Genomic DNA, 57671 nt, shown 5'->3' on the forward strand with positions numbered 1-57671 from the left:
CAAATAGAATAGATGATATAATAAATCCCAAATATAAGTATGTAGGTCTTTTTTTGCTTGGTATTTTATATATTGAAACAAATAATGCTCCAAGTAGTCCTCCAATAGATATAATTGACATTAATAACCCATACTGTTCTAATGAGAAACCTTTTTCAGTAGTAACAAGCAATATTAGTCCAAAAATACCTCCTGCAAAAAAATTGATAAATATTGCCAAACAAAATAGTGCATTAAGACCTTTAATTGATAGCATTGATTTAAATCCTATTTTCAAATCTTGTAGGATAATTTTAAAATTAATTTTAGTTCCTTGTTTCGGAGTTTTAGGAACACAAACAAAATATTCAGATAATGCACTTATTAAAAAAGATATACCATTGAATACAATAAGTTGACCTATACCTACATAAACTAGTAAATATCCACTTATTCCTTTACTAATTAAATCAACAACATTCAAAGCACTTGAAACAATTGAATTTGCTTGAACAAAATCTTTTCTTGGAACTATATCAACCAATATAGTAGTAGCTGCTGGTCTAAATAAAACATTTGATAAAGATATTATTACTGTCATAACAACTAAAAAACCTATATTAAGTCTATCATTTAAACACAAAATACCTAATATAATCATAATAACACCACGCAAAAAATCCATACCAACAACAACTATTTTTCTATTAATTCTATCTACTAAAGCTCCTGAAATTGGACTTAAAAACATTGTTACAAATAGCCCAATAGAAGTAAAAATACCCATCATTGACTCTGAACCCGTGCTATGATAAACAAAGTAACCTATAGCAATGCTATATAATATATCTCCAAACGCTGAAATAAAATTTCCTTGTAACATCAAAACAAAATTCTTATTCATTAATTTTTTTGGTTCCATTCATTCCTCCATTAAATTTAGTTGAGAATATTTTACATTGTATCACATTTTTCTATTTATGTAAATTAATATATTATAATTATAATTATGGGTATTTGGTTAGAAAAATTTCTCTTGTTTACATTTACATATGTTTGTTATAATATATAAGAAGTGAGATTTATGGAGGAATAAAATGGAACAAGGAAATAAATTAGCGTTATCTAAACTTAAGTTATTATATATATTTAATTACTTTAGCGTACCATTGACAAATACTGAAGTAACGAATTTTGTATTAGAAAATAATTTTATGGATTATTTTTTATTACAACAAATTTTTACAAATCTATATGAATCTAAATTTATTGAATTATACATTAAAAACGGACATGAGTATTATTATTTAACCGATGAAGGAATTAATGCAATAAATATGTTTGAAAATATTTTACCTAATTATTTTATAGAGGAAGTAAAAAGTAAATTTGATAAGGCACAAAAAAACCTGAAAAAGAAAAGTGAACTATTCGGTCACTACTATAAAAAAAGCGAATCTGAATATATAGTTTCTTTTCAAGTTCTTGAAAATCGTACTGCTATATTTAATTTAAGTATGAACGTTCCCACAGAGGATTTAGCAAAATCCATATGCCAAAAATGGAATTTAGACTCTGATAATATATTTAGGAACATATTAAAAATACTTACATCAGATTTACCAAAAGAAGATAATTAAACAATTTTTATATACAATGGTTGAAAATCAAAATATATAGTATTTATTTTTTCATAAGTTATCTTATCAATTAGTGTTACACTGCTTTTATTTGAATTTGCAATATATATATACTTATTATCAACAGATACATCTTCTAAGTACCCCTTTAGATGTATCTGTTTTATTATTTCCCCTGTATTTATATCAATAATGTATAAACGTCCTTTTTCTATTGATAAAACCATTAATCTATTATTATCCTTATCTATAATAAAATTATTAGTTATTTCCTCAATAAAGAATGTCTTATCTGTAACACCTGTCTCTAAGTTAATTATATTTATTTCAGATTGCATATTTTCATTAACTAAATATGATAATACATACAATCTATTTTCATCTATAATTAAATGCATAGGTTTACCATTTATATAGTAATATTTTTTATTATAGTTAGTAATATCGTACTCTAAGATACAGTTTTCCTCATAGCACGACACGTATATTTTATTATCATTATTTGAAATAATATCATGTGGTTTCATACAGACTTTTATTATTCCTGTTTGTGTACAACTATCAGCATCAACTATTGATACACTATCTGATTCGAAATTAGTGATATATATATTATCTAAATATTTGCATAAGTGTCTTGGATCCTTACCAGTACAACACTCACAATAACTATTTGTATACAAATTACATCTTATCATAACACTATTAAATGAATCTAGAATATACAATATATTATTTGATATTATACAACTATGAAGCATTATTGAGCTGCTTTTTAATATTTGAAATTTTTTATCTACTTTAATATTACCCTTATTATTAACTTTAATTTCTACTATGTTAATTACGTTATTTTCACTACCAATTATAATAAGATTTTTATTATTCATATATACACTCCTACTAGTATACCTATAACTATAAATCACACAAAGTATTCATCATTAATCCCTTGTGTGAATTATAGTTAAATATAAATCATTTACTACTTAACAGGTGTAACCTCAGCTGGCAAACATATCTTTAAACCTACTTCTGAAAAATCTGCGGGTGTTAAGTTAGGGTTATATGTTAACAAATCATCTGTAGAAACCTTTGCCTTTTCTGATATTATTATTAAATTGTCCCCTTCTTCAATTATATATGTTCTTTCTGATGGACAATCTTCGTATGCCATAAATGGTGGTATGCATAATTCCATACCAACTGTTATGTTATATGGATTTAAATTTTCATTTGTTGCTTTTAAATTTACTAATGAAATATTAAATTTTGTAAGTATTGTTGTTAAAGTATCTCCTTCTTCAACTGTGTATATCTTTCCATAAGTGCATTTTGATTCTGGTATAGGAATACAAATTACTTGCCCTGTTTGCAAATTATATGGATTTACATTTTTGTTAGCATTAAGCATTTCAAATAATGTTATATTATATTTTTTAGCTAAATTGTAAAATGTATCTCCATTTTTAATAGTATATTTCATATTTCCATTACAATTAATTTCTCCATTATTAGGTGATACAGGTTTTTGTACTGGAGGTACTATTGGTGTTTCTAGCTTTTGAACAGGAGGTGCTATTGGTGTTGTTGGCTTATCTGAATCAGGGCTCATTTTTGTTGGTGATATGACTGGTTTTTTAGGTACATTAAAATATGGATATTTTGTTTTTTGTGGTTTAATTGATTTTTTAAGCATACAATCCTCTGGGTACATTGGTTTTGCTGGCATTATTGGTTTCTTAGGCATACAATCCTCTGGATATATAGGCTTTGTTGGCATTATTGGTTTTTCTGGCATACAATCCTCTGGATACATAGGCTTTGTTGGTGCTATTTCCTTTTCAGGTACAGGTTTTTCCGTAGGAACGCACATTGCTCCCCCTGGTTTTAATAGCTTCGTATTTAATTCTGGATTTAACTCTAGTAAAACTTCAATAGATGTTTTGTTTTTTGAAGCAATTCTAAATAAAGTATCTCCAGGTTTGACTATATAAGTAATAGCGTTTTTAGGACATCTTCTAATTGTTTTATTGTTGCTCATATTTAAACTATCACCTCTAATTAAATTTATTATTTATTCTATTCATAATATACTAAAGGGTGATAAAATAAAAAACAACTTAGTTTCCTAAATTGTTATTTTACTTCATCAGCACCTCTTCTTGCAAGTTCATCAGCCATTTCATTATAAGTGTCACCAGCATGACCTTTTACCTTAATTATATTAAAAATTTTCAATGACTCTATCTGTAACAATAATTTTTCCCACAACTGTTTGTTTTCAACAGGTGTTTTTTTTGATGTTTTCCACCCGTTTTTTCTCCAATTTACATACCATTTATTGTTTATACAATTAACTATGTACGCAGAATCTGAATACACCTCAACTGGTATATCCTTTCTTTTAAGCATTTCCAATGCCTTTATTATAGCTGTTAGCTCCATCACATTATTTGTTGTATTTATTTCTCCTCCATAAACCTTTTTAACATTGTCTTTATAAATTAGTACAGCTCCATATCCGCCGAAGTTCTTTTCAGACTGATTATTAGAACAAGCACCATCTGAGTATATTATTATTTTATCCATTTCAACTCCTAAATAAATTGCTGCCTAAAATCGGCAGCAATTCTTTATTATTTTTAATTTTCGCAACATCCGCCAAAGAAATTTCCAAGTCCTCCACTGCAACAACAAAAAATAACTATAAGTACAATTATGATACCCCATCCTCCAAAGCCACCAGAGAATAGTCCTCCAAATGGTCCACAGCCTCCGCCGCATCCACCATTGTAGCAATTACTATTAATATCTGACATCATATCACCTCTTTATATTTCTTATATCAATATATGAATACGAAATATAATTGTGCTAGTACTGTTAAAGTTTTTTTGTTAGTCACATTTTATTAATTTTTATTGGTTTATTTTATTTCTACAGTTTTCATTACCGTATCCATTAAACTATCAATATCAAGATTTTTCTCTTCCTCTATTATTGCTTCTAATTTTGGTTTTGTTACAGGATGTTTAGGAGCAAATATTTGACAACAATCTTCATAAGGAAGAATTGAAGTTTCAAAAGTACCAATATGCTTTGATATTTCTACAATTTCTGTTTTATCCATACCAATGACCGGCTTAACAATTGGAACATCAACAGCATTTTCTATAACACACATTGACTCAATTGTCTGGCTAGCTACCTGTCCTAAACTTTCTCCAGTTATAAGTATACTAATATCATTTTGTCTTGCTATTTTTTCAGCAAATCTCATCATAAATCTTCTTGCCAATATTGTAGTATCTCTTTCATCACAATTTTCCTTTATTGCTTTATGAACTTCTACCATGTTAGCACTATGAAGTCTTATTTTACCGCAATATTGCTCTAATAATTCTGCTAATTTTTTCACCTTCTCATTTGCTCTTTCACTAGAGAAAGGATATGTGTGAAAATATAAAGCTTCAATTTTCACACCTCTTTTTGCCATCATATAAGCAGCTACCGGGCTATCTATACCACCCGATAAAAGCAATAAACCTTTACCATTAGTTCCAATAGGTAATCCACCAGCAGTTTTAATTCTTTCAGAATATATATAACATTCTGTTTTAATATCAACATATACAAATATATCTGGATTATGAACGTCTACAGTTACCTGACTAAAGTTATCAAGAATTACGCCACCTAATCTTCTGTTTATTTCTAATGATTTTAAAGGGAATTCCTTATCTGTTCTATTAGTTTGAATTTTAAAAGTCTTAATATTATTATTTTTCAAAAGATAATCAAAGAGTTTTACTATTTTTTCTTCTATACTATCAATATTCTTTTCAACCTTTATACAAGGACTTAATAATACAATACCAAAAACTTTTTTAACTTTCTCAACCATTGGATCAAAGTCCTCAGGGCTAGCTGGTTCTAAATATACCTTACCTTGGTCTTTATAAATTTTAACATTTTTAAACTCACTTACATTCTGTTTTATCCTATCTACAAGCATTTTTTCAAAATATCCTCTATTCTTTCCCTTAAGAGCTATTTCTCCCATACTTACAGCAATTAAATTGTACATATATAAATTCCTTTCAAAATTATTTCATTATTTTTCTAATATCTTCTACACTATCTTTAATTTTTTCAACTGCATAAACAACCTCATACAATGAATTAAAGTATCCAAAGCTAAATCTAATTGTTCCATCAATAAATTTATCACTTAAGCAAATTGCTTTTAATGTAGCACTTACTGTATTGTGATTAGTAGAACAAGCAGAACCTGTTGAAACAAATATATTGTAATTTTCTAAATAGTGTAGTAACACCTCAGCCTTAATACAATTAAAAGATACACTCAGTATATGTGGTGCACAGTTTTTATCCAAAGTACTATTTATTTTTATATCATCAATATTTTCTAAAAGTTTTTTAGCAAATTCATCTCTAATTTTTCTTATTTTATCATTAATACCATTGAAATCATCATATATTAGCTCGCAAGCCTTGCCAAATCCTACAATTGCAGGTGTGTTTTCTGTTCCTGGTCTAATATCCTTCTCTTGTCCTCCACCGAACATTAGAGCATCAATATTCGATTTTTCTTTAATATATAATCCTCCTACTCCCTTAGGTCCATGTATTTTATGGCTACTAAAAGACATAGAATCAATACCTAATTTTTTTACATCTATTCTTACTTTGCCGAAGGCTTGTATTGCATCCAAATGTATTTTTACATTTTTGTTTTTCGATTTTGCATATTTAACTATCTCATTTATTGGTTGAATGGTTCCAATTTCATTATTAACATATATTATAGAAATTAGTCCTGTATTTTCATCTATATTCTTTATTAATTCTTCTTTAGTTACAAAACCATATTCATCCGTCTTAAGAAACCTAACCTCAAAACCTTTTTTCTCATAATTTTTAAAAACATTGCTAATAGAAGCATGTTCAATACTTGTTGTTACAATATTGGTAGCCTTTTTTGTTAACTTTGATACAAAACCATTAATAGCAATATTGTTAGATTCCGTTCCCCCACTTGTAAAAAAGATTTCACTTTCATCTGCATTAATCAATCTAAAAACTGCTTTTCGAGCTACTACTAACTTTCTTTCAATATTTAACCCCATTCGATGTAAAGATGAGGGGTTACCATAATCTATATTATAAACATCCAATATTTCATGTAAAACTTCTTCTCTAACTTTTGTTGTTGCACTATTATCTAAATAGATTTCCATTTTATCCTCTCAAACGCCAGAATTTCACTAAATTTAATTATACACTATAACAAAGTTATTTACAAAATTATTTTTCCAAAATAATTTTTAATTATTATAAAAAAACTATTGCAAAGAGTGTCGAAATTTGCTAGAATGTACTTAGGTTATCCCCCCGATAACCTAATATATTCCCAATACCCCTTTTATGCATATTAATGCTTCACAAAAACGGCCCCGAGGTCGTTTTTGTGCTTTATAGAACTTTATAGTAAACTTTCATACTTTATCATCAATTTTTCAACTACCTTATTTTTACTTGAATTAAATATAATATCATCTATTGAATTTATTGGCAGTACATTATTTGATGTACCAGTTATAAAAACAGCATCAAAACTATTTAACTCTTGTACAGATATTTTTCTTTTAACTATACCAAAACCTAATTCTTTTGCAATTTCAATCACTTTATCCCTTGTAACCCCTAGCAATACATCTGAATCTATAGCTGTAATCAGGTTACTATCCTTAACAAAGAAAACATTTGATTTACTTCCCTCGCTTATTGTTTTATCCATATTAACAAGTATTGCTTCAAATGCCTTATCCTTTTTTAGCACCTCATCTATTTCTTCCCTATATGTTTTTGTATTTTTTTTAATATTTGGATTTTTTCTTTCTTTTACTATAGTTACTGTATGTATACCATCTTCATAGTAACTTTTGTCCGGATAAAAGCTTTTTATGAAATACATTAGCAAAATTTGCTTTTCATTAATATCAAAAGTCACCCTAATATTGCAATTTTCAAAATCATTGTTATTTATTAAAAGCTCAATATATTGTTTGAATTGTTCATATTCTATATTATAGGTTATATTTGAAAGCTTTATACTATTTATTAATCTACTAAAATGTTCCTTCAAAAATGTTGGTCTTCTATTAATAACTCTAATGACTTCATAAATCCTTGTTGAGTCGTTTTCTAATATTTCATATGTTTTCGACTTATCTATTATTCTACCATTTAAGACATTCTTCTCTGATACTATGTTTATCATTATATTTTCTCCTTCTTTCCAAAATTGTTTTAGTGTATTTATTAACTGGATATTATTATATATAACATTATATTCTCTCCAATGGTTTGGAAATAATGATGTGTATGTTCTACTTAATAGCCTAGAATCTATCAATAAGGTCATACCTAAATCATCTTCAGTTCTAATAACTCTACCTACTGATTGCAATACTTTATTAAATCCTGGAAATTTATATGCAAAATCATACCCGCTATCATATTTTTCATTAAAAAAACTTTTTATAATATTTCTTTCGAATGATATTTGTGGAATACCAGTTCCAATAACAATTGTTCCAATCAATTTATTTAATGGTAAATTTACTCCTTCAGAAAATACTCCTCCAACAACTGTAAACAATATAACGTTATTTTCATTATCAAATTTATTTAATATCTCATATTGTTCATTTTCCTTAAGTGTTGACATGTTAACAACTAACTCATCATTAAATATACTTTCATAAACTTCCAGTACTTTGCTTAGATAAGAATAAGATGGGAAAAAAACTATATAGTTGCCTTTTTTTATACTTACTACAGTATTAATATACTCACATATTTTTTTTATATTTAAATCTCTAATTGAATATTTCATAGACAAATTTCCTGTTATCATCAACTTCAGATTATTAATATCAAATGGTGAATTTAAGGATATTAGCTTATCTTCATCTTCATTTCCTCCAAGTATTTTTCTATAATACTTAAGAGGAGTCAATGTTGCTGAGAAAAAAATTGAAGAATAAGTATTCTTTAATATACTTCTTAAAATTTCAGATGTATTTATTAAAAATATTTTAATTTTGAATCCTTTTTCTTTACTAATATAGTAACAATAGTTTTCATCATAAAACTCAGATAATTTAATAAAAAACTTACACTTAAAATATAAATCCTCAAGTTTTTCATTATTATAACCTTCTTTATCGTTAACCCATTTTTCTAGCTTTGAAACAACCTTCCTACACGCTTTTAAAAAATCATCAGGTTCTGCATCTATAATCATATTTTTTTCTTCTGACATCAATTTTTTCAACTTAACAAACTCTGAATTAATATTTCTAATTGCTTTTTTTATATTTTTATCTATAAAATCTAAACCTTTAATTTCTTTGTAAATATCATAAATTTCTTCCTTAACTAACTCACAGCTATACATATTTCTTGTTCTATCTTCAAGATTATGTGCCTCATCTACCAATAAAATATCATTAGAATTATCTAAAAAATCCTCTCTTTGAAATGCAACTCTAGGGTCAAAGTAATAATTATAATCACAAATAACTATATCTGATACATAGCTCAATTCCAAATTTAATTCAAATGGACAAATAGTGTACTTTTTAGCCAATTGCTCTATATATTCTCGATTATATAAGTATTCAGTTTTCAAAGAATTTATTAGCACTTCGTTTATTTTGTTAAAATATCCCTTTGCATAAGGACAAACTTCTGCATCACATTTAAATGTATCATTACAACATATTTTTTCTTTTGCTGTTATTATAGTAGCTCTAACTTTAAGTCCATTTTGTTGTAATTTTTTTATGGTTTCTTCAGCTATTTGCTTAGTAGATGATTTAGATGTTAAATAATAAATTTTCGAATTACCAACTTTATTTAAAGCTTTAATTGCAGGAAAAAGTACTGATATAGTTTTTCCTATACCTGTAGGCGCTTGAACAAATAACTTCTTTTTATTTTTAATTGTTTGATATACAGCAATTAACAAATCTCTTTGACCTTCTCTATATTTTCCAAAAGGGAATACTATATTTTCAACTGATATTCTTTTATTTATAATGTGCTCTACGTTTAATTTAGCCCAATCAAGATATTTATCAATTAGATTATAGAAAAGACTTTCTAATTGTTTAAATGTGTAATCAGAAGATATAGTTTTAATTTCTTCTGTATCAATATTGCAATATCTTACTTGTACTGTAGCATTTGTAACATTCTCTAAATAGCAATAAAAATATGCATAACATAATGCCTGTGAAGAATGAGCTAGATTATAATCCTTATCTATTACAGATAAGTCTGTATATGTAGATTTTATTTCATCAATTGTTATCTTATCATCTTCGGCTATAATACCATCTGCTCTACCTTCAATTACAAAATCTATATTACAATACGTAAAACTATGAATAAGATAATATTCTTTATGATAATTCGAATCCATTTGAGACTGCAATAGTTTGTGTATTCTAGTACCTTCTAAAGCTCTATCCACACTTGGTTTATTTGTTGTTAAATCACCACTTTTATATACATATGCTACTAATTCTCTAACTGAAAGCTTTACATTTGCCATATTATTCTCTCCAAATAAAAAACACTATATCTTATAGTGTTTATTATATCAATATTATTTTATAAATCAATCAAATATTTTATTTTATATATTTTACGCAAAGGACAATATTATTGTCAATCACACATCTATCCATCAAACCATTAACTAATATTAAGCCTCTGCCATTTTCAGTAAAATTGGAATCATTTAAATTTTCTTCATAACAAAAGCCATCGCCTTCATCAGTAACACATACTTTTATAAATGTATCTTCTACTACAAGAACAATATCAATATTTTTGTTTATATCATATTTATTTCCATGCTGAATACTATTAATAATTAGTTCACTAAGTACTAGTCTAATATTAAATAGCTGTTCATCCTCTAAGTTGTTTTTGATACTTAACAATATTTCTTTAACAACTTCATTCACAATATTGATATCACTTTTAATACTTTTTCGTATTTTCTGATACACATCAACACTTCCTTTCAGTCTGTGTTTATATACCCAACTTTATTAAAAATAATCATATTTATATTAATTAGCAACTATTAAATTTTCGATTAAGTCCCAACATTTATCTACATTTAATTTTTGTGAAGCGGAAAATGTTATAATTAAATTTCTGTCTTCTATCTCTAAAGTCTTTTTGATTACTGAAATATATTTTTCTCTTTGACCTCTTGATATTTTATCAGCTTTTGTAGCAATAACATATCCAGTATATCCATATGATTTAATCCACTGATACATTTTAATATCATTAATACCTGGAGCATGCCTAATATCAACCAATAAAACAACTTCCTTCAATTGAAATCTATTATTTAAATACAATTCAATCATCTTGCCCCATTTTTCTTTTTCAGTTTTTGAAACTTTTGCATACCCATATCCAGGCAAATCCACTAAATTTAACGCATCATTTACATTATAAAAGTTAATTGTTTGCGTCTTGCCAGGTTGACCACTAGTTCTTGCTAAAGATTTTCTGTTAACTAATGCATTAATCATCGATGATTTTCCAACATTGGATTTACCTGCAAAAGCTATTTCATCAACAATTGTTTCAGGATATTGATCTACCCTAGCTGCTGTTATTAATAATTCACTTTTCTTTATTATCATATATATTCCTCTTTTTCTTTTAAATAACAAATAAATTGTTATTTTACAAATGCACTATCTATAACTTCATCTATAGTAGTAGCATACACTATATCTAATGTTTTTATTACTTTAGAATTTATTTTTTCTACATCAGGCTTATTTTTCATAGGAACAATAACTTTTTTAATACCAGCTCTTTTAGCTGCTAGTAATTTTTCTTTAAGTCCACCTATTGGAAGAACTCTCCCTCTTATTGTTATTTCACCTGTCATAGCCACATCCTTATAAATATATGTGTTTGTTAATGCAGATAAAATTGCTGTAGTTATAGTTATACCAGCTGATGGTCCATCTTTTGGAATTGCTCCTTCCGGAACATGTACATGTACGTCGTTTTCCTTTAAAACTTTGCTATCAATTCCGTACTTTTCAGCATTAGCCTTTATATAACTTAAACCTGCAATAGCAGATTCCTTCATAACATCTCCTAGTTGTCCTGTAAGTTGTAGTTTCCCCTCACCTTTCATAACATTAACTTCTACAAAAAGTGTTTCTCCACCAACGCTTGTCCACGCTAAACCTGTAACTAATCCTATTTGGTTTTCATCATATGCCTCATCAAATAAATATCTTGGTGCACCCAAATACGATGAAATATTTTTACTGTTAATTACAATTGGTTTTTTATGTTTTTCAAGTATTTGAACCGCTGATTTTCTAATAATTTTGCCAATATTTCTTTCAAGTCCTCTTACACCAGATTCTCTAGTATAGTGATTTATAATTTCCTTAATAACAACTTTTGAAATGCTTATATCATCAGTTGTAAGTCCATTATTCTTTAATTGCTTTTTGATTAAATACTTTTCTGCAATATTAAATTTTTCTTCGTCAGTATATCCAGAAATTTCAATAACTTCCATTCTATCTAATAAAGGACTAGGTATAGTACTAGTTGTATTTGCAGTTGTGATAAACATTACCTTAGATAAATCAAAAGAAACATCTAAATAATGGTCAGTAAATGTAGAATTTTGTTCTGGGTCTAAAGCTTCTAAAAGTGCTGAAGCAGGATCTCCTCTAAAATCACTAGCAAGTTTATCTATTTCATCTAATAAAAATACTGGATTATTAACTTTGCATTTAGAAATTGAATCTATAATTCTGCCAGGTATTGCTCCAACATATGTTCTTCTATGACCTCTAATTTCAGATTCATCCCTTACACCGCCTAAAGAAATTCTAACAAATTTCTTATCCATCGCCCTAGCGATAGATCCTGCTATAGATGTTTTTCCTACACCTGGAGGACCTACTAAACAAATTATTGAACCCTTTTGACTAGGATTTAGTTGTCTAACAGCTAAATGTTCTAATATTCTTTCTTTAACTTCTTCAAGTCCAAAATGATCCTTTTTAAGTATTTCTTTTGCTTTCTTTATATCTAAGTTATCCTTGCTTTTTTTATTCCATGGTAATTCTAGAACGAAATCAAGATAAGTTCTTATTACACCTGCATCTGGAGATGAAGCAGAAATTCTGTCTAACTTATTTATTTCTTTATTAATTTTTTCTTTTATATCTTTAGGTATTTTTAATTTTTTAATCTTAGTCCTATAATTATCCTCATCTTCATAATCATCATAACCTAATTCTTTCTGTATAGCCTTTATCTGTTCCTTTAAATAATATTCTCTTTGAAACTCACTAACTTGTTTTCTAACTCTTTCACTTATTTGATCTTCTATTTGTAGCACATTTGTCTCTTTAGCTAAAATAGCTGTTAGCTCTTCAAATCTTTCAAATGGATCAAATATCTGCAATAACCTTTGTTTATCCTCAGGTTTTAGACTAATAAAAGATGTTATTGTATCAGCTAATTTATTTGGATTCTTCATATTTCTAACTGATTCAACTGTTTCTGTTGAAATCTTTCTTTCAACTTCTGCATATAATTCAAATGTTTCTACACATACCCTTTTAGTTGCTTCTAATTCTTCATTAATTTGGTCATCATTAATATAACTATATTCGTCAATATTTGCTTCAAAATATGGCTCATCCTGAATTATATCAATAATTTTCCCTCTATTAATTCCTTCAGCTAAAACTCTAATGTTCTCTCCTGAAATTTTCAACATTTGCTTTATCTTACAAACAACACCAATATCGTAAAAGTCGTCCTTTGTGGGTGTATCTAATGTTGCTTCTTTTTGTACAGTTAAAAATACGTTTGAATCCTCTAACATAGCTTCTTCTAACGCATTTACAGACTTTTCTCGACCCACATCAAAATGAATTAACATGTTAGGGAATATACCTATACCCCTTATAGGTATCAGTGGAAGTTTTTTATTTTCTAAATTATAATTTTCCACACACTTCACCTCTTTCTAGTAAAATTTTAATCGTAATTATTATAGTGCAAAAAACTGCCTTAATAGACAGGCAGTTTTTATGATGCATTTTCTTTATTAAGTGATTTTTGTGAACTCTTCGAGTAAATCAATTCCGGTTCGCAATTTTTTTCTATCGTTTCTTTTGTTATTATGCATTTTTTAACATCATTTCTCGATGGAATTTCGTACATGACATCTAGCATAATACTTTCTAATATTCCTCTTAATCCACGAGCACCTGTATTTATTTCTAATGCTTTAGCAGCAATAAGCTCAAGAGCATCATCTTGAATTTCTAATTCAACATTATCAATTTTAAACAATTGCTTATATTGCTTTAACAAAGCATTTTTTGGTTCTGTTAAGATTTTAATTAATGCATCCTTATCTAATTTGTCTAAAGTTACAATAACAGGCATTCTACCAACAAACTCTGGTATTAAACCAAATTTAAGAAGGTCTGCTGGTTGTATACGAGATAATAACAATTCTGTATCTTTAATATTATTTTGAGATACATCAGAACCAAATCCCATTGTCTTTTTACCTATTCTTCTTTGAATAATCTTATCAATTCCATCAAATGCTCCACCTAATATAAATAATACATTAGTTGTATCAATTTGAATAAATTCTTGCTGTGGATGCTTTCTACCGCCTTGTGGTGGAACATTAGCAACAGTTCCTTCTAACATTTTGAGTAACGCTTGTTGAACACCTTCACCACTAACATCTCTAGTGATAGATGGATTTTCAGATTTTTTAGCTACCTTATCTATTTCATCAATATAAATTATTCCCTTTTCAGCCTTTTCAATATCATAATCAGCCGCCTGAATAAGTTTTAATAAAATATTTTCAACGTCTTCCCCTACATAACCAGCTTCGGTTAATGAAGTTGCATCGGCGATTGCAAAAGGTACATTTAACATTTTAGCTAAAGTTTGAGCTAAATATGTTTTACCACTTCCAGTAGGTCCCAATAGTAAAATATTACTTTTCTGAAGTTCAACATCATCATCTACTAATTTATTTATTCTTTTATAGTGATTGTATACTGAAACAGTTAAAGCTTTTTTGGCATTGTCTTGTTTGATAACATATTCATCTAATTTTTCCTTCATTTCTTTAGGCTTAGATAGTTCAACAAACTCTTGCTCTTGAAAACAATCAGCTTCATCATCAACTATTTCATTGCAAAGTTCTATACATTCATCACATATATAAACATTAGGACCCGCTACTAACCTTCTAACTTGTTCTTGAGTTTTACCACAAAACGAGCACTTTACTTGCTTATCAATATTTTTGCTCATTCAAACACTCCTAATTATTTTTTAATTATTATGTCGTCAATCACTCCATATGCTTTTGCTTCTTCTGATGATAAGAAATTATCTCTTTCACAATCTTGAGCTAATTTTTCATAAGGTTGACCTGCATTATCTGCCATTATTTTATATAAATTTTGTTTGATTCTTAAAATTCTGTCAACATGTATTTTCATATCTGTTGCTTGACCTTGCATTCCTCCAAGAGGTTGGTGAATCATTATTTCTGAGTTTGGTAAAGCAAATCTTTTACCCTTCGCTCCTGATGAAAGTAAAAATGAGCCCATACTTGCTGCCATACCTATACAAATTGTAGAAACGTCAGGTTTTACATATTGCATAGTATCATAAATTGCCATTCCAGCAGTTATTGATCCTCCAGGACTATTGATATATAATTGAATATCTTTATCTGGGTCTTCTGCTTCCAGAAATATTAACTGCGCAACAACCAAACCTGCAGTAACATCATTTATTTCATCGCCTAAAATTATTATTCTATCTTTTAACAATCTTGAGAAAATATCGTAAGACCTTTCCCCTTTACCTGTTTGCTCTACTACATAAGGTACTAATGCCATTTTATAATACTCCTTTACTTTATTTTTATTATATAGCTTTTATTTAGTTACAAATTTTGCTTCATTAACTATCATATCAACTATTTTTCTTTTTTGTATACTTTCTTCAATATATTCTTTGCTTGAACCTAGTACGCTTTCTTTGAAACCTTCAAATTTATCATCTTCAATTTTATAAGCTTCTGCTAACTTTTTAAGTTCTTCATTTAATTCTTCTTCAGTAACTTCTATATTTTCTTTTTCAATGATAGCATTTAAAACCATATCAGTTTTAACATTGAAAACTGCTTGCTCTTTATAATTTTCTTTATATTGCTTAACCAAATTACTTATTATATCTTCAACTTCTTTTCCAGCAAAACCTTGAGAACGGAATTGTTGTTCATAGTTTTTAGCTTGATATTCAATTTCTCTATCAACTAATACTTCAGGAACTTCAACGTTTGAATCATTTACAACTTTTTCAACTGCCTTATTGTTGTTATCAGTTATTTCTTTTTCTTTAGCCTCTTTCTCTAAAGATGTTCTAGTGTCAACTTTCAATTCATCTAGTGTATCAAATTCACTAACATCTTTAGCAAATTCATCATCTAAATTAGGTAATTCTTTTTCTTTTATTTCATGAATGATTACTTTAAATGTTGCATCTTTTCCAGCTAATTCTTTTGCATTATATTCTTCTGGGAAAGTTACATTTACTTTTACTTCTTCATCAATTTTCTTACCTATTAGTTGTTCTTCAAATCCAGGTATGAAAGTCTTAGAACCAATTACTAATGTTTGATTTTGCGCTGTGCCACCTTCAAATTGAACATCTCCTGTAAATCCTGTATAATCAATCGTTAATGTATCTCCATCTTTAACATCTCTATCTTTAACTTCAATCATTCTTGCATTTTTTTCTTGAATACTACTAATTTCTTTTTCAACATCTTCATCAGTTACGTTATATTCAGATTTTTCTATTTCAATACCTTTGTATTGTCCTAATTCAACTTCAGGCATAACTTCGATATCAGCAGTAAATATTACATCTTTGCCTTCTTCTATCTCTTTAACGTCTATTTGTGGTTTGTTAATTGGATTTAAATCTAATTCTTTTATAACTGTTGGATATTCTTCATATAAAACTATATCCATAGCATCATCATAGAACACATTTTTCCCATACATTTTTTCTATAATGTGTTTAGGTGCTTTACCTTTTCTAAATCCTTTTATAGCTACTTTATTTCTTAGTTTAAAATATGCTTTATCAATTGCCTTTCCGAAATTTTCACTAGAAACAGCGAACTCAATTGATACTATATTTTTTTCTTTTTTGATTATTTTTGCGTTCATTTTATCCTCCATATATTTCTTATACTATGTATTATTATCATATTGTTGCTTTTCCAAATTAAATAAATAACCATTACATTATACCATACTTTTTTCTAAAAGCAACTAAATTTTTATGCATAAAAACAGTAATAATCACATACTATCACAGTTTTTAAAGTATTAAGAAATATTTTCTTCTTTCTTTTGATATATTTCATACCACATTTCTGCATTACTCTTCCCGAAGCTTTATTTTCTACGTCATGATAAGCAAATATTTTTTCCATTCCAACTATATTAACCATATAGTCTAAAACTTTTCTTAATGCCTCTGTAGCTATTCCTTTATTCCAGTATTTTTTACTTATTGTATATCCAACATTGCAAGTTTTCAAAAAATTATTAATTGAAGAAATAGAAATTGAACCAATTAATTCATCTGTTTCAGTAACTACTATGCCCCAATGATAATACTCATTAAATTGGTATTTATCAACCCAATCTCTTAGATATTCTCTTGTCTCCGCAACGGTTTTATTTGGTCTCCACAATGTATATTTGGAAACATCCTCATCTGCTGCCCAATTATTGAACATTTTACCTGCATCGTCTACACTAAATTTTCTTAAGTATAAACGTTCTGTTTTTAAAACAACAGAACCTAAATGCTTTATTCTATTTTCATAAATAGATAAATTCATATTTCCACCTCAAAGAGTTCAAAACTTTATTATCATCAATTAATATAATTATATTATATAACAAAATATGAATAATATAAACACTTTAATTTTATTATATAAATAACTTTATATTACCCTGTCTATATTTTATTATACTACATATATAGTTTTATAATAATTTAGAATAGTTTATAATTACGCACTGCTAAACTTAATTTTAAATATTGTTAAAATAATTATATGGTGTTAGTATAATTTTAATATATAAGTTCGGACACAAAAATTTAAAATTAATTTTTTTATTTTATTAAATAAATAATTAATTTTAATTCATCTAATATATAGAAGTATGTGAGAAAGGAATTATGTTGATGAATCAAGACGAGTTTCTTAACAGAGTAGGAAATGTAAAAATCAGACTATATAAAATTGCGTACATGTATTTAAATGATGAACAATCAGCCTTAGATGCAGTTCAGGAAGCTATATATCTTGCACTTAAATCGCTAAGGAAACTGAAGCAAACTGAATATTTCAAAACATGGATTACAAGAATTTTAATCAATGAATGTTTAAAAGAATTAAGACATAGAAAAAGAATTCACTTTATTGATGATTTTAAAACGGTATTAAAGGGTAGCTATGACTATAACTATGATAATCTTCCACTTAAAGAAGCTATAAAAGCTTTGCCCAACAATTTAAAATCAATTGTTATATTAAAATATTTTTGTGGATATACACTTGAAGAAACTTCACAGTTTCTAAATATTCCCTTAGGTACTGTTGCTACAAGGCATCGTAAAAGTCTTGGCATATTAAAGCTTAATCTTAAGGAGGAGGATAATTATGAATAGAGAAAATGAATTTACAGAAATTTTAACAGAGCTTGATTCTATACCCAAAGAACTTGATAATATAGAATTAAATACATTAGATAAATACAAAAAAAATAAAAATGTAAAGAAAATGACACTAATACCTTTAGGAAGTGTAGCATGTATATTACTAATTTTTACACTGTTAATTAATACATCTATGACAATTGCTTTTGCCATTTCTGATATAACTGTGTTAAAAGATATTTCAAGATTATTAACATTTTCACCATCAATAAAATCAGCTGTAGAAAATGATTATATACAATATATTAATATAGGTAAAACACAAAATGACATTACAGTTACAATTGACTATTTAATTGTTGACGAACAACAGCTAAATATATTTTATACAATAACCTCAGATAAGTATAAGGAATTTCAGAGTCAAACTGAATTTTCTACATCAGATGCAAATAAAAAACTTAAATTTGGTTTCACAGATATTTCAGAAGCATATTCAGATTACAAAAATACAGGAAATATAGTATTTGATTTTTCAGAAAATAATAGAGTTAATGAAAATTTAATTTTTAAGTTTACTGTTAAAGAAAGAGAAAACAAAAATTATAATCGTTATGATTTTATTGAAAATAACAATTCTTCTGAATCTAATGATATTAAAAATGAAAATATAATTACCGAAATCTCATTACCTTTAAAGTATGATACATCAAAAATAGCCAAAACCAAAACTATTATGATAAATAAAGAAATAATTATTGAAAATCAAAAGATGACAATTTTGTCTGCTGACATAACACCAACAAAGTTAAATATTAAATTTAGCTGTGATAATGAAAACAGTTCAATAATAAGTGGACTTAAATATTATTTAATAGATAATTGCAATAATAAATATGATAAAATTTCAAATGGTACAGTCAGTAAATCTGATCTTAATAGAAACCTCGTTGAAATTAGAGCGGAAAGTCCGTATTTCTATAAGTGTGAGCAATTAAAACTTGTAATAACTGATGTTTCACTAATTGAAAAAAACAAACAAAAAGTCGAAATAAATCTTAATGACAAAGGCTTTGAAGTAGTTAAAGATTATATAAGATATGAAAACTATGCAAATGTAGATGGTTACGCGTTTATCACTTTTTCTGCACCAGTAGTAGAAGGTCATTTCGGACAAATTGGAATAGGTTCAGAATTCTATGATAAAAATAATAATGAGTGCACTATTATACAAGTAAGCCATGATGGAGGCGGTTATTTTGATTTTAATACAAATGAGAATATAAGAAATAAAGATAGGTTATTTGAAACTGTTGTGCTTGATAATTTCACGGGTAACACTATATATGTTTATCCAAATTTTACAACAAAAGCGAAATTTTCTAATCCCATATCAATTGATATTATATACAATTAGAAGTAGACACTAATTCAATTTGCAATATTTAAATTAGTAGGATATATCTATGATTGTTTTAAATTAATGTTTTAAATTAAAGCACATTAAATATTAAGTAAATGCTATTATTTTGATTTACAGTATACAATATAAAAATGTTTAATGTGCTTCCTTCTAATTATATAATTATTTTTCACATAAATATAAAATACAGTACCTACTAAGTTGTAGAAACATTTCTAAAATATTCATCGCAATAATTATACCATTTTTTAAAATAATCATTATGGCAAACAAGTTCTAAATCACCAATATTATAAATATTTCTTCTTTTTGCTTCATTAACAAAGTTGTATATATGCTCATCCGAACTATCTTCATATACATATACTTGTTTTATGTTTAATTTTTTGGCAAGATATAACCTTGTATGGCCATCTAATACAATATTATCACTTTTGCTTTTTAAAATTGGTACAACAAAATTTTCCTCGCTTTTAGCCCAACAAGACACATTATATAATTTTTCTTCATCAATGTAAAATTGAGATGGTTGTAACTTATTTATATCGCATTTGTAAACGTTTACATCGTTAAATTGCCTAATCAATCTATTGTTTTTACTATAAAACTTACAAATATGTCTCGAATAAAATCTGAATTCCTCTATGATTTTATCTATATAACTATAATCATTATAATAAATTATTGCCGAATCCTTTCCTGTAATTAAAAATTCACAAGGATATTTTCTGTCTATTAAATAGGCTCCATGTTGCTTAAGTATTTGTTTATTAAATCTATTATCATCATATACGTCAACTCTTTGTATTTTCATAGTATTCCCTCCTATATTGATAAGGTATATTTTATATCGTTTGTATCATTTTACCACATTTTAAATTATTATTCAACAAAACATACAATACAGTAAATTATTTTTTATAACCTAAGAGGTTAAAATGGAAAAAATAAATTATAACGGTAATATTTAATATTAATAAAATTGTCATGTAAATTAATCTAAAACAGCATATTACTTAAAAATAATATGCTGTTTTTATAATCATTTAATTGTTTATGCTATTATTTATCGTTTCTTCGCAGCTTTTCATAGCATCTAATGTATTTTGTAACAGCTTATCTAAATCCCATCCAAGCATTTCTGCTCCTTGTTTTATGACATCTCTAGAACATCCTGCAGCAAATTTTTTATCTTTAAACTTTTTCTTTAAGCTTGGCAACTCCATATCCATAACGCTCTTTGAAGGTCTCATTCTTACAGCTGCACCAATAAGTCCTGTAAGCTCATCTGTCGCAAATAACACTTTTTCCATAATATGTTCAGGCTTTATCTCTGAACATAACCCAAAACCATGACTACATATTGATTTTATAAAATTATCACTTGCATTTATCTCTTTCAATAATTCTTTTGCCTTTTGACAATGTTCATCAGGGTAACTTTCAAAATCAATATCATGCAATAATCCAACTAAACCCCAATAATTTTTTTCATCCTTAAATCCAAGCTCATTAGCAAAATAACTCATTACACCTTCGACTGTTAATGCATGTAATATATGAAAATCTTCCTTATTATACTTCCTTAACAATTGTAAAGCTTGATCTCTTGTAACTATCTCCATAAATATTTCTCCTTTGTTTTATAATATGACTGTAGTTATAATTGCTAAAATAATACAAAACAAATTATCAATTGTTTTCAACGTTCTTAAAACAACAATATTATCACTGTTTTCCATTGCATTAGTTACTTTCTCTTTTATTATTTTGCACTCTTTATTGGGAAAATATTGATATATAAGATCTGTTTTATCTAGTAACCTCGCTAGTATAATCATATCATAATCTTTTACCTTTTCTTCAAATACATTTGATTTTATTTTGCTAATTATTTCTTCAACTGACGCTTGATTAACTTTAAATTTAGATTTTTCAATACCAAACATTCCTGCTTTTTTATACTCTTGTAATACTCCTTCATTAACTAGATCTGAAATTAAATTTTTACTGAAATTATCAAAATACTGTTTTTTAAAGTTCAAAAAAAACATAGAAGTAACTTCAGCAACAGTTTTTTTCTTAGAATCCAGTAATACTTGATAAATAATACTTAAGTATTTCAAGTTATCTGGTAAAGGTTTAATTATTGAAAAAGCTAAATCACTTTTATCTCCATCACCATTTAAAACTTCAATAACTTTATTTTTTTCAAGCTCATATAATCCCAATGACATTAAAGCAACAATGGTAGCCTGATTAAATAATGAATCAGGATTCCTTTCTTTATTTATTGAAAGTAAAAGAAACTGGTTTGTTATTGCAATATCCATACATATCCTCCATTAAATTTTTTTAGTATAAAACTAAAATAATTTTATAACCTCTTTTATAACATTTTCATAACTTTGCCCACTTATTTAATATGATGGTAATTTTCTAAACGTCTAACTATAGTTTATTCATTTTAACATTGTGTTTATTCATTTTCAACCATTTTACGTATATTTTGTTATTGTTTTGTATAACAACCTGTTATATATATTTTATAGAAATTAAAATGTTTTCTGTAAGCATCTCAACATTTTAATTTCTAGATTGTAATTTTAACATTTTCTTAATTTTTGATTATAAGTATTATAATGATAATTATTTTAAATAAACAATTATCATTATATACATAATATACATATATATATGTCGAATTTTATCTTAAAATATAAATATATAATAAATTAATCTACTTCTATTCTTTCTTTGACTAAATATTTAAAATTTCAACTAAAATATATTTTTTAACATTAAAAGCTCTTTGCCTTGTCTTGACAAGGTAAAGAGCTTTTATTTTTAAGAGCCAGATTATTTTTTTCTTGCATAAAAATAATCTGGCGATGGCTGCTTGACCTAACCCCATTTGCATACTTAAGTGCTATCTTTCATAGCAAATGGTGGTAGGTCAGCCGCAATGAGTACCAAATCTATGTGAGCATGGTCTTTGCGAACAAATAGATTTGCTGTACGAAACTGCACACTTTCTCTATTCTTAAGAGCCAGATTACTTTTTTCTTGCATAAAAATAATCTGGCGATGTCTTACTTTCCCAGGCAGTCACCCACCAAGTATCATCAGCGCTAAAGAGCTTAACTTCCGTGTTCGGGATGGGAACGGGTGTGTCCTCTTTGCTATTATCACCAGATTAGTATAACTCGTTCTTTTTCATCAACTCTACGTCATTACTCATTCTTTCGTCAGTTGCGTACCTAATGTACGTGCCTTCCTCATTCATTCGCATTTCTTGATTTGATAAAAAATTACTTCGTTATGTTATATATTAAGTTATTATTATATTGAAAGTTTGAACTTTCAAAATTGTACAGGAAAAACTTTTTGAGATTTGTCCGACTGCATCACAAATCTATTTACTCACTTACGTTCGTATAGATTTGGATTTCGCTGGATCTGACCTACCATCCATTTGAGAATCAAATGGGGTTAGGATCATTATTGGTCAAGACCTCGACCTATTAGTATCACTCAGCTGAATACATTGCTGCACTTACACCTGTGACCTATCTACCTGTTAGTCTTTCAGGGGTCTTACTTACTTACGTAATGGGAAATCTTATCTTAAGGTTTGTTTCGCGCTTAGATGCCTTCAGCGCTTATCAATTCCAGACTTAGCTACTCAGCCGTGCTCCTGGCGGAACAACTGATTCACCATAGGTCTGTCCATCCCGGTCCTCTCGTACTAAGGACAGCTCCCTTCAAATTTCCTACGCCCACGACGGATAGGGACCGAACTGTCTCACGACGTTCTGAACCCAGCTCGCGTGCCTCTTTAATGGGCGAACAGCCCAACCCTTGGGACCTGCTTCAGCCCCAGGATGAGACGAGCCGACATCGAGGTGCCAAACCTCCCCGTCGATGTGGACTCTTGGGGGAGATAAGCCTGTTATCCCCAGGGTAGCTTTTATCCGTTAAGCGATGGCCCTTCCATTCGGCGCCACCGGATCACTAAGTCCAACTTTCGTTCCTGCTCGACATGTACGTCTTGCAGTCAAGCTTCCTTCTGCCTTTACACTCTTCGCACGATTTCCGACCGTGCTGAGGAAACCTTTGAGCGCCTCCGTTACTCTTTCGGAGGCGACCGCCCCAGTCAAACTGCCCAACTGACAGTGTCCATATACTGGATCACAGTATCATGTTAGAAATTCAGTATCAATAGAGTGGTATCCCAACAGCGACTCCACACATACTGGCGTACATGTTTCTTAGTCTCCCACCTATCCTGTACAATTAATACCGAATTCCAATGTCAGCCTGCAGTAAAGCTCCATGGGGTCTTTCCGTCCTGCCGCGGGTAACTCGCATCTTCACGAGTACTACAATTTCACCGGATCTATTGTTGAGACAGTGCTCAAATCGTTACACCTTTCGTGCGGGTCGGAACTTACCCGACAAGGAATTTCGCTACCTTAGGACCGTTATAGTTACGGCCGCCGTTTACTGGGGCTTAAGTTCACTGCTTCACTTACGCTTACAGCTCCCCTTAACCTTCCAGCACCGGGCAGGTGTCAGCCCCTATACTTCATCTTTCGATTTAGCAGAGACCTGTGTTTTTGGTAAACAGTCGCTTGAGCCTGTTTTCTGTGGCCCACTAAAGCTCCGGTCGTTCGACTTTCACTTCCATGGGCACCCCTTCTCCCGAAGTTACGGGGTTATTTTGCCTAGTTCCTTAACAATAGTTCTTCCGCTCATCTTTGGATTCTCTCCTTGACTACCTGTGTCGGTTTACGGTACGGGCACCTTGATCTCGATAGTGGATTTTCTTGACAGCGTAGACTCAGTTACTTCACTACTTGTTTTCGCTCCCATTCGTATCTCAGGATTATTGAAGAAACGGATTTGCCTATCTCTTCTCCCTACTTACTTAGACGTACTATTCCATCAGTACGCTAACTTATCTTTCTGTGTCCCCACTTCTCTTTTAACGATCTTCGGTGGTACTGGAATTTCCACCAGTTATCCATCGCCTACGCCTTTTGGCCTCGGCTTAGGTCCCGACTTACCCTGAGTGGACGAGCCTTCCTCAGGAATCCTTAGTCTTTCGATGGGTGAGATTCTCACTCACCTTTCGCTACTCATGCCAGCATTCTCTCTTCTGTACAATCCACAGCCTCTTTCGATGGCGCTTCGACTCGTACAGAATGCTCCTCTACCGATTGTATTAATACAATCCCACAGCTTCGGTGATAGATTTTAGCCCCGGTAATCTTCGGCGCAGGTCCACTCGACCAGTGAGCTATTACGCACTCTTTGAAAGTGTGGCTGCTTCTAAGCCAACTTCCTGGTTGTCTGTGTAGTCCTACATCCTTTTCCACTTAATCTATCTTTGGGACCTTAGCTGGTGATCTGGGCTCTTTCCCTTTTGACTATGAAACTTATCTCACATAGTCTGACTCCCAACGCTAATTTTATGGTATTCGGAGTTTGATAAGTTTCGGTAACGTATAACGTCCCTTGACTATTCAGTGCTCTACCCCCATTAATCTTACGTTAAGGCTAGCCCTAAAGCTATTTCGAGGAGAACCAGCTATCTCCAGGTTCGATTGGAATTTCACCGCTATCCACAAGTCATCCCATAGCTTTTAAACGCTAACGGGTTCGGTCCTCCACCAGATTTTACTCTAGCTTCAACCTGCTCATGGATAGGTCACCTGGTTTCGGGTCTACGACATGCAACTTTCGCCCTATTAAGACTCGCTTTCGCTTCGGCTCCTAACCTCTCAGTTATTAACCTTGCTGCATATCGTAACTCGCTGGCCCGTTCTACAAAAAGTACGCGGTCACACTCGTAGTGCTCCCACTGCTTATAAGCATAGGGTTTCAGGTTCTTTTTCACTCCCCTCCCGGGGTTCTTTTCACCTTTCCCTCACGGTACTATTTCTCTATCGGTCACTAAGTAGTATTTAGCCTTGGGAGATGGTCCTCCCTGCTTCCCACCGGATTTCTCGTGTCCTGTGGTACTCTGGATCATATCTTGCTCTTTGACTTTTTCGTCTACGTGTCTATCACACTCTTTGGAGCTTCTTTCCAGAAGTCTTTGACTATCGTCTCGGATACTTTGTTGATATGTCCGCAACCCCATGCCGAAACATGGTTTGGGCTCTACCGATTTCGCTCGCCGCTACTTTCGGTATCGTTTTTTACTTTCTCTTCCTAAGGGTACTTAGATGTTTCAGTTCCCCTCGTTCCCCACGTATGACTATTTATTCATCATACGTTACATACGGTTCTCCATATGTGAGTTTCCTCATTCGGATATCTACGGATCAATACTTGTTTGCAGTTTCCCGTAGCTTTTCGCAGCTTACCACGTCCTTCATCGGCTCTTAGTGCCAAGGCATTCGCCCTACGCTCTTTATATCTTGACCTCTTAAACTCGTTCTTTTTCATTTATGCTGTGTCTCTCGTCACTTCGAATGCTCACATACTATTCGTATGCTCCGCTTCTTAGCTCCTCGTTTCGTGCCTAAATAAAAAATCACTTCGTTTATTGTTAATCATCAGTTTAATTGTGCGTCTTCACACAACTATTTTTTGGTTACTCTTGTAATTAATATTTGCTTCCGCTTATATTTTTTACTTAGTTTTATTGTTTTTTTTGATGTTTTCTCTCGTTTCAAACTTGTTCTTTTTAATTTATACTTCGTTGATCGTCGTTTCTGGTGCTCACATATTATTCATATGCTTTGCTCCTCGACTCCTCTCGCCTTGTCTAAATCAAAAAATTACTTCGTTTGTTTTTTCCTATACAATTTTCAAAGTCCAATTTGCTCGTTAATTTCATTTTATACTGTGTTGCAATTTCTCATCACTCACTTACGTACTTTTGTACGTGCGTTCGTTCCTCGTCATGCGCCTTGTCTAAATTAAAATTCACTTCGCAAATATTTATCTTAATACTCAAATTCTCACTTGAGTATCAATGAAACAGCATAAGTTCCTTGTTTCGAACATGCCTTTCCGGCGTTCAAACCAGAAAAGCGACATTGAAACAAAATGTATTACTTTACATTTTGTTTTCTGTCTCCTTAGAAAGGAGGTGATCCAGCCGCACCTTCCGATACGGCTACCTTGTTACGACTTCACCCTAGTCATTAATCCTACCTTAGGCGCCTGCCTCCAAATGGTTAGCTCAGCGACTTTGGGTATTATCAACTTCCATGGTGTGACGGGCGGTGTGTACAAGACCCGGGAACGCATTCACCGCGACGTTCTGATTCGCGATTACTAGCAACTCCGACTTCATGTAGGCGAGTTGCAGCCTACAATCCGAACTGGGATCGGTTTATTAGGTTTGGCTCCAGCTCACGCTTTCGCTTCCCTTTGTTCCGACCATTGTAGCACGTGTGTAGCCCAAGACATAAGGGGCATGATGATTTGACGTCATCCCCACCTTCCTCCGGTTTGTCACCGGCAGTCTCACTAGAGTGCCCATCTTTCATGCTGGCAACTAATGATAAGGGTTGCGCTCGTTGCGGGACTTAACCCAACATCTCACGACACGAGCTGACGACAACCATGCACCACCTGTCTCCCTTGCTTCCGAAGAAGAGAGCACATTTCTGCACTTGTCAAGGGGATGTCAAGCCTTGGTAAGGTTCTTCGCGTTGCTTCGAATTAAACCACATGCTCCGCTGCTTGTGCGGGTCCCCGTCAATTCCTTTGAGTTTCAGTCTTGCGACCGTACTCCCCAGGCGGAGTGCTTATTGCGTTAGCTCCGGCACTGACCTCTCGGCCAACACCTAGCACTCATCGTTTACGGCGTGGACTACCAGGGTATCTAATCCTGTTCGCTCCCCACGCTTTCGTGTCTCAGCGTCAGTTACAGTCCAGTAAGTCGCCTTCGCCACTGGTGTTCCTCCTAATATCTACGCATTTCACCGCTACACTAGGAATTCCACTTACCTCTCCTGCACTCAAGTTACGCAGTTTCAAATGCTTACGAGGGTTTAGCCCTCGCCTTTCACATCTGACATACGTTACCGCCTACTCACCCTTTACGCCCAGTAAATCCGGACAACGCTCGCCCCCTACGTATTACCGCGGCTGCTGGCACGTAGTTAGCCGGGGCTTCCTCCTTTGGTACCGTCATTTTTTTCTTCCCAAAGGACAGAGCTTTACGATCCGAAAACCTTCTTCGCTCACGCGGCGTCGCTGCATCAGGCTTGCGCCCATTGTGCAATATTCCCCACTGCTGCCTCCCGTAGGAGTTTGGACCGTGTCTCAGTTCCAATGTGGCCGTTCACCCTCTCAGGCCGGCTATTGATCGTCGCCTTGGTAAGCCATTACCTTACCAACTAGCTAATCAAACGCGAGCTCATCTCGTACCGATAAATCTTTGACTTATTAATCATGTGATCAATAAGTGTTATATGGTATTAATCCCAGTTTCCCGAGGCTATCCCTTTGTACGAGGCAGATTGCTCACGCGTTACTCACCCGTCCGCCGCTAATACTCATCCCGAAGGATTTTCTTCGCTCGACTTGCATGTGTTAGGCACGCCGCCAGCGTTCGTCCTGAGCCAGGATCAAACTCTCGTTTAATATCTGTTCTCAAGCTTACGCTTGGCATTAACTCGATATTTTTGTTATCTGCTGTGTCACTACTCTTCATCACTCGCTTACGTACTTTAGTACGTGCGCTCGTTCTTCATCGCGTTCCTTGCATATAGCAAAACTATCTTCGTTAGTTGTTGTTGTTTTTGTTTTTACTGTTTTTTGTTCTATTTCTATACTCTTGCGAGTACTGAAACTAAAGGTTGTTCTTATGCTGTTTTATTGTCTAAGGTTCATTTTTCAATGCTTTGCTGTCTCTCAACAGCTTTATTAGTTTACCATCTCTGTCGAAGTTTGTCAAGAACTTTTTTAAATTATTTATTTTTACATTTTATAACTTGTTTCGCTCTTTTTCGACAGCTTTAATAGATTATCACACTTATACTTTTTTGTCAACTAATTTATTTTATTTAATTACTCTTAACTGATGTGTCTTTCCGACAGCTTTGATATATTAACATGTTTTTAACATTAAGTCAACGTGTTTTTACAAAACAATCAAATAGCACAATTATAATATAACCTAATTTTTTATATAAATACATAAATAAAAAAATCTATGAGTAATAAATATAAATTTGTTTTTACATCTCATAGATTATGTATTATATTAAGCATTCATTAGGTTTACAGCATCTTGAGTTAACGGAATTAAGTCACTTTTATCTAAATATTTTATATCGAATTTTCTATTAAGTGCTGAAAAATGTTTTACACCAAATGCTATTTTATTAAGATATGAAAAAACTCCAATAGCACCTGTTGAAAATTTATTTGCATCTTTTCCATATATAGCTCTTAAATCAGGTAAATCTCCAAAAATCTCTTGTATACTAGAACCGTATTTTTTATATCTTTCAGGTACCTTACAATTAATTATCAAATTACCTACATTTTTACTTGTCATTGCAGCTGCCATAGATGCTCTACATAAACCTATACTTGTAATATTATTTTCACCATACGCCAAAGCTTTAAAAACCTGATCTTCACTAGAAAATCCGCCTGTTATTGTGATAGCTGGAATTTCAATTTCTTCTGCTTTCATTTTTTTAATTATTTTTACAACTGTATCCTCTAAGCAAACAGTCGGTAATGACCATTCGTTCATCATTTTACACGGACTGTATCCACTTCCTCCACCAGCACCATCAAAAGTAATCATATCTACTCTTTCATTAGATGCAATTCTTAAAACTCTTTCTATATCTACTTTATCATAACCAGCCATTTTAAAATATATGTTTTGGGCACCCATTTCTCTTAATTCTCTTATTCTTTTATGTAAAAAATCCTCATTCCACAACGGTAATCTACTATAAGAATAAAAGTTTGGACAAACCCCATCATCATATGATTTTTGAACATCTTTATCAGCTGGATTTGGATAAACTATCTCTCCACTATTATGTGCTTTCATAGCAGCTTCCAAATTTTTAAGTTTTATTGCTGGTTGCGTTCCCTTTGCAGATTGTCCAAATTTTAATTCTATAGCCTTTGCTCCATATTTACTAATTGCAATTTCCGGTACGCCTAACATGTCATCTTCTACATTGCATTGTACTACTATTTGACCATATCCTCTATAATACATATTGAAGGAATCCAAAACTTGTCCTATGAATGGAAACTCTTTTATTTTTCCATTCTCTATTACTAAATTTTCATCCTTATTTCTTGCATTTTCTCCTACTACACATGTAACACCAGCCATAGCTGCACCACCAAAATAATCTTTCCAATTTAGCTTTATAAGTGCTGGTAAAATTATTGGTATCGCCATTTTAACTTTATTTAATGAACCATATTCTCTTTCTAATTTTACGTTATAAATTGTCGCTTCTTCATAAGTTTCATTTGCTCCAATTGCTCCAAAAACACGACCATTAATATTAAAGCACGAATAATCCAATGGATAATCTTTTTCAGACGCTATTTGATTTGTTCCTGTTGTTGTAGGATACACAGTTTGAGCTCCCAAAACTGCTGACAATCCTATGTCACAAGTTCCTAAACATTCTTCTGTACAAAATGAACACATTCCTGATTGTGGAGAAATAAAATTACTCCTATTTTTCGTAAATTCAAAACCAGAACTTAAACTTGGTGAATAAGTCATAAAACTACCTCCCTAGAATTTAAAAATTTAAATATCTTTTAATATATTCCTAGCATGTGACTTTAAATCCTCATGTCCCTTGTATTGTATATATAAAGCCTTATTATCTTTATATATTAGTAAAAACTGGTACTCATGTAATTTTGCATATACCATATTTTCTTTTATATCAAATTTAACTTCATTTTTTTTATTAAATATTTTTGCTGAATTCTTTCTATCTACATTAAAATACTTAATAGTGCTAATATAATCTTCTATCAATATATTAGTTAGTTGTGGAAAGAGCAACTCATAATATTCTATTTCTAGCTCTATTACACCATATTCTGCATATTCATATATTTTATAATACTTAGGTGATAATACTTTTTTGTAAACATCTACTGTATCAAAATACATATTGTTTTCATTATTTTCTATATTAATAAGTTCTGTAAACACTTGCATGCACTCTAAATCTTCTATATGCTTATGTTGATGCATATCAATATCTTTTAATGATACAATTAATACTAATATATTTAGCAATAGAACCAAAGTAAACTTAATTATTCTTTTTATATTTACATTTTTTATTTTATTGTTACCATATAATGCGGTATATGAACAAAATTCAATACTATTTAATAATGAATTATAATCATATTTACTATTAAATAAAGATAAACTTGAAAACAATAAGGCTAAAATACAAAATATATAGTTATTTTGTATGAAATTTATAAATGAACCTATTGTGCCTATGTATAATATTATATAAATAATCGCAAGAATTACTGACACCTTTATTGTATTTTTAATTGTCTTTATTACTTCTACTAACTTATCCGATAATATTTCAATATTATTTTTTGAAAATGATCCTATAGAATAATTCTTCGATTTTGAGTAATATATTCTAAAATGCTTTGATGAGGTTATATATTCAAGGCCATAGTTACTATATTTATTATTATAATCCTCTACTATATTATCTTCATCATTTTCTATATATGGTTCGATGTAATACCTTATTTTCTCATACTCTGAATTACTAAACCTTGCAAAGTTATTACCAATACTATTAAGAATTAACCCGTTTTCCGCTTTTTTATTTAACCACAAAACTAATGAACACATATCATACTGGTTAAACGGTACTATATAAATATAACTTTTCAAATATTCCCCCTGTATAATAATTATTTCTAAATATAAATAAAAAAGATTTACTACTATACTTATAATATTAACATATTTTACTTATATTTTCAAATTATTACACAGTATAAATATCATTTATTCTATACCGTTAAAGTTATTCCCACCTAATCTCCAAATAGAAATTCCATAAGTGTCACTTTTATTTATTATACTCCTCCAGTAGTTCAATGTAGTACTATCAGCATAGAAAACCTTATGTAAAACATCTGCATCATCTAAATACTGAAAATATAATGTTTGGCTTTCATTATCTCTTTGTGCCGTACAATTATAATCTATTTGTAGTTTTCTTGCTTGCTTTTCCGTCAAAGAAACTGTCTTTTCTCCTTCTGCCCAGTTGAATCCTCCAGTAGCAATTGCAAATTCCTTTTTACCAGGCAATGTTGAGGCCTTTTCTACAACATTTTTTAAAAATTCTGTATTTGCTTTTGGACCAGGTTTACTGCTTATTCCAAATAGATTATAACACATAATAGCATATGTCGGTCCTTCCGAAAAAGTTAGCTTTTCAAAAGGAGTTAAACTCTCCAAAGTAATTCTAACATCTATGTTATTTGCTACTGCTTGAGTGTATAAATCTTTGCAAAATTTGTTAAAAACATCCCAAAGATGCATATCCTTTCTTATATTTTCATAGTCAATTTCAATACCATCGAATCCATATTTTTTCGTTATTGAAATTATATCATTAATATGTTTTTGCCTATTCTCATCTTCACCAAGCAATCTATACAAAATATCGGTGTCTTTTAGTGAGGATGACTTATTTTCATATTTTATATCATTTACAAATGTTAAATAGTAATTGAAATTTTTATCTTCATATTCATATTTAACACTAGAATAAGTATCTAATAATTGTTGGGGTATCACGATTTTATCATTTTTATCAAAATAAGTACTGAAAAGATAAATATCATTAAGCTCATTTTTTATTATTTCAATCTCTTCTATTATATTATTAGTATCCCAATATACTGTCCAAGCTGAATTATTAACTTTTATTTTTTCTTCATAGTTTGAATTGTTTATATCTCCAAAATCATTATTTTTAACATTTGTATATATTGCTAAAGCTATAATAACAATTATTAATATAATAGCGATTTTTTTCATTGCGTTTCCTCCACATAATTTATTAGAAAACTTTTATAAACCAATTAGTAACCTTAAACCATAAATCTTTTGCATTATAGACTACTTTTTCTACGCCTCTTAAACTTCCATCAAAAATCATATTATTATTTTTACCTTTAATGATAAGATTTTTAAAAATACCATCATATACATCATCATATACATCATATTTTGCATCTGTATTGTTATAAACATCATTCCATTTTGATTGTAAATATATATAACCTATATCAAGCTTTGTTTTCAAATCTAAATTATTAACAACTAATTTGCCATCAATTATTACATTCAAACAATTGCCATCTAATAAAATTTCAACTTCTTTGTTATTTCCTATATTAAACTCATCTAAATTAATCTCATAATTAACCTTTTGTTTTCCGTTACTTTCTTTAGAAAAAACAATTAAATTATTATTTATTATTTCAACTAAAATATAACTGGATAATTCTTTATCAGCCCTTAAATATATTGATTGTTCACCACGGTTATTACCTTCTAAACTAACTGATAAATTAATATTATCATATTTTTTATTATTTTTTAATCTCAGCAAACCATTACTACCAGGCTTAGTTGTTAATATAATCTTATCATTAACAAATTCTGCTTCACCCTCAATTTTATCCCATTCGCTTGCTTTTTCTAAATCACCCACAATAAAATTTATATCATTTTTTGTATCATCCAATACATGCATTAACAAATGATTAGCTGACCATTCTGCATGTACATTTATTCTTGTTAAATTATAAATTGAACTTTCAATATTGTTTAATGAGTTTCCTTCTCTATTAAAATTTATATCAAAATTATTCTTTATGCATTCTTCATTTATTACACTTACTTTGTCGTTAGTACCAAACTGTCCACTATTGGAATGCATAAGAACATAAAGCTTTGGTGGAAAACCTATCTCTTTTTTATAAATTTCATTCAAAAGAGTATAATCTATTTTTATCCTATCCTTCATTTGTGAAAAGTTTTCCTTAGGTACATCGTATTCATCTCTGATATAATCCATTAAATAGTGATTATAGTTTTCTTCAATATTTGCTTTTTGTTTTAAAAATTCTATTGAATTAAGCTCACCAAGGTAATTATCATTTTTATCAAAAACATTTATATATTCTAGTCTGTAGCCATTTGTACCTAATTCCCAAAAACTATTTTTTAATAGTTTTTTTAGCTCGTCTTTGTTTAAAAATCTGCTATCTTCATTTTCCAATTTTTCTGCATAGCCTAAAATTGTTGCTTTATAATTGTACTTTTCCAATATATCTTGCGTAACAATAGCCGTATCTTTTCTACCATCTTCAAAAAGTAAATATAAAGCTTTTTCAGGTAGAGCTTTATCATGCAAATAATAATTTATTATATCTTCTTGTGTTATAGTAATATATCCCGACTTTTTTAGAGCACATAGCTGTTTATTAATTTTTTCTACACTAACAAGTGATTCTGTACCTTCTCTATCAACGCCTTTATATGACAAAGCAACAAATCCGGAGTTCACACCATATGAAATTTCACTTGCATCAAATGGTTTATATGTTTTAAATGTAAATATTGCTTTAATTATTATATATAATAAGATTAATATAATTATACCTTGTATTACGCCTCTTATCATCTTTTTAATATCTTTCTTTTTAATTGCCATATTTTGACTTTCCTCTATTTTTAATCTTTTCTTTTTTCTTAAGTGCTTTTACATCCTCAGGGGTCATACGAGTTCCCCAAGTTGTTTTCCAAAATGTAAACCATGCAATTGGCATTTGCCACAATAGAACGGCTTCATAATACAGGCAAAATAGTATTCCAAATATCCAAGTTGAGCTTCTTTTAAGGAATAATTGAGTTACACTCATCATCATAGACATCATTAAAATTCCAACAATAAAAGTCAAAGGAAAAACTTTATTAACTATAGGAACAAAGAATAAATTATACAATACTACAATTGGAGCAGCAATTGGAACTATTATACCCATATAAAAGAATATAGCCATAAAAGGTTCTTTTTTCCACATAAAACCAGATGCAATGATTGATTCTCTCAACCATGACCTTTTCCACCTCATTTGCTGTTTTAAAAACACCTTATATTTATTTGGAACAATAGTCTGACATATAGCAGAATCTTGATAACATGTTCTGTGCTTACGAAGTACAAAATTTGTCATACTTCTGTCATCTCCAAAAGTCGCTCTTTGACGAAGAAATTTTTGATTTAGCCACTCATCCATATGCTCAATAACTATGGATTTTTTATAACATGAAAGTGGACCTGATAAACAAGTTACAGCATCAAAATAAGATTCTGCGGCTTTCATTATCCTAAAAGCAATATAATACCTTACAGATTGCATTTTTGTTAATGTATTTGTATAAGTATTTGCTACATCAGTTCTACCTGATACCCCGCCCATTTTAGGATCTTTAAATGGTTGAACCAAATTTCTAATTGCAAATGGATCTAAAAAGCTATCCGAATCTACAAAAACAACTAGTTCATGTTTAGCGAGCATAACACCTCTTGCTAGAGCATCTCTTTTACCTTTATTTTTATCCTGTACTACATATTTCACTCTTGTCTTTGTCTTAAATCTCTCAGACTCTTTATGCAAAATATCTATTGTCTCTATTATTTTTTCTACCGATTTATCAGAAGAGTAATCATCTACAACTATAATTTCAAGATTATCAACGGGATAATCTTGATTGACGCAACTTAATATTGTTTTTTGAATCCATTCTTCCTCATTAAAGCAAGGTATAATAATGGTTACTCCTGGAGTAAAATTAATATCAACCTTTGCTTCCCTATACAAAGAACCAAAAAAATATCTACTAAGTAAAAACACTGCCGCTATAATACTATAGAGATAGAAAAATTTATTGAACTCAAAATACAAAACGCTCTCTACCCTCATAAGCAAAATAAATAACGTTACAAAAAATAACATTAATGAAGATAAAATCAAAGTAAATGCACCACGTCTTCTTTTTGCATATATTGATAATGGTATCTTAAATTTCACACCACATTCTATATTATTTTCACCAATTTCGTTAATTCTTACAAAAATAACAGATTGTTTTACCTTCATTTCATAACCTTCGGGCATCGAACCAGGTATTATCTCAAACTTAAAGATTACCTTTTTAGCATTTTGTATTGTTTTCATATCTTTTTTATCAATAATTTTGATAAGCATACCTGTTGCAGAAATATTTAAACTCTTACAAATAAAAATATTTTTGGATTTATCATTATTGATACAAGTTACTTCAATATCATAAGAACATATATATCTAATACCCTCCTGCACTTGTTTTACATACTTCTTTTTTTCAAGCTCATATACAGCTTTACTGTCAACCCATCTTCTATCATTATTAGTTCTATGGCTATCAGGATCAGGGACATTCGAAAGTAATCTCCTATCACGATTTGGATTTACCAAAACATCTAAAATTGTATTTTCACTATTTTTGTCCGTTTTTCTAAATAAACTCATGTTATTTTCCCCCAATCTTCTAATGTAGATAATCACTCAACTTTGCAAATTTAAATTTTGTTGGATCATCATAAGATTTTTGTTCATTAGCCGTTAAATATAAATCCAATGCTTGTGCTGTATACTTACTCTCATCAGACATATGCATAACGATTATACTGCCTGATTCAATTGATTGTAGTAAATATCCACCTTCTGAATATAACCCATTTTGTAGAACACTAAGTAATTGCTCAACACTTTTAGCTTCATAATCTCCAGTTGAAAAATCTCCTGAAATAGAATATTTATAACCACAATCAAATACTGTTTTCAAACCAATATAACTTACTGCCAAAGTAGGCGGTCTAAAATATAAAGTTAATAAAGGTATGTCATTTATAACAACATCTCCTACGATATTTTGCAAAATATTATAGGATTTTACTATATCATCTATAAATATCTCCGTTTGATCATCTGTTAAGGTCACATATTTGTTTTCTGATTGAATATAATTTGACAACGTTAAATGTTCATTACTGTGACTTCCTATGTCATGTCCTTCCATTGCTATCGCTCTTAAAAGATTTGGATTTTGCTCTACATAGTTTGTTCTAACAAAGAAACTAGCTTTTACATTATGTTTCTTCAAAACACTTAATATTTTATCTATAGCTATATCCGAACCCCAGTCGTCAAATGTTAAAAAAACTGTATTATCATCATTTGGTATCTTTCCAGTCTTATCTAGCAATACAATTTCACTTTCATTAAAACCAGGCAGCTTATTCACATTTTTTACAAAAGGATTGCCTATATAATACTTAAATATTTTATTTATATAATCATCTTGTTTATCTGATAATTGCCCTGGATAAATCGTATTTTTTAAGCTAGATAATATTTTATCTTCTTGAACTGGATAACTATATATATTTTTTTCATCGTTTAAAATCTCGCTTATTGTTCTTATAGGATAAGTTGTTTTTGAAGTAGCCATCATGCATATAGAATTAATTAAAAGCTCTTCATCATCAAAATAATTCATCCTACACAAAATACTTTGTCCTCTTTTAAGCGCCTTAACATTTGGCGCAAATGTACTTTTTATAACTTTTTCAGCATTTGTTTCTGCCTTATTTTCTAATTTTAAACCCGAATCATATTTTATTACCTTCATAGAATTAGCAGAAGCTGCTTCTAATGTCTCATTTTTTATTTCAGACCATGGTTGTAGTATTATATTTGTCTCATATTTAAATTTCTCTTTTAGTAATTCCTTTGCTGTTTCAATTTGATAACATGCTTCATAATAATCAAATCTATTATTTACTAAAACTGCAATCCCTATTTCATGCCCAGTTTCAATTAGCTTTTGTATACTAGCAGTATTATTTTTTATTTCATCTGTTGTAACAAAAAATGTAGCTTTAGCATCTAATTTATTTAAATTTTCTACAATACCGTTGAATTCCGAACTGTTTTCAACTTCTCCTAAACCATAAAACATAAAAGAAACAGCCCTTTTCGTTGTTCTTATTTCACTAATTGGAGATGCTTTTTTACCATTATTTGATATTCTGAGTTGCTCATATAGTTCTTTATAATTAGTATTATCTATCGCTGTTAGCAACATACTAACAGTATCTATGATTGATTTTTCTTGTGTTTTATTATCTGTCTCTACATTTGAGCTATTACTTGAATCTTGAACAGGTATTTCATCTTTTTTTAGAGATATATACTCAGTTTTATCTATAAGCTCATTTAATTTTACAGAAACAATACTTCCTTTTTTTAGGTTATCAACGTATCCTTGTGCAGCATCTAATGAATTAAAACTATTTATATCAAGAATATAATTAGTATCAACGACATCATTTATACCCAATGCCTTTGTTATATCTAATATTTCATCAGAATAATTAGTAGCATTACATTTAAGAATTTCAGGCTCAACACCACTCGCGTTGTATATTATGCTACTTGCTCTAGCAAAATCCTGTATTATACTTTCACTATCAAGCTTGTCCATGAACTTAGTTGCTTTTAAAGTATAGTTACCAATTTTATGACCTGCATTAATAATAATTTTTACTGTTTCATAGTCTTCTGCAGTTTGAATTCCTGAAACAAAAAAAGTTGCCTTAGTGTTATGCTTTTCTAGTAATTTAATTATCTCGTATACAATTTTTCTATCTGGCAAGCCCTCAAATACAATTTCAATCTTTTTATCACTTTTTTCTGATATATCAATTATATTAGCTTGTCCTAAATCTTTAGTTAAATTTTCTTTTGTTTTTTTTATTCTTTCTTCTGTACCATCATTCAAATTTACTGTTTCTACTATTTCTCCAGTTATTTTGTATTTATTGTTTTCATATCTAAAAAAACAAAGCAATGAGATTACAATAATTACTATGATACAAAATATATATACGAATATTTTTCTTGAATTTATAAATTTTTCTATCATTTTTCACCCACCAAAAAAATGTTTAGGCATATGTCTAAGCGCTTGTATTTTTACTTCTTGATTTATATAAAATTATATGATAAATATAAAATATTATCAACTAAATATTTATATAATAAAAAAACTAACTATATTTCAAGTTAGTTTTTTTATCATAATTTATATTTTGGTGCCCAAAGGCGGAATCGAACCACCGACACGGGGATTTTCAGTCCCCTGCTCTACCGACTGAGCTATCTGGGCATATATATATTTATGGTGGGCCTGGATGGACTCGAACCATCGACCTCACGCTTATCAGGCGTGCGCTCTAACCACCTGAGCTACAAGCCCATAATTTATATATACATATATGGTCGGGGCGGCAGGATTTGAACCCGCGGCCCTCTGGTCCCAAACCAGATGCGCTACCAAACTGCGCTACGCCCCGTTACGACCGCTACGTTACCTCTAAATAATGGTGATCCATCCGCGATTCGAACGCGGGACACCCTGATTAAAAGTCAGGTGCTCTGCCAGCTGAGCTAATGGATCATAATATATTATTTGAGCTAATTCGCCATTTTTCGACAGCTTTAATAGATTATCATAAACTGTATTATATGTCAACATTTTTTAATAAAATTTTAATAATATTCTAATAATATATAACTGTTAATAATATGAAAATATGATATTATTATATTATAAATTAATTTATTTACAAATTTCTAGAGGGGGAACTCGAAATTGCTTAATAATAATTTTAATTGTTTAGTTAAAAAGTATAAAAAAGTTTGGTATAGTTTAGATAATAAGCTAAACATAAATTTAAATACATATTCTAAATTAGATAAAATTCAATTTGAAAAGGAAGTTGCTCAAATTAAAATCAAAATACTAGATCTTTTAAAAACTTTTCCGCAATCTGATATAGATAGGAAAACTTGGTCTAAAAATTTTAAACTTAATTTGATTAGTAGTATTCAAGATATTTCTATAGATAAAAATAAAGTTATTAAATATTTTATGGATACTGGTATACTTGAATCAACAAATACTTTTTTTAGTATGAGTAAAAATGAAAATTTATCAATTGAAAGTTTAGGTCAAGCAATACGAAATGCTTGGATTATGAACATTTTGCAACTTATATTTCAAAGAAATATAGAATGCTCAAAATCTGTATTTGCATATAGTATGCTATATCCTTATACAGACAATTATATTGATAGTAACATTGAATACACTCAAAAAATCAGTTATAGCAAAAATTTTCTAAGCCGACTTAATGGTAATTTAGTTGAGCCTTTAAATGATTATGAAAAAAACATATTTAAAATGATTAAGTTAATAGAATCTGAATTTAATCGTAATGATTACATAGAAGTCTATGAAAGCTTAATACTCATACACAATTCTCAAACAAATAGTCTAATACAGCAAAATATTACAATTCCATTTGAAAAAGATATACTAGATATAATATTTAAGAAAGGTGGTTCTTCTGTTTTAGCAGACGGTTATTTATTAAGTGGACAATTGACAGAAATAGAATTCAATTTTGCAGTATCTTTTGGAATTTTACTTCAGTTATGTGATGATATAGAAGATATTCAAAATGATATCGACTCAAAAAATGCAACTATTTTTTCATTAGCTGCCAATAATAAAAATTTAAATTTACTTGCTAATAAATTATTGAATTTAGTAAATTATTGTTTTGAAAATGATATTTCAAATTTTAACTTTGATAATAAAGAAAATGTAACTAATTTTATGTATTACTGTTGCAACTACTTAGTTATCGCTGGAATAATTTCAAACAAAAAATATTTTAATCGAAAATATGTAAAATATCTACAACAATTTATCCCTGTAAGAATGAATTTTATAAAAAAATTTACTAGAAATACAAAAAAAGAAATTGATAAAATTCTTAATATGTATGATGAAAACACAAAAAAAGAAATGATAAACTATATAAATCTTTTATAATATATCACCTCCAAAACAACCTAAAAAAAATGCTCTTAATTTTATCAATCAAGAGCATTTTTTAGTTAATTTTTATTTATCTATTGCTTCGGTTCTGTATATAAATTTTACTTTTCCAGTCATATCTTCTGAAATTCCACCGAAATTTTGATATTCTTTTGAAATATTTACTACTGCCTTAATTCTATCAACTACGTTTGTTACGTCATCACCAACTAGACTAACTAGTTTATTGATTCCTTCATCACTCAATTGTTTCATCCCATTGGATAATTGCATTGAACCATCTTGTAATTCTATGATTCCTTCAATTAATGCCTTTGAAGCATCTTGTAATGTTGTAATTCCTTCATAAAGACTATTACTAGCTGATGATAATTTTTCAGTACCATCTGCTAATTGTAAAACACCTTGGTTAAGTATATTACTGCCATTATATGCTTTATCTACACCGCTTGTATAAGTAATAACACCATCATAAAATTGTTTATAAGTATCTAATTGCTCAACAAGACCTTTTATACTCTTTTGTCCATTTTCAGCATTTGCTGCAAGATTTTTGATCTTATTAATCATTTCTTCACTACTCATTTGTTGGTTGATAAGCTCAGCTTCTTTATCAGATACAAGTTTTGTAATTGTTGCTTTAACTTCTTCGCTTTGCATTTGAGCATTAACTGCACCTTCTATTTGTGCTTTTACTTCTTGACTAATTTGTCCATTTCCAGTTGCAACTTTATATTGCTCAATAGTCATATTGAATTTTTCCAATACAGCACCAAATACTTGTTGGTTTACAGCCATTGTTACTTGTTCCGTAATTACAGATTCATTAGCCTTTACAGCATCCGTAACTTTTTTTAGAGCTCCGTTATAAACTCCATCGTAAGCATTATCACCACCAAGTGATTTTAAAATACCGTTTAATATTTCATCATAATTTTCAATAGTAAGTGTTGGTACATCTACTCCTGCTTTAGCTAACTCGTTTTGTGCAGTTCCTAATAATGTATTGAATACTTGTTCAGCACCACCGTTTAGCATAGCACTATTTTTATTAAGCTCTTTCAATCCACTATTTAAAGTATCAACTCCAACTTTTAGCTTACCTGTGTTTTCATTTAAGCTATTTGCTCCTTCTGACAAAGCCTTAGCTCCATTAGCTAATTTATTAACTCCATCTATTAATTCATTAGATTTTTCTAATAATAAGCTAATACCATTATATAAATCTGAAGAACCATTAACAAGCTTTTCAGTTGCAACACTTAGTTCACCTAAAGAGTTTTCAAGATCTCCTAGTGAGTTAATATTATCCACATCTAAATGATTGAACATATCATTTGTAGCAAGTGTTATTGTTGTTTCTAAAGAAAAATCTTGTACATCGGCTGTAATTTCAACATTATTAGGTATAGATAATTTACTTTCTCCAATAGCCAAACTTTCTTGCATACCTGGAAGTGCAAAACCAATAACTACACTTCTATCACCGTCATTTATGATTTTACCATTTGAAACTTTGATATTTGTAAAATTAGTATTGTCTAGTACCATACCACTTAGCATAACAAATGGAACATATACTTCATCATTTTTACCGTTAATGCTAACAGTTTTTCTTTGATTATTTATATAGTTAAAAGTCATTGTAACTTTTCCACTTTTACCTACTAACTCACTTGAAGATATTTCTTTACCATCAAGTTTATATCCAATAGATACTGTAACAGGTAATTCTTTATCTATTTCTCCCTGATAATATATGTCTTTTCCTTCTGCATCCCAAACACAAATATTGTTATCATTCATTGTATATTGCTCTTCACCATTAACATTAACAATATTAGTAGCGTCAGTTTTATCATTTAGTTTATCATTACCGTTTATATTTTTAACCCAATCACTAACTATAACTTTTTTTGCAGTTCCATCAGAATTAGCAATAACATAAACTGTTTCATCCTTATCAGCTTCATCATTTACTAAAATACTTTCTAATTTATTAGTTATATTGTTAGGTGTTTCCTTATTAGTTTCATCCTTATCGTCGGATTGTTGTGCAAATACAAATACTGTACCTGTGAAAATCAATCCTATAATAACTGTAATAGATAATATTTTATAAAATTTAGTATTCATTATATTTCCTCCTTTTGTTACATTTCATTATTTATTTAATTGTACTAATTTTTTGCTCTTTCTAATGTCAACAGTTGTCTTACATATTATTTTATCAAATACCATAAACATTGAAGGTAATATCAATATTACTGATGCCATACTTATTAAAGCACCTCTTGCCATCAAATTACACATTGAACTAATTATATCTATATCTGAATATACTGCAACTCCATATGTAGCTGCAAAGAAACCTAATGCACTTACTATAATTGATGGAATTGATGTAGACAATGCAGTTGATATTGCTACTTTTTTATCATGACCGATAATACGTTCTTTTTTGTACCTTGTTGTCATCAATATTGCATAATCAACAGTCGCTCCAAGTTGAATTGTACTTATACAAATTGGTGCAATAAATGGTAACGACGTATTTGCATAGTATGGTATACCAAGATTTATACAAATTGCAAATTCAATAACTGCAACCAATATAACGGCCAATGATGGACTTTTTAATACAAATAATATTATTAAAAATATAGCAGCTATCGAAATTATACTAACAACAGTAAAGTCACGATCTGTTACATCTATTAAATCCTTTGTACATGGGGCTTCACCTATTAACATCCCATTTTCATCATATTTTTTAATAATATTGTTAATATCTGTTATCTGTGAATTAACTTCGTCACTTGAAACATAATATTTAGAACTTACTAAAAATAACTGATATTTATCTTCCTTTAATAAATTAACAATTGAATCTGGTAATATTTCTTGCGGTATAGTTGAACCAATCAATGAATCAAATCCTATCGCAAATTTAACTCCATCAACATTTTCTATTTGACCTATCATATTTTTACAATCTTTATGTGACATGTTAGAATCAGCTAAAATCATGTGTGTTGAAGCTATGTCAAAATCATCAATTAATTTTGTATTAGCTATAACATATTCCATATCTTTAGGCACTACAGTACTCATATCATAATATACAAGCTCATTTGTATATCCATAAAGTGATGGTAATAATAATAATACAAATATAATTATAAAAATAATTGGACGTTTTATAATTAATCTTGATACCTTATCCATACTTGGTATTAGAGATCTATGACGTGTTTTTTCAATTAACTTATCAAATACTAATATTAATGGTGGAAGTATTGTTACACATCCTATAACACCTAACAAAACTCCTTTTGCCATTACAATACCTAAATCTTTACCCAAAGTAAATGTCATAAAGCAAAGTGCGATAAACCCAGCAATTGTAGTGATAGAACTTCCTAATACTGATGTAAAAGTTTCTGCAATAGCAGTGGACATTGCTTCTTTTTTATCGCCGTTAAAAGCAATTTTATGCTCTGAATAACTATGCCACAAAAATATAGAATAATCCATTGTTACAGCTAACTGCAATACCGCAGATAGTGCTTTTGTGATATAAGATATTTCTCCAAGAAAATAATTTGAACCTAAATTATAAAGAATTGCTATACCAATACTTATAAGAAACACAAATGGTATAACCCATGAATCCATAAATATCATCATTGCAGCACAAGCAAGTAAAACTGCAATTCCTACATATACAGGTTCTTCTTTTTCACATAAGTTTTTTAAATCTGTTACTAATGCAGACATGCCTGTAATGAAACACTTTTCACCACAAACTTTCCTTACATCTCCAATAGCATTTATAGTTGCATCCTCTGAAGTTGATGTATCAAAGAATACTGCCATAAGAGTTGAATCACCTTTGTTAAAAGCATCATAATATTTTTCTGGTAGAATCTCCATTGGAACAGTAACATCAAACAAATTATCATACCAAACGACATCATTAACGTGTTCAACTTTTTCAAGTTCCGATTTCAATGAGGCTACCTCGTATGGCTTCATTCCATCAACTATAACAAGTGAAAAAGCACCTTTTCCAAAATCATCTAATAATATATTTTGCCCTTTGACAGTATCCATGTCTTCAGGAAGATAATCTAGAATATCGTAATTAACTCTTGTATTAATAATTCCTAATATTGATGGAATTAAAAGTAAAATAGCAATTATTAAAATTATATTTTTGTGTTTAACAACTGCTCTACTGAATTTCAGCATTTTAATTTCCTCCTTTATTTCTCTGTAAAATTAGGTTTAGATGGTAAAAACCTCTTTACTAGTTTTATTGTATAAATTGCAACGCACAAATTTTCAATTCCATCAGCTATTAATGCAATTCCTATAATAACTGATAAAGCCAACACGCCTTCAAATGGATTGAAAATTAGAAGTAGTCCAACAATTGCTGTGATTATTGCCAATATAAGTATTAGCCACCAGTTGTCTAATCCAAACTGTCTTGCTTCCTTGGCTGTTTGTAATTTAAATGTACCATCTATTATTACAAATATACCTATAACAACATTTAGAAAAACAAGTATATTTTTGGGGTGTAAGATTAATACTAATCCAATTAGCATTGTAAAAATACCTAATGCAAAATCAAATTGAAAGGCTAATCCATAAGTATCATTTACAAAATAACTAATAAATTTGATAATACCACAAATTAATGTTATTAACCCAACTATATAGCATAATGTCAATTCAGTTGCTTCAGTTAAAAATATTAGTAATATACCAAGTGCAATCAAAACTATTGAATATGCTACATAAGCAGTTTTTGCTTTTTTAACAGAATCCATATTAAGACCTCCATTTCCAAAATATAATTCTTATTGACTACTTTTATATTATATAAACTTCATGTCCTATCTACAATAAACAAAAACAGCGCATTGTTGGAATTTCCAACACTACGCTGTTTTTGTTTTATTTTCCGACAAACCCTAAGTTTTGTCGGAAAATTTATTTTATCGATTTTCTTTTTTAAAAGAATTCTTATTATCTGCTTTAATAAGTGTTTGTCTAATGTTTCCATCAAACAAATATCCCATTCTATGAATTATTACTGAAGGATCATCTTTCATTCCTTTTCCTAACCATTCTAATGTCATACCAACTAAAGCATATTTATATAGGTCTGAAATTATTTTAATATCTAATTCATTAACATTTAAATCAGTTACCTGTGATTTAACAACCTTTATCATCATATCATCAACAACATTATATATATAATTCTCAAGGTGTTCACGATTTAACGAGTTATATACGTGATATATTGCTTTTTTATTTTTTGTTGCAAATTCAATACTTTCAATAAAACCATCTACCCATGAAGAATAATCTTTATGTGCAAGAATAGTTTTTTCCGCTTCCATTTTAAATAAATCAGCTAATAGGGCATATATATCCTCAAAATAATAGTAAAATGTACTTCGATTAACTCCACAATCATCAACAATGTCTTTAATGGTTATCTTATCAAGTGGATATTCATTTAATAGTTTAACAAAAGATGAGATAATAGCTATTTTAGTAAATTGAGACATATGAACTCCCTTATATATAATATGTTATAATTATAGCATATATTTATTAACCTTTCAAGAATTGTAATTATACATTAATTATGTTAATATACAGTAAAATATTTATCTAAATAATATTATAATTTAGGAGAATAATAAAAGATTATGATACAACCAGAAAAATGGCGAGAAACAATTAATCCTTTTAGTATTAATTATAAAAAATTTATATTAAAGGAAATATTAGGATATCCACATGCAGGAAATGATGTTTTTTATGTGAAAGGAATATTTGACAACAAAATTTGTAACGCTTATATTAAAATTGAACGTCAAAAAGGAGCAAACATTGTGAATGAAGCTAATGTTATTAAACAATTATCATTTGATTTTGTTCCAAAAATATTAGAATATTCTGAAAGTAACCCAAAATATATCATAACTGAAGAAGCAATTGGTGAACGTCTTTCTTATTTATTAGATATAGACAAAGAACATACCTCATTATATTATATGGAATCTTACGGAAAAGCTTTGGCAGAATTTCATAAATTAAAATTAAATTGCAATGATGTCATTCATAGACGTTTTTTTGACATACCCCCACATGATTACATGGTAAAATGGAATCTTATTACAGCTGAAGCGTTTTTACTTAATAATAGTCCAAAAAACAATTCCAAATGCTTTGTTCATGGAGATTTTCATTATGCAAATATTTTATGGAATAAAAACAGAATTTCGTGTGTTTTAGATTATGAATTATCCGGCAACGGTATTAGAGAATTTGATATTGCATGGGCTATTTTTTTACGTCCCGGACAAAAATTCTTAAAAACAAAAGAAGAGAGGGACTTATTTTTAGAAGGCTATAAACGCTTACAAAATTTTGATATGTTTTCTGTTAATTATTATTTAGTATTAATCGCAAGTTATTTTTATTCTATGGGCAATCAAAATTATCGTTTTGATGTTGATAATATAATCAGTGATATAATCAATTAACTGGATTTACTATAATAAAAAAGTTGCTACGCAACTCCGCTAGGGGGACCTATGTCCCCCTTCGGCATAAAAATGCCTACTTCATAAGCATTTTTTCTGAGCACCCTCCTTAAAGGCAAGGGCGTCCCGTCCTTTGCAATCCTCGTTTTTTTATATACTAGAAATAGAACTTTCATAGTATATAAAAAAAGACAAGATAATAACCTTGTCTTATATGGTCGGGGCGGCAGGATTTGAACCCGCGGCCCTCTGGTCCCAAACCAGATGCGCTACCAAACTGCGCTACGCCCCGTATGTTTTTCTCTTAAATAAAATGGTGATCCATCCGCGATTCGAACGCGGGACACCCTGATTAAAAGTCAGGTGCTCTGCCGGCTGAGCTAATGGATCACTATATAAATTGTAAAAATGGCTGGAGTAGCAGGATTTGAACCTACGAATGCTAGAGTCAAAGTCTAGTGCCTTACCGCTTGGCTATACCCCAACTTATGGTGAACCAGAAGGGAGTCGAACCCCCGGCACACGGCTTAGAAGGCCGTTGCTCTATCCAGCTGAGCTACTGGTCCATAATATTTTCAAATGGAGCTGGTGAAAGGACTTGAACCCTCAACCTACTGATTACAAGTCAGTTGCTCTACCAATTGAGCTACACCAGCATATATCATACCATTACTTCAATAATCTACTTATTCTACTAACCTAGTTTGTTAAAATGGTGGAAACAATAGGGCTCGAACCTATGACCCCCTGCTTGTAAGGCAGATGCTCTCCCAACTGAGCTATGCTTCCACTTAAATGGTGACCCTACCGAGACTCGAACTCGGGTTACTTCCGTGAAAGGGAAGTGTCTTAACCGCTTGACCATAGGGCCATATCAATCTGGCGATGTCTTACTTTCCCAGGCAGTCACCCACCAAGTATCATCAGCGCTAAAGAGCTTAACTTCCGTGTTCGGGATGGGAACGGGTGTGTCCTCTTTGCTATTATCACCAGATTAGTATAACTCGTAATTTAAAAATTACTTCGTTATGTTATATATTAAGTTATTATTAAATTGAAAGTTTGAACTTTCAAAATCGCATAGGAAAAACTTTTCGAGATTTGGATTTCGCTGGATCTGACCTACTATCCATTTGAGAATCAAATGGGGTTAGGATCATTATTGGTCAAGACCTCGACCTATTAGTATCACTCAGCTGAATACATTGCTGCACTTACACCTGTGACCTATCTACCTGTTAGTCTTTCAGGGGTCTTACTTACTTACGTAATGGGAAATCTTATCTTAAGGTTTGTTTCGCGCTTAGATGCCTTCAGCGCTTATCAATTCCAGACTTAGCTACTCAGCCGTGCTCCTGGCGGAACAACTGATTCACCATAGGTCTGTCCATCCCGGTCCTCTCGTACTAAGGACAGCTCCCTTCAAATTTCCTACGCCCACGACGGATAGGGACCGAACTGTCTCACGACGTTCTGAACCCAGCTCGCGTGCCTCTTTAATGGGCGAACAGCCCAACCCTTGGGACCTGCTTCAGCCCCAGGATGAGACGAGCCGACATCGAGGTGCCAAACCTCCCCGTCGATGTGGACTCTTGGGGGAGATAAGCCTGTTATCCCCAGGGTAGCTTTTATCCGTTAAGCGATGGCCCTTCCATTCGGCGCCACCGGATCACTAAGTCCAACTTTCGTTCCTGCTCGACATGTACGTCTTGCAGTCAAGCTTCCTTCTGCCTTTACACTCTTCGCACGATTTCCGACCGTGCTGAGGAAACCTTTGAGCGCCTCCGTTACTCTTTCGGAGGCGACCGCCCCAGTCAAACTGCCCAACTGACAGTGTCCATATACTGGATCACAGTATCATGTTAGAAATTCAGTATCAATAGAGTGGTATCCCAACAGCGACTCCACACATACTGGCGTACATGTTTCTTAGTCTCCCACCTATCCTGTACAATTAATACCGAATTCCAATGTCAGCCTGCAGTAAAGCTCCATGGGGTCTTTCCGTCCTGCCGCGGGTAACTCGCATCTTCACGAGTACTACAATTTCACCGGATCTATTGTTGAGACAGTGCTCAAATCGTTACACCTTTCGTGCGGGTCGGAACTTACCCGACAAGGAATTTCGCTACCTTAGGACCGTTATAGTTACGGCCGCCGTTTACTGGGGCTTAAGTTCACTGCTTCACTTACGCTTACAGCTCCCCTTAACCTTCCAGCACCGGGCAGGTGTCAGCCCCTATACTTCATCTTTCGATTTAGCAGAGACCTGTGTTTTTGGTAAACAGTCGCTTGAGCCTGTTTTCTGTGGCCCACTAAAGCTCCGGTCGTTCGACTTTCACTTCCATGGGCACCCCTTCTCCCGAAGTTACGGGGTTATTTTGCCTAGTTCCTTAACAATAGTTCTTCCGCTCATCTTTGGATTCTCTCCTTGACTACCTGTGTCGGTTTACGGTACGGGCACCTTGATCTCGATAGTGGATTTTCTTGACAGCGTAGACTCAGTTACTTCACTACTTGTTTTCGCTCCCATTCGTATCTCAGGATTATTGAAGAAACGGATTTGCCTATCTCTTCTCCCTACTTACTTAGACGTACTATTCCATCAGTACGCTAACTTATCTTTCTGTGTCCCCACTTCTCTTTTAACGATCTTCGGTGGTACTGGAATTTCCACCAGTTATCCATCGCCTACGCCTTTTGGCCTCGGCTTAGGTCCCGACTTACCCTGAGTGGACGAGCCTTCCTCAGGAATCCTTAGTCTTTCGATGGGTGAGATTCTCACTCACCTTTCGCTACTCATGCCAGCATTCTCTCTTCTGTACAATCCACAGCCTCTTTCGATGGCGCTTCGACTCGTACAGAATGCTCCTCTACCGATTGTATTAATACAATCCCACAGCTTCGGTGATAGATTTTAGCCCCGGTAATCTTCGGCGCAGGTCCACTCGACCAGTGAGCTATTACGCACTCTTTGAAAGTGTGGCTGCTTCTAAGCCAACTTCCTGGTTGTCTGTGTAGTCCTACATCCTTTTCCACTTAATCTATCTTTGGGACCTTAGCTGGTGATCTGGGCTCTTTCCCTTTTGACTATGAAACTTATCTCACATAGTCTGACTCCCAACGCTAATTTTATGGTATTCGGAGTTTGATAAGTTTCGGTAACGTATAACGTCCCTTGACTATTCAGTGCTCTACCCCCATTAATCTTACGTTAAGGCTAGCCCTAAAGCTATTTCGAGGAGAACCAGCTATCTCCAGGTTCGATTGGAATTTCACCGCTATCCACAAGTCATCCCATAGCTTTTAAACGCTAACGGGTTCGGTCCTCCACCAGATTTTACTCTAGCTTCAACCTGCTCATGGATAGGTCACCTGGTTTCGGGTCTACGACATGCAACTTTCGCCCTATTAAGACTCGCTTTCGCTTCGGCTCCTAACCTCTCAGTTATTAACCTTGCTGCATATCGTAACTCGCTGGCCCGTTCTACAAAAAGTACGCGGTCACACTCGTAGTGCTCCCACTGCTTATAAGCATAGGGTTTCAGGTTCTTTTTCACTCCCCTCCCGGGGTTCTTTTCACCTTTCCCTCACGGTACTATTTCTCTATCGGTCACTAAGTAGTATTTAGCCTTGGGAGATGGTCCTCCCTGCTTCCCACCGGATTTCTCGTGTCCTGTGGTACTCTGGATCATATCTTGCTCTTTGACTTTTTCGCCTACGTGTCTATCACACTCTTTGGAGCTTCTTTCCAGAAGTCTTTGACTATCGTCTCAGATACTTTGTTGATATGTCCGCAACCCCATGCCGAAACATGGTTTGGGCTCTACCGATTTCGCTCGCCGCTACTTTCGGTATCGTTTATTTACTTTCTCTTCCTAAGGGTACTTAGATGTTTCAGTTCCCCTCGTTCCCCACGTATGACTATTTATTCATCATACGTTACATACGGTTCTCCATATGTGAGTTTCCTCATTCGGATATCTACGGATCAATACTTGTTTGCAGTTCCCCGTAGCTTTTCGCAGCTTACCACGTCCTTCATCGGCTCTTAGTGCCAAGGCATTCGCCCTACGCTCTTTATATCTTGACCTCTTTTGCTCGGTCTTTTTCATTTATGCTTTGTTGGTCATCTCTCAAGATGCTCATGTACAAACGTACATTCCGCTCTTTCGTTCCTTCCGCCTTACCTAAATAAAAATTACCTTTGCAAACTTTATTTTCACTTTTCTTTTCAGAAAAATTACTTTAATCATCAGTTTAATTGTGCGTCTTCACACAACTATTTTTTGGTTACTCTTGTAATTAATATTTGCTTCCGCTTATATTTTTTACTTAGTTTTATTGTTTTTTTTGATGTTTTTCTCTCGTTTCAAACTTGTTCTTTTTAATTTATACTTCGTTGATCGTCGTTTCTGGTGCTCACATATTATTCATATGCTTTGCTCCTCGACTCCTCTCGCCTTGTCTAAATCAAAAATTACTTCGTTTGTTTTTTCCTATACAATTTTCAAAGTTCAGCGATTTACTTTTATTGGTGGAGATGAGGAGAGTCGAACTCCTGACCCCCTGCTTGCAAGGCAGGTGCTCTCCCATCTGAGCTACACCCCCACATCAGCAAATCTTTTATCCACTACTCAAATTCTCACTTGAGTAGCAATGAAACAGCATAAGTTCCTTGTTTCGAACATGCCTTTCCGGCGTTCAAACCAGAAAAGCGACATTGAAACAAAATGTATTACTTTACATTTTGTTTTCTGTCTCCTTAGAAAGGAGGTGATCCAGCCGCACCTTCCGATACGGCTACCTTGTTACGACTTCACCCTAGTCATTAATCCTACCTTAGGCGCCTGCCTCCAAATGGTTAGCTCAGCGACTTTGGGTATTATCAACTTCCATGGTGTGACGGGCGGTGTGTACAAGACCCGGGAACGCATTCACCGCGACGTTCTGATTCGCGATTACTAGCAACTCCGACTTCATGTAGGCGAGTTGCAGCCTACAATCCGAACTGGGATCGGTTTATTAGGTTTGGCTCCAGCTCACGCTTTCGCTTCCCTTTGTTCCGACCATTGTAGCACGTGTGTAGCCCAAGACATAAGGGGCATGATGATTTGACGTCATCCCCACCTTCCTCCGGTTTGTCACCGGCAGTCTCACTAGAGTGCCCATCTTTCATGCTGGCAACTAATGATAAGGGTTGCGCTCGTTGCGGGACTTAACCCAACATCTCACGACACGAGCTGACGACAACCATGCACCACCTGTCTCCCTTGCTTCCGAAGAAGAGAGCACATTTCTGCACTTGTCAAGGGGATGTCAAGCCTTGGTAAGGTTCTTCGCGTTGCTTCGAATTAAACCACATGCTCCGCTGCTTGTGCGGGTCCCCGTCAATTCCTTTGAGTTTCAGTCTTGCGACCGTACTCCCCAGGCGGAGTGCTTATTGCGTTAGCTCCGGCACTGACCTCTCGGCCAACACCTAGCACTCATCGTTTACGGCGTGGACTACCAGGGTATCTAATCCTGTTCGCTCCCCACGCTTTCGTGTCTCAGCGTCAGTTACAGTCCAGTAAGTCGCCTTCGCCACTGGTGTTCCTCCTAATATCTACGCATTTCACCGCTACACTAGGAATTCCACTTACCTCTCCTGCACTCAAGTTACGCAGTTTCAAATGCTTACGAGGGTTTAGCCCTCGCCTTTCACATCTGACATACGTTACCGCCTACTCACCCTTTACGCCCAGTAAATCCGGACAACGCTCGCCCCCTACGTATTACCGCGGCTGCTGGCACGTAGTTAGCCGGGGCTTCCTCCTTTGGTACCGTCATTTTTTTCTTCCCAAAGGACAGAGCTTTACGATCCGAAAACCTTCTTCGCTCACGCGGCGTCGCTGCATCAGGCTTGCGCCCATTGTGCAATATTCCCCACTGCTGCCTCCCGTAGGAGTTTGGACCGTGTCTCAGTTCCAATGTGGCCGTTCACCCTCTCAGGCCGGCTATTGATCGTCGCCTTGGTAAGCCATTACCTTACCAACTAGCTAATCAAACGCGAGCTCATCTCGTACCGATAAATCTTTGACTTATTAATCATGTGATCAATAAGTGTTATATGGTATTAATCCCAGTTTCCCGAGGCTATCCCTTTGTACGAGGCAGATTGCTCACGCGTTACTCACCCGTCCGCCGCTAATACTCGTCCCGAAAGACTTTCTTCGCTCGACTTGCATGTGTTAGGCACGCCGCCAGCGTTCGTCCTGAGCCAGGATCAAACTCTCGTTTAATATCTGTTCTCAAGCTTACGCTTGGCATTAACTCGATATTTTTGTTATCTGCTGTGTCACTACTCTTCATCACTTGCTTACGTACTTTAGTACGTGCGCTCGTTCTTCATCGCGTTCCTTGCATATAGCAAAACTATCTTCGTTAGTTGTTGTTGTTGTTGTTTTTACTGTTTTTGTTCTATTTCTATACTCTTGCGAGTACTGAAACTAAAGGTTGTTCTTATGCTGTTTTATTGTCTAAGGTTCATTTTTCAATGCTTTGCTGTCTCTCAACAGCTTTATTAGTTTACCATCTCTGTCGAAGTTTGTCAAGAACTTTTTTAAAAATTATTAGTAATTAATTTTTCATTATTCATCCGCTCTTTTTCGACAGCTTTAATAGAATATCATTTTTTGTTTTCTGTGTCAATACTTATTTTAATTTATTATTTGACTAAAAATTACAACATTAAATGTCTGCTTATTTCAATGAATTTTATAGTGTAAATATTTCTATTGCAATGTAATAACCTAGTTTGCGGAATATAATGTACCCAAATACAAGTTGATATATATGGGTGTTGCTCATTTTACTTACAAGCAAAAAAATTAAATAACGTAATTATTCCACTTGATGCAGTGGCTACAATTAATCCAATTAAAGTACCAAACCCATGCAATTACTGTCATAAGAATAATACATATTAATGCAAACAATAATTTAATAGTAATATGTTTAGTTTTGTATTTTCTAATTAACAACCAATATTGGGGCAAATTTTTCACCCTTTTTCAATAACTGTAGGATATGACATTATTTATAACCTCATAATAAGATATAAATTTCTTTTCGTTACCTCAAATCTGACTATATACTTATTAAACCACGACGGTTAACCTTGTAACGTCAAATCCCTCTGCATGCTTTTTACAATATATATCTGTACACTTTTTGTATTTTTCAAATGTCTTTTTTGCCTCACACTTATCTGTGTAGACTTTCCAACAACCTACAAACTTAAAACCATGTCCTTTATTTTTTATAAATGCCTTTATATCCCTAAGAGGATAACCAAGAAATACACCAATTTCATGTGGAAAGTCATTTCCAATGGTAAGTTTTTTTGAAAGATATTCAAGACACTTTTCTATACTTTCAGTAAAATAACCGCTTTCTTCCAATAATCTGATAATCTCTTTTTTACCAAGCTCCTTTTCAAGCTGCTTTTTTCTATAAACATATATTAGCGCAATTCCACTATTTTTTCGGAGCGCTACAAAAAATATACCTCTTTTATTAAATATAGAATTCCATTCATCAAGCTCTGCCAAAAGCTGTATTTCACTTTGAAATTTATATGTAAATAAATTTCCCATTTTCATTCCTGCCAAAGTTGGAGAGCAGTGCCTTACTATAATTTTACTGGACATAAAATCACCTCCTTTATACTGTATATTCTTCCAAAATTTCTTTTAGTGCTGTCATCGAACTTGAATGACAGCGAGTGATCCGAATATTTTGACCTTTGGTTTTAGCAAGAGCTGTTTTCACCATTTTATGCGAAACAGTCTTTGTAAACAGTACAAGCAAATCAGGCGATCCAATTTTGTTTTTAAGTCCCATCATTTGTGTAAAAACCTTTGCTTTACAATTGTATTTTCTACACAAAAACTTATACTGACAAACCATACAATCATTTCCACCAACAATTACTACACTCAACTTCAATCCTCCAATACATTTGTATTATCTTTATATTTCTCTAAAATAATTACATAAATTTTTTTCTTTATAAGCTACAGTTAGTAAAAACTAACTGTAGCTTTTTTTAAACTTTCAATCAGAATTATTCAGCTATAATTAATATTTCATATCCAATAAAGCCATCATTTTATCAGACATAGCAGAAAATTTGAGATACCCAAGTTCAAAAAAAAGCGTAACAGCAACTTTTCTTGCATCATAGATGTCAAAGCCGAAAATTTTATTATAATATATTTCAACCGGATAAAAACAAGCATTGCACTCTGTGATGATTTCCTTGCCTTTCTCTGTAATACTTACTTTGCCATAATGTGGTTTATATATCAAGTCCAATTCACATAGTCCGTTTATCATTGTATGAACACTTGGCTTTGTAACTCCAAGTAGTTTTGCTACATCTTTACATTGTATTTTAGTTGACTCATTAGAAAGCTCAGAAAGTATAAGCATATATTTTATTTGAGTTATTGTAAGTTCATTTTTTTGAACTTTTACCATTGTTAATCCTCCTAAAAAACTCCGCTCTTCTAAAAATTACTTAACTTTAGTATGACAACTCGCAGACATAGGACAAGTACTGCAATTACAGCCACATAAAGATTTTCCTTTTTTCATATTTTTGGTTAGATTATTGATAATTGTTGCGATAATCGTCAATAGAACTATCGATATAATAATTGTTGCAATATTTGATATGATCCAAGCAAACATTGTGCATCCTCCTATATATTTCATTATTTAATTAGTACCTTTTTTTGCAAAGTGCTACTTTCTTTATAAGGTCTGAACAACATAAAGAACATTATGGCAATAAGTATAAAAGCACTTGTTACGCCAACTGTGTTTCCACTTCCCATAAAGAACATACCAAGCTGATAAACAATAAGGGAAACAGTATAAGCAAATACTGTCTGATAACCAATTGCAAACCAAGTCCATTTGCTATTATTCATCTCACGCTTAATTGCACCAATTGCTGCAAAGCATGGAGCACAAAGCAGATTAAAAATTAAGAAAGAATAACCTGCAAGTGCAGAATAGTCAGCCTGAAGCAACGACCAAATTTCCACACCATCCTCTGCAACCTCTCCAAAGCCATAAAGAATACCAAAAGTACCTACAACATTTTCTTTTGCAACAAGTCCGAGGATTGTAGCAACAGCAGCCTTTGGATTTCCAAATCCTAGAGGTTTAAAAAACCAAGCAATAGATGAACCAATTGATTCAAGAATACTTCCCTCATAGTTTTCTACCATCTTCATAGACCAACTGAAGGTAGAGGTAAACCAAATTAGAATTGCGGAAAGTAAAATAATCGTTCCAGCTTTTTTAATAAATGACCAACCACGCTCCCACATCGAACGTAGAACAGCACCAACAGTTGGTAAATGATAAGAAGGCAATTCCATTACAAATGGCGCAGGTTCACCTGAAAATGGCTTTGTCTTTTTCAGCATAATACCAGAAACAATAATTGCTGCAATACCTACAAAATAAGCTGATGGTGCTACCCACCATTTTCCTCCTAAAAGTGCTCCTGAAATCAATGCGATAATTGGCAGTTTTGCACCACAAGGCATAAAGGTTGTGGTCATAATTGTCATTCTGCGATCACGCTCGTTTTCAATAGTACGAGATGCCATAATACCAGGAATACCACATCCTGTACCTATTAGCATAGGAATAAAAGATTTGCCTGAAAGTCCAAATTTTCTAAAGATACGATCCAGTACAAATGCAATTCTAGACATATATCCGCATTCTTCCAAACCTGCTAACATGATAAACAATACAAAAATTTGTGGTACAAAGCCCAAAACAGCACCGACGCCACCTATAATACCATCAACAATTAAGCCTTGTAACCAAGAAGCACATCCAATACTCTCAAGGGAAGCCGATACAGTAGGCAAGATCCATTCTCCAAACAAAGTATCATTAGTAAAAGCCGTTACAATATCACCAATCGTTGTTACTGAAATATAATAAACAACAAACATAACAATTGCAAAAATAGGTAAAGCTAAGAAACGATTTGTCACTACCTTATCTATTTTATCCGAAGTTGA

38 protein-coding genes, 12 tRNA genes and 6 rRNA genes (2 of these 56 only partly in view) are annotated in these 57671 nt (G+C 31.6%); 5 read left to right on the top strand and 51 right to left on the bottom strand.

The window, feature by feature from the left end; translation table 11 throughout:
* Positions 1–901 carry the 5' portion of an MFS transporter gene (locus JYG23_RS05435; protein ID WP_207237532.1) on the bottom strand. Its footprint begins 365 nt before the window's first position, so only the first 901 of its 1266 coding nucleotides appear in the window; its start codon is at positions 899–901; its stop codon lies off the left edge, out of view.
* A 175-nt stretch (positions 902–1076) separates the two neighbouring features.
* Here JYG23_RS05435 and JYG23_RS05440 point away from each other — a divergent pair, with 175 nt between their 5' ends.
* The gene (locus JYG23_RS05440) at positions 1077–1619 is read left to right on the top strand and encodes a DUF4364 family protein (protein WP_207237533.1); all 543 of its coding nucleotides are present in this window, start codon (positions 1077–1079) and stop codon (positions 1617–1619) included.
* On the opposite strand, the gene JYG23_RS05445 is transcribed toward JYG23_RS05440, so the two are convergent.
* From JYG23_RS05445 to JYG23_RS05510, 14 genes are all read right to left on the bottom strand, one after another.
* A complete protein-coding gene (locus JYG23_RS05445; RefSeq protein ID WP_207237534.1) occupies positions 1616–2509 on the bottom strand; it encodes a YncE family protein in 894 nt (297 codons plus the stop codon). The genes JYG23_RS05440 and JYG23_RS05445 overlap by 4 nt on opposite strands.
* A 95-nt stretch (positions 2510–2604) precedes the next feature.
* Complete coding sequence (locus JYG23_RS05450; protein WP_207237535.1) at positions 2605–3663, bottom strand: LysM peptidoglycan-binding domain-containing protein; 1059 nt, start codon at positions 3661–3663, stop codon at positions 2605–2607.
* Positions 3664–3758: 95 nt separating this feature from the next.
* On the bottom strand, positions 3759–4211 hold the full coding sequence (gene rnhA, locus JYG23_RS05455) for a ribonuclease HI (protein ID WP_207237536.1): 453 nt from the start codon (positions 4209–4211) through the stop codon (positions 3759–3761).
* A 53-nt stretch (positions 4212–4264) separates the two neighbouring features.
* Complete coding sequence (locus JYG23_RS05460; RefSeq protein ID WP_242631638.1) at positions 4265–4441, bottom strand: hypothetical protein; 177 nt, start codon at positions 4439–4441, stop codon at positions 4265–4267.
* Positions 4442–4548: 107 nt separating this feature from the next.
* Positions 4549–5709 carry a tRNA uracil 4-sulfurtransferase ThiI gene (gene thiI, locus JYG23_RS05465; protein WP_207237538.1) on the bottom strand — a complete coding sequence of 387 codons (1161 nt, stop codon included), beginning with the start codon at positions 5707–5709 and terminating at the stop codon, positions 4549–4551.
* Positions 5710–5728: 19 nt separating this feature from the next.
* The gene (locus JYG23_RS05470; protein WP_207237539.1) at positions 5729–6883 is read right to left on the bottom strand and encodes a cysteine desulfurase family protein; all 1155 of its coding nucleotides are present in this window, start codon (positions 6881–6883) and stop codon (positions 5729–5731) included.
* Positions 6884–7128: 245 nt separating this feature from the next.
* Positions 7129–10269: an aminotransferase class IV gene (locus JYG23_RS05475; protein ID WP_207237540.1), complete on the bottom strand. Its 3141-nt coding sequence runs from the start codon at positions 10267–10269 to the stop codon at positions 7129–7131.
* Between the two features lie 79 nt (positions 10270–10348).
* Positions 10349–10732 carry an ATP-binding protein gene (locus JYG23_RS05480; protein ID WP_207237541.1) on the bottom strand — a complete coding sequence of 128 codons (384 nt, stop codon included), beginning with the start codon at positions 10730–10732 and terminating at the stop codon, positions 10349–10351.
* Positions 10733–10795: 63 nt separating this feature from the next.
* Positions 10796–11386: a ribosome biogenesis GTP-binding protein YihA/YsxC gene (gene yihA, locus JYG23_RS05485; protein WP_207237542.1), complete on the bottom strand. Its 591-nt coding sequence runs from the start codon at positions 11384–11386 to the stop codon at positions 10796–10798.
* A 38-nt stretch (positions 11387–11424) separates the two neighbouring features.
* Positions 11425–13746 carry an endopeptidase La gene (gene lon, locus JYG23_RS05490; RefSeq protein WP_242631639.1) on the bottom strand — a complete coding sequence of 774 codons (2322 nt, stop codon included), beginning with the start codon at positions 13744–13746 and terminating at the stop codon, positions 11425–11427.
* 77 nt (positions 13747–13823) lie between these two features.
* Complete coding sequence (gene clpX / locus JYG23_RS05495) at positions 13824–15083, bottom strand: ATP-dependent Clp protease ATP-binding subunit ClpX (RefSeq protein ID WP_207237544.1); 1260 nt, start codon at positions 15081–15083, stop codon at positions 13824–13826.
* 14 nt (positions 15084–15097) lie between these two features.
* Positions 15098–15679, bottom strand: a complete 582-nt coding sequence (clpP, locus tag JYG23_RS05500) for an ATP-dependent Clp endopeptidase proteolytic subunit ClpP (protein ID WP_207237545.1) — start codon at positions 15677–15679, stop codon at positions 15098–15100.
* Positions 15680–15718: 39 nt separating this feature from the next.
* Complete coding sequence (gene tig, locus JYG23_RS05505; RefSeq protein ID WP_207237546.1) at positions 15719–17020, bottom strand: trigger factor; 1302 nt, start codon at positions 17018–17020, stop codon at positions 15719–15721.
* A gap of 113 nt (positions 17021–17133) precedes the next feature.
* Positions 17134–17703 (bottom strand): GNAT family N-acetyltransferase, encoded by a 570-nt coding sequence (locus JYG23_RS05510; RefSeq protein WP_207237547.1) that lies wholly within the window; start codon positions 17701–17703, stop codon positions 17134–17136.
* Between the two features lie 347 nt (positions 17704–18050).
* Between JYG23_RS05510 and JYG23_RS05515 the strand changes: the two genes are divergently transcribed.
* Both JYG23_RS05515 and JYG23_RS05520 read left to right on the top strand, forming a co-directional pair.
* Positions 18051–18542, top strand: coding sequence for a sigma-70 family RNA polymerase sigma factor (locus JYG23_RS05515; protein WP_242631640.1), 492 nt, complete (start codon positions 18051–18053; stop codon positions 18540–18542).
* Positions 18535–19947, top strand: coding sequence for a DUF4179 domain-containing protein (locus JYG23_RS05520; RefSeq protein ID WP_207237548.1), 1413 nt, complete (start codon positions 18535–18537; stop codon positions 19945–19947). The genes JYG23_RS05515 and JYG23_RS05520 overlap by 8 nt, the downstream gene beginning before the upstream one ends.
* 202 nt (positions 19948–20149) lie before the next feature.
* Here the strand turns inward: JYG23_RS05520 and JYG23_RS05525 are convergent, their stop codons facing one another.
* The 16 genes from JYG23_RS05525 to JYG23_RS05600 all read right to left on the bottom strand — a co-directional run bounded on the left by JYG23_RS05525 (position 20150) and on the right by JYG23_RS05600 (position 39553).
* Positions 20150–20767: a hypothetical protein gene (locus tag JYG23_RS05525; protein WP_207237549.1), complete on the bottom strand. Its 618-nt coding sequence runs from the start codon at positions 20765–20767 to the stop codon at positions 20150–20152.
* A 232-nt stretch (positions 20768–20999) separates the two neighbouring features.
* Positions 21000–21578 (bottom strand): hydrolase, encoded by a 579-nt coding sequence (locus JYG23_RS05530; RefSeq protein ID WP_207237550.1) that lies wholly within the window; start codon positions 21576–21578, stop codon positions 21000–21002.
* 18 nt (positions 21579–21596) lie between these two features.
* On the bottom strand, positions 21597–22286 hold the full coding sequence (locus JYG23_RS05535; RefSeq protein WP_207237551.1) for a GPP34 family phosphoprotein: 690 nt from the start codon (positions 22284–22286) through the stop codon (positions 21597–21599).
* A gap of 746 nt (positions 22287–23032) precedes the next feature.
* Positions 23033–23149, bottom strand: a 5S ribosomal RNA gene (gene rrf, locus JYG23_RS05540).
* 308 nt (positions 23150–23457) lie between these two features.
* Positions 23458–26387 (bottom strand): 23S ribosomal RNA (locus JYG23_RS05545).
* A 664-nt stretch (positions 26388–27051) separates the two neighbouring features.
* A 16S ribosomal RNA gene (locus JYG23_RS05550) occupies positions 27052–28563 on the bottom strand.
* The 16S, 23S and 5S rRNA genes sit together here, the layout of an rRNA operon.
* A 622-nt stretch (positions 28564–29185) precedes the next feature.
* On the bottom strand, positions 29186–30694 hold the full coding sequence (locus JYG23_RS05555) for a glutamate synthase-related protein (protein ID WP_207237552.1): 1509 nt from the start codon (positions 30692–30694) through the stop codon (positions 29186–29188).
* Between the two features lie 27 nt (positions 30695–30721).
* Positions 30722–31858, bottom strand: coding sequence for a DUF2812 domain-containing protein (locus tag JYG23_RS05560; RefSeq protein WP_207237553.1), 1137 nt, complete (start codon positions 31856–31858; stop codon positions 30722–30724).
* Between the two features lie 117 nt (positions 31859–31975).
* Positions 31976–33016 carry a glycosyl hydrolase gene (locus tag JYG23_RS05565; protein WP_207237554.1) on the bottom strand — a complete coding sequence of 347 codons (1041 nt, stop codon included), beginning with the start codon at positions 33014–33016 and terminating at the stop codon, positions 31976–31978.
* A gap of 22 nt (positions 33017–33038) precedes the next feature.
* The gene (locus JYG23_RS05570) at positions 33039–34700 is read right to left on the bottom strand and encodes a glycoside hydrolase (protein ID WP_207237555.1); all 1662 of its coding nucleotides are present in this window, start codon (positions 34698–34700) and stop codon (positions 33039–33041) included.
* Positions 34690–36561, bottom strand: a complete 1872-nt coding sequence (locus JYG23_RS05575; RefSeq protein WP_207237556.1) for a glycosyltransferase — start codon at positions 36559–36561, stop codon at positions 34690–34692. The genes JYG23_RS05570 and JYG23_RS05575 overlap by 11 nt, the downstream gene beginning before the upstream one ends.
* A 19-nt stretch (positions 36562–36580) precedes the next feature.
* Positions 36581–39019, bottom strand: a complete 2439-nt coding sequence (locus JYG23_RS05580; protein WP_207237557.1) for a polysaccharide deacetylase family protein — start codon at positions 39017–39019, stop codon at positions 36581–36583.
* 167 nt (positions 39020–39186) lie between these two features.
* Positions 39187–39262: transfer RNA gene (locus tag JYG23_RS05585), tRNA-Phe, on the bottom strand.
* A 13-nt stretch (positions 39263–39275) separates the two neighbouring features.
* Positions 39276–39352 (bottom strand) — tRNA-Ile (locus tag JYG23_RS05590).
* 20 nt (positions 39353–39372) lie between these two features.
* A tRNA-Pro gene (locus tag JYG23_RS05595) sits at positions 39373–39449 on the bottom strand.
* A gap of 28 nt (positions 39450–39477) precedes the next feature.
* Positions 39478–39553: transfer RNA gene (locus JYG23_RS05600), tRNA-Lys, on the bottom strand.
* Between the two features lie 195 nt (positions 39554–39748).
* On the opposite strand from JYG23_RS05600, the gene JYG23_RS05605 reads away from it, so the two are divergent.
* Positions 39749–40996 (top strand): hypothetical protein, encoded by a 1248-nt coding sequence (locus JYG23_RS05605; protein WP_207237558.1) that lies wholly within the window; start codon positions 39749–39751, stop codon positions 40994–40996.
* Positions 40997–41068: 72 nt separating this feature from the next.
* Here JYG23_RS05605 and JYG23_RS05610 read toward each other — a convergent pair whose 3' ends face one another.
* From JYG23_RS05610 to JYG23_RS05625, 4 genes are all read right to left on the bottom strand, one after another.
* Complete coding sequence (locus JYG23_RS05610) at positions 41069–43138, bottom strand: hypothetical protein (RefSeq protein WP_207237559.1); 2070 nt, start codon at positions 43136–43138, stop codon at positions 41069–41071.
* 27 nt (positions 43139–43165) lie between these two features.
* A complete protein-coding gene (locus JYG23_RS05615; protein ID WP_207237560.1) occupies positions 43166–45256 on the bottom strand; it encodes an RND family transporter in 2091 nt (696 codons plus the stop codon).
* A 14-nt stretch (positions 45257–45270) separates the two neighbouring features.
* Positions 45271–45843 carry an HdeD family acid-resistance protein gene (locus JYG23_RS05620; RefSeq protein ID WP_207237561.1) on the bottom strand — a complete coding sequence of 191 codons (573 nt, stop codon included), beginning with the start codon at positions 45841–45843 and terminating at the stop codon, positions 45271–45273.
* A 168-nt stretch (positions 45844–46011) separates the two neighbouring features.
* The gene (locus JYG23_RS05625; RefSeq protein WP_207237562.1) at positions 46012–46593 is read right to left on the bottom strand and encodes a TetR/AcrR family transcriptional regulator; all 582 of its coding nucleotides are present in this window, start codon (positions 46591–46593) and stop codon (positions 46012–46014) included.
* Between the two features lie 144 nt (positions 46594–46737).
* Between JYG23_RS05625 and JYG23_RS05630 the strand changes: the two genes are divergently transcribed.
* Positions 46738–47577: an aminoglycoside phosphotransferase family protein gene (locus JYG23_RS05630; RefSeq protein WP_207237563.1), complete on the top strand. Its 840-nt coding sequence runs from the start codon at positions 46738–46740 to the stop codon at positions 47575–47577.
* A gap of 215 nt (positions 47578–47792) precedes the next feature.
* Here the strand turns inward: JYG23_RS05630 and JYG23_RS05635 are convergent.
* The 16 genes from JYG23_RS05635 to feoB all read right to left on the bottom strand — a co-directional run.
* Positions 47793–47869: transfer RNA gene (locus JYG23_RS05635), tRNA-Pro, on the bottom strand.
* Between the two features lie 22 nt (positions 47870–47891).
* Positions 47892–47967: transfer RNA gene (locus JYG23_RS05640), tRNA-Lys, on the bottom strand.
* 19 nt (positions 47968–47986) lie between these two features.
* A tRNA-Gln gene (locus tag JYG23_RS05645) sits at positions 47987–48061 on the bottom strand.
* 5 nt (positions 48062–48066) lie between these two features.
* Positions 48067–48143 (bottom strand) — tRNA-Arg (locus tag JYG23_RS05650).
* A gap of 14 nt (positions 48144–48157) precedes the next feature.
* A tRNA-Thr gene (locus JYG23_RS05655) sits at positions 48158–48233 on the bottom strand.
* 57 nt (positions 48234–48290) lie between these two features.
* Positions 48291–48366: transfer RNA gene (locus tag JYG23_RS05660), tRNA-Val, on the bottom strand.
* Between the two features lie 7 nt (positions 48367–48373).
* A tRNA-Glu gene (locus JYG23_RS05665) sits at positions 48374–48448 on the bottom strand.
* Positions 48449–48454: 6 nt separating this feature from the next.
* A 5S ribosomal RNA gene (gene rrf / locus JYG23_RS05670) occupies positions 48455–48571 on the bottom strand.
* Between the two features lie 168 nt (positions 48572–48739).
* Positions 48740–51670 (bottom strand): 23S ribosomal RNA (locus JYG23_RS05675).
* A 442-nt stretch (positions 51671–52112) separates the two neighbouring features.
* Positions 52113–52188 (bottom strand) — tRNA-Ala (locus JYG23_RS05680).
* A 158-nt stretch (positions 52189–52346) separates the two neighbouring features.
* A 16S ribosomal RNA gene (locus JYG23_RS05685) occupies positions 52347–53858 on the bottom strand.
* A gap of 858 nt (positions 53859–54716) precedes the next feature.
* Positions 54717–55268 carry a DUF3793 family protein gene (locus tag JYG23_RS05690; protein WP_207237564.1) on the bottom strand — a complete coding sequence of 184 codons (552 nt, stop codon included), beginning with the start codon at positions 55266–55268 and terminating at the stop codon, positions 54717–54719.
* 13 nt (positions 55269–55281) lie between these two features.
* Entirely contained in the window at positions 55282–55560 is a 279-nt protein-coding gene (locus tag JYG23_RS05695) for a DUF2325 domain-containing protein (RefSeq protein WP_207237565.1), read from the bottom strand.
* Between the two features lie 138 nt (positions 55561–55698).
* Positions 55699–56100 carry a hypothetical protein gene (locus JYG23_RS05700; RefSeq protein WP_207237566.1) on the bottom strand — a complete coding sequence of 134 codons (402 nt, stop codon included), beginning with the start codon at positions 56098–56100 and terminating at the stop codon, positions 55699–55701.
* A gap of 36 nt (positions 56101–56136) precedes the next feature.
* Entirely contained in the window at positions 56137–56313 is a 177-nt protein-coding gene (locus JYG23_RS05705) for a FeoB-associated Cys-rich membrane protein (RefSeq protein ID WP_207237567.1), read from the bottom strand.
* Positions 56314–56336: 23 nt separating this feature from the next.
* Positions 56337–57671: the 3' portion of a ferrous iron transport protein B gene (gene feoB, locus JYG23_RS05710; RefSeq protein WP_207237568.1), read on the bottom strand. The gene runs 804 nt beyond the window's last position; 1335 of the gene's 2139 nt are visible here — the last part of the coding sequence; its start codon lies beyond the right edge, outside the window; it ends in the stop codon at positions 56337–56339.

The organism is Sedimentibacter sp. zth1, from assembly GCF_017352195.1.
Classification (GTDB): Bacteria; Bacillota; Clostridia; order Tissierellales; family Sedimentibacteraceae; genus UBA1535.

Bases quoted from the DNA above. Each gene is read 5' to 3' on its own strand.
- JYG23_RS05440 (WP_207237533.1), top strand. From the start codon at position 1,077: ATGGAACAAGGAAATAAATTAGCGTTATCTAAACTTAAGTTATTATAT.
- JYG23_RS05445 (WP_207237534.1), bottom strand. From the start codon at position 2,509: ATGAATAATAAAAATCTTATTATAATTGGTAGTGAAAATAACGTAATT.
- JYG23_RS05450 (WP_207237535.1), bottom strand. From the start codon at position 3,663: ATGAGCAACAATAAAACAATTAGAAGATGTCCTAAAAACGCTATTACT.
- rnhA (WP_207237536.1), bottom strand. From the start codon at position 4,211: ATGGATAAAATAATAATATACTCAGATGGTGCTTGTTCTAATAATCAG.
- JYG23_RS05460 (WP_242631638.1), bottom strand. From the start codon at position 4,441: ATGTCAGATATTAATAGTAATTGCTACAATGGTGGATGCGGCGGAGGC.
- thiI (WP_207237538.1), bottom strand. From the start codon at position 5,709: ATGTACAATTTAATTGCTGTAAGTATGGGAGAAATAGCTCTTAAGGGA.
- JYG23_RS05470 (WP_207237539.1), bottom strand. From the start codon at position 6,883: ATGGAAATCTATTTAGATAATAGTGCAACAACAAAAGTTAGAGAAGAA.
- JYG23_RS05475 (WP_207237540.1), bottom strand. From the start codon at position 10,269: ATGGCAAATGTAAAGCTTTCAGTTAGAGAATTAGTAGCATATGTATAT.
- yihA (WP_207237542.1), bottom strand. From the start codon at position 11,386: ATGATAATAAAGAAAAGTGAATTATTAATAACAGCAGCTAGGGTAGAT.
- clpX (WP_207237544.1), bottom strand. From the start codon at position 15,083: ATGAGCAAAAATATTGATAAGCAAGTAAAGTGCTCGTTTTGTGGTAAA.
- clpP (WP_207237545.1), bottom strand. From the start codon at position 15,679: ATGGCATTAGTACCTTATGTAGTAGAGCAAACAGGTAAAGGGGAAAGG.
- tig (WP_207237546.1), bottom strand. From the start codon at position 17,020: ATGAACGCAAAAATAATCAAAAAAGAAAAAAATATAGTATCAATTGAG.
- JYG23_RS05510 (WP_207237547.1), bottom strand. From the start codon at position 17,703: ATGAATTTATCTATTTATGAAAATAGAATAAAGCATTTAGGTTCTGTT.
- JYG23_RS05515 (WP_242631640.1), top strand. From the start codon at position 18,051: ATGTTGATGAATCAAGACGAGTTTCTTAACAGAGTAGGAAATGTAAAA.
- JYG23_RS05520 (WP_207237548.1), top strand. From the start codon at position 18,535: ATGAATAGAGAAAATGAATTTACAGAAATTTTAACAGAGCTTGATTCT.
- JYG23_RS05525 (WP_207237549.1), bottom strand. From the start codon at position 20,767: ATGAAAATACAAAGAGTTGACGTATATGATGATAATAGATTTAATAAA.
- JYG23_RS05530 (WP_207237550.1), bottom strand. From the start codon at position 21,578: ATGGAGATAGTTACAAGAGATCAAGCTTTACAATTGTTAAGGAAGTAT.
- JYG23_RS05535 (WP_207237551.1), bottom strand. From the start codon at position 22,286: ATGGATATTGCAATAACAAACCAGTTTCTTTTACTTTCAATAAATAAA.
- JYG23_RS05555 (WP_207237552.1), bottom strand. From the start codon at position 30,694: ATGACTTATTCACCAAGTTTAAGTTCTGGTTTTGAATTTACGAAAAAT.
- JYG23_RS05565 (WP_207237554.1), bottom strand. From the start codon at position 33,016: ATGAAAAAAATCGCTATTATATTAATAATTGTTATTATAGCTTTAGCA.
- JYG23_RS05570 (WP_207237555.1), bottom strand. From the start codon at position 34,700: ATGGCAATTAAAAAGAAAGATATTAAAAAGATGATAAGAGGCGTAATA.
- JYG23_RS05575 (WP_207237556.1), bottom strand. From the start codon at position 36,561: ATGAGTTTATTTAGAAAAACGGACAAAAATAGTGAAAATACAATTTTA.
- JYG23_RS05580 (WP_207237557.1), bottom strand. From the start codon at position 39,019: ATGATAGAAAAATTTATAAATTCAAGAAAAATATTCGTATATATATTT.
- JYG23_RS05610 (WP_207237559.1), bottom strand. From the start codon at position 43,138: ATGAATACTAAATTTTATAAAATATTATCTATTACAGTTATTATAGGA.
- JYG23_RS05615 (WP_207237560.1), bottom strand. From the start codon at position 45,256: ATGCTGAAATTCAGTAGAGCAGTTGTTAAACACAAAAATATAATTTTA.
- JYG23_RS05620 (WP_207237561.1), bottom strand. From the start codon at position 45,843: ATGGATTCTGTTAAAAAAGCAAAAACTGCTTATGTAGCATATTCAATA.
- JYG23_RS05625 (WP_207237562.1), bottom strand. From the start codon at position 46,593: ATGTCTCAATTTACTAAAATAGCTATTATCTCATCTTTTGTTAAACTA.
- JYG23_RS05630 (WP_207237563.1), top strand. From the start codon at position 46,738: ATGATACAACCAGAAAAATGGCGAGAAACAATTAATCCTTTTAGTATT.
- JYG23_RS05690 (WP_207237564.1), bottom strand. From the start codon at position 55,268: ATGTCCAGTAAAATTATAGTAAGGCACTGCTCTCCAACTTTGGCAGGA.
- JYG23_RS05700 (WP_207237566.1), bottom strand. From the start codon at position 56,100: ATGGTAAAAGTTCAAAAAAATGAACTTACAATAACTCAAATAAAATAT.
- JYG23_RS05705 (WP_207237567.1), bottom strand. From the start codon at position 56,313: ATGTTTGCTTGGATCATATCAAATATTGCAACAATTATTATATCGATA.